General features: G+C 65.8%; 42 protein-coding genes (2 of these 42 cut by a window edge). 24 read left to right on the forward strand and 18 right to left on the reverse strand.

Annotated features, from left to right (window positions below; translation table 11 throughout):
- From JI664_RS13525 to JI664_RS13535, 3 genes are all read left to right on the forward strand, one after another.
- A protein-coding gene (locus tag JI664_RS13525) for a FliI/YscN family ATPase (protein ID WP_207014282.1) crosses the window boundary here: on the forward strand, positions 1 to 678 show its 3' portion. 633 nt of this gene lie to the left of the window's left edge; 678 of the gene's 1,311 nt are visible here — the last part of the coding sequence; the start codon falls outside the window, past its left edge; it ends in the stop codon at positions 676 to 678.
- Positions 679 to 862: 184 nt separating this feature from the next.
- Complete coding sequence (locus JI664_RS13530; RefSeq protein ID WP_207014336.1) at positions 863 to 1,957, forward strand: carboxynorspermidine decarboxylase; 1,095 nt, start codon at positions 863 to 865, stop codon at positions 1,955 to 1,957.
- A gap of 52 nt (positions 1,958 to 2,009) precedes the next feature.
- Complete coding sequence (locus JI664_RS13535; protein ID WP_207014283.1) at positions 2,010 to 3,248, forward strand: saccharopine dehydrogenase family protein; 1,239 nt, start codon at positions 2,010 to 2,012, stop codon at positions 3,246 to 3,248.
- Positions 3,249 to 3,395: 147 nt separating this feature from the next.
- Here JI664_RS13535 and JI664_RS13540 read toward each other — a convergent pair whose 3' ends face one another.
- From JI664_RS13540 to JI664_RS13550, 3 genes are all read right to left on the reverse strand, one after another.
- Positions 3,396 to 4,211: an NlpC/P60 family protein gene (locus tag JI664_RS13540; RefSeq protein ID WP_207014284.1), complete on the reverse strand. Its 816-nt coding sequence runs from the start codon at positions 4,209 to 4,211 to the stop codon at positions 3,396 to 3,398.
- Positions 4,208 to 5,647 carry a leucyl aminopeptidase family protein gene (locus tag JI664_RS13545; protein WP_207014285.1) on the reverse strand — a complete coding sequence of 480 codons (1,440 nt, stop codon included), beginning with the start codon at positions 5,645 to 5,647 and terminating at the stop codon, positions 4,208 to 4,210. The genes JI664_RS13540 and JI664_RS13545 overlap by 4 nt, the downstream gene beginning before the upstream one ends.
- 170 nt (positions 5,648 to 5,817) lie before the next feature.
- On the reverse strand, positions 5,818 to 6,198 hold the full coding sequence (locus JI664_RS13550; protein WP_207014286.1) for a hypothetical protein: 381 nt from the start codon (positions 6,196 to 6,198) through the stop codon (positions 5,818 to 5,820).
- A gap of 158 nt (positions 6,199 to 6,356) precedes the next feature.
- Here JI664_RS13550 and JI664_RS13555 point away from each other — a divergent pair, with 158 nt between their 5' ends.
- The 4 genes from JI664_RS13555 to JI664_RS13570 all read left to right on the forward strand — a co-directional run bounded on the left by JI664_RS13555 (position 6,357) and on the right by JI664_RS13570 (position 12,293).
- Complete coding sequence (locus JI664_RS13555) at positions 6,357 to 7,010, forward strand: carbonic anhydrase (protein ID WP_207014287.1); 654 nt, start codon at positions 6,357 to 6,359, stop codon at positions 7,008 to 7,010.
- Between the two features lie 111 nt (positions 7,011 to 7,121).
- A complete protein-coding gene (locus JI664_RS13560; RefSeq protein ID WP_207014288.1) occupies positions 7,122 to 8,813 on the forward strand; it encodes a SulP family inorganic anion transporter in 1,692 nt (563 codons plus the stop codon).
- A gap of 221 nt (positions 8,814 to 9,034) precedes the next feature.
- Complete coding sequence (gene glf, locus JI664_RS13565) at positions 9,035 to 10,186, forward strand: UDP-galactopyranose mutase (RefSeq protein WP_207014289.1); 1,152 nt, start codon at positions 9,035 to 9,037, stop codon at positions 10,184 to 10,186.
- A 220-nt stretch (positions 10,187 to 10,406) separates the two neighbouring features.
- Positions 10,407 to 12,293, forward strand: a complete 1,887-nt coding sequence (locus tag JI664_RS13570) for a polysaccharide biosynthesis protein (protein WP_207014290.1) — start codon at positions 10,407 to 10,409, stop codon at positions 12,291 to 12,293.
- Positions 12,294 to 12,323: 30 nt separating this feature from the next.
- Here the strand turns inward: JI664_RS13570 and JI664_RS13575 are convergent, their stop codons facing one another.
- The gene (locus JI664_RS13575; protein ID WP_207014291.1) at positions 12,324 to 14,954 is read right to left on the reverse strand and encodes a hypothetical protein; all 2,631 of its coding nucleotides are present in this window, start codon (positions 14,952 to 14,954) and stop codon (positions 12,324 to 12,326) included.
- A 213-nt stretch (positions 14,955 to 15,167) separates the two neighbouring features.
- On the opposite strand from JI664_RS13575, the gene JI664_RS13580 reads away from it, so the two are divergent.
- Positions 15,168 to 16,214 carry a glycosyltransferase gene (locus JI664_RS13580; protein ID WP_349768725.1) on the forward strand — a complete coding sequence of 349 codons (1,047 nt, stop codon included), beginning with the start codon at positions 15,168 to 15,170 and terminating at the stop codon, positions 16,212 to 16,214.
- A 26-nt stretch (positions 16,215 to 16,240) separates the two neighbouring features.
- On the opposite strand, the gene JI664_RS13585 is transcribed toward JI664_RS13580, so the two are convergent.
- The gene (locus JI664_RS13585) at positions 16,241 to 17,068 is read right to left on the reverse strand and encodes an ABC transporter permease (protein ID WP_207014293.1); all 828 of its coding nucleotides are present in this window, start codon (positions 17,066 to 17,068) and stop codon (positions 16,241 to 16,243) included.
- Between the two features lie 201 nt (positions 17,069 to 17,269).
- Between JI664_RS13585 and JI664_RS13590 the strand changes: the two genes are divergently transcribed.
- From JI664_RS13590 to JI664_RS13610, 5 genes are read left to right on the forward strand one after another with little or no spacing between them, the layout of a single operon-like run.
- The gene (locus JI664_RS13590; protein WP_207014294.1) at positions 17,270 to 18,403 is read left to right on the forward strand and encodes a sugar transporter; all 1,134 of its coding nucleotides are present in this window, start codon (positions 17,270 to 17,272) and stop codon (positions 18,401 to 18,403) included.
- Positions 18,404 to 18,416: 13 nt separating this feature from the next.
- Complete coding sequence (locus JI664_RS13595; protein WP_207014295.1) at positions 18,417 to 19,070, forward strand: ABC transporter ATP-binding protein; 654 nt, start codon at positions 18,417 to 18,419, stop codon at positions 19,068 to 19,070.
- A 16-nt stretch (positions 19,071 to 19,086) separates the two neighbouring features.
- Positions 19,087 to 20,211, forward strand: a complete 1,125-nt coding sequence (locus tag JI664_RS13600) for a hypothetical protein (RefSeq protein WP_207014296.1) — start codon at positions 19,087 to 19,089, stop codon at positions 20,209 to 20,211.
- Positions 20,208 to 21,782, forward strand: a complete 1,575-nt coding sequence (locus JI664_RS13605) for a glycosyltransferase (RefSeq protein ID WP_207014297.1) — start codon at positions 20,208 to 20,210, stop codon at positions 21,780 to 21,782. The genes JI664_RS13600 and JI664_RS13605 overlap by 4 nt, the downstream gene beginning before the upstream one ends.
- Positions 21,779 to 22,714 carry a hypothetical protein gene (locus JI664_RS13610; protein WP_207014298.1) on the forward strand — a complete coding sequence of 312 codons (936 nt, stop codon included), beginning with the start codon at positions 21,779 to 21,781 and terminating at the stop codon, positions 22,712 to 22,714. The genes JI664_RS13605 and JI664_RS13610 overlap by 4 nt, the downstream gene beginning before the upstream one ends.
- 37 nt (positions 22,715 to 22,751) lie before the next feature.
- Here the strand turns inward: JI664_RS13610 and JI664_RS13615 are convergent, their stop codons facing one another.
- Both JI664_RS13615 and JI664_RS13620 read right to left on the reverse strand, forming a co-directional pair.
- Positions 22,752 to 26,966, reverse strand: a complete 4,215-nt coding sequence (locus JI664_RS13615; protein ID WP_207014299.1) for a glycosyltransferase family 2 protein — start codon at positions 26,964 to 26,966, stop codon at positions 22,752 to 22,754.
- 84 nt (positions 26,967 to 27,050) lie between these two features.
- A complete protein-coding gene (locus tag JI664_RS13620; protein ID WP_207014300.1) occupies positions 27,051 to 28,844 on the reverse strand; it encodes a glycosyltransferase in 1,794 nt (597 codons plus the stop codon).
- Positions 28,845 to 28,982: 138 nt separating this feature from the next.
- Here JI664_RS13620 and JI664_RS13625 point away from each other — a divergent pair, with 138 nt between their 5' ends.
- Positions 28,983 to 29,693: a sulfotransferase gene (locus tag JI664_RS13625; protein WP_207014301.1), complete on the forward strand. Its 711-nt coding sequence runs from the start codon at positions 28,983 to 28,985 to the stop codon at positions 29,691 to 29,693.
- A gap of 185 nt (positions 29,694 to 29,878) precedes the next feature.
- Positions 29,879 to 30,766, forward strand: coding sequence for a sulfotransferase (locus tag JI664_RS13630; RefSeq protein ID WP_207014302.1), 888 nt, complete (start codon positions 29,879 to 29,881; stop codon positions 30,764 to 30,766).
- Positions 30,767 to 30,848: 82 nt separating this feature from the next.
- Here JI664_RS13630 and JI664_RS13635 read toward each other — a convergent pair whose 3' ends face one another.
- The 6 genes from JI664_RS13635 to gpmI form a co-directional block, all read right to left on the reverse strand.
- The gene (locus tag JI664_RS13635; RefSeq protein ID WP_207014303.1) at positions 30,849 to 31,871 is read right to left on the reverse strand and encodes an aspartate-semialdehyde dehydrogenase; all 1,023 of its coding nucleotides are present in this window, start codon (positions 31,869 to 31,871) and stop codon (positions 30,849 to 30,851) included.
- A gap of 154 nt (positions 31,872 to 32,025) precedes the next feature.
- Positions 32,026 to 33,204, reverse strand: coding sequence for an MFS transporter (locus JI664_RS13640; RefSeq protein ID WP_207014304.1), 1,179 nt, complete (start codon positions 33,202 to 33,204; stop codon positions 32,026 to 32,028).
- Between the two features lie 107 nt (positions 33,205 to 33,311).
- Positions 33,312 to 33,797 carry an RNA pyrophosphohydrolase gene (locus JI664_RS13645; RefSeq protein ID WP_207014305.1) on the reverse strand — a complete coding sequence of 162 codons (486 nt, stop codon included), beginning with the start codon at positions 33,795 to 33,797 and terminating at the stop codon, positions 33,312 to 33,314.
- Positions 33,797 to 35,137 carry a S41 family peptidase gene (locus JI664_RS13650; protein WP_207014306.1) on the reverse strand — a complete coding sequence of 447 codons (1,341 nt, stop codon included), beginning with the start codon at positions 35,135 to 35,137 and terminating at the stop codon, positions 33,797 to 33,799. Before JI664_RS13650 ends, JI664_RS13645 begins: the two co-directional genes overlap by 1 nt.
- A gap of 55 nt (positions 35,138 to 35,192) precedes the next feature.
- Positions 35,193 to 36,338: a murein hydrolase activator EnvC family protein gene (locus tag JI664_RS13655; protein WP_207014307.1), complete on the reverse strand. Its 1,146-nt coding sequence runs from the start codon at positions 36,336 to 36,338 to the stop codon at positions 35,193 to 35,195.
- Between the two features lie 3 nt (positions 36,339 to 36,341).
- A complete protein-coding gene (gpmI, locus tag JI664_RS13660) occupies positions 36,342 to 37,865 on the reverse strand; it encodes a 2,3-bisphosphoglycerate-independent phosphoglycerate mutase (protein WP_207014308.1) in 1,524 nt (507 codons plus the stop codon).
- Positions 37,866 to 38,218: 353 nt separating this feature from the next.
- On the opposite strand from gpmI, the gene JI664_RS13665 reads away from it, so the two are divergent.
- The 3 genes from JI664_RS13665 to JI664_RS13675 all read left to right on the forward strand — a co-directional run bounded on the left by JI664_RS13665 (position 38,219) and on the right by JI664_RS13675 (position 44,931).
- Complete coding sequence (locus JI664_RS13665) at positions 38,219 to 39,739, forward strand: Y-family DNA polymerase (protein WP_207014309.1); 1,521 nt, start codon at positions 38,219 to 38,221, stop codon at positions 39,737 to 39,739.
- 170 nt (positions 39,740 to 39,909) lie between these two features.
- Complete coding sequence (locus tag JI664_RS13670; RefSeq protein ID WP_286174096.1) at positions 39,910 to 43,257, forward strand: error-prone DNA polymerase; 3,348 nt, start codon at positions 39,910 to 39,912, stop codon at positions 43,255 to 43,257.
- Between the two features lie 105 nt (positions 43,258 to 43,362).
- Positions 43,363 to 44,931 carry a tetratricopeptide repeat-containing sulfotransferase family protein gene (locus JI664_RS13675; protein WP_207014311.1) on the forward strand — a complete coding sequence of 523 codons (1,569 nt, stop codon included), beginning with the start codon at positions 43,363 to 43,365 and terminating at the stop codon, positions 44,929 to 44,931.
- A gap of 51 nt (positions 44,932 to 44,982) precedes the next feature.
- Here JI664_RS13675 and JI664_RS13680 read toward each other — a convergent pair whose 3' ends face one another.
- The 4 genes from JI664_RS13680 to JI664_RS13695 form a co-directional block, all read right to left on the reverse strand.
- Entirely contained in the window at positions 44,983 to 46,152 is a 1,170-nt protein-coding gene (locus JI664_RS13680; RefSeq protein ID WP_207014312.1) for an LCCL domain-containing protein, read from the reverse strand.
- Positions 46,153 to 46,302: 150 nt separating this feature from the next.
- Positions 46,303 to 49,251 (reverse strand): LCCL domain-containing protein, encoded by a 2,949-nt coding sequence (locus JI664_RS13685; protein WP_207014313.1) that lies wholly within the window; start codon positions 49,249 to 49,251, stop codon positions 46,303 to 46,305.
- Between the two features lie 157 nt (positions 49,252 to 49,408).
- Positions 49,409 to 50,365 carry a DMT family transporter gene (locus JI664_RS13690; RefSeq protein WP_286174082.1) on the reverse strand — a complete coding sequence of 319 codons (957 nt, stop codon included), beginning with the start codon at positions 50,363 to 50,365 and terminating at the stop codon, positions 49,409 to 49,411.
- Positions 50,362 to 51,231, reverse strand: coding sequence for a LysR family transcriptional regulator (locus JI664_RS13695; protein ID WP_211201696.1), 870 nt, complete (start codon positions 51,229 to 51,231; stop codon positions 50,362 to 50,364). The genes JI664_RS13690 and JI664_RS13695 overlap by 4 nt, the downstream gene beginning before the upstream one ends.
- A 184-nt stretch (positions 51,232 to 51,415) precedes the next feature.
- On the opposite strand from JI664_RS13695, the gene pncA reads away from it, so the two are divergent.
- Positions 51,416 to 52,024 carry a bifunctional nicotinamidase/pyrazinamidase gene (gene pncA, locus JI664_RS13700; protein WP_207014314.1) on the forward strand — a complete coding sequence of 203 codons (609 nt, stop codon included), beginning with the start codon at positions 51,416 to 51,418 and terminating at the stop codon, positions 52,022 to 52,024.
- On the opposite strand, the gene JI664_RS13705 is transcribed toward pncA, so the two are convergent.
- Complete coding sequence (locus JI664_RS13705) at positions 52,025 to 52,762, reverse strand: SDR family oxidoreductase (RefSeq protein ID WP_207014315.1); 738 nt, start codon at positions 52,760 to 52,762, stop codon at positions 52,025 to 52,027. It abuts the gene before it with no gap.
- A gap of 87 nt (positions 52,763 to 52,849) precedes the next feature.
- Between JI664_RS13705 and JI664_RS13710 the strand changes: the two genes are divergently transcribed.
- The 5 genes from JI664_RS13710 to yidC form a co-directional block, all read left to right on the forward strand.
- Positions 52,850 to 53,332: a DUF523 domain-containing protein gene (locus JI664_RS13710; protein WP_207014316.1), complete on the forward strand. Its 483-nt coding sequence runs from the start codon at positions 52,850 to 52,852 to the stop codon at positions 53,330 to 53,332.
- Between the two features lie 116 nt (positions 53,333 to 53,448).
- A complete protein-coding gene (gene yidD / locus JI664_RS13715; protein ID WP_286174097.1) occupies positions 53,449 to 53,700 on the forward strand; it encodes a membrane protein insertion efficiency factor YidD in 252 nt (83 codons plus the stop codon).
- Between the two features lie 113 nt (positions 53,701 to 53,813).
- Entirely contained in the window at positions 53,814 to 54,737 is a 924-nt protein-coding gene (gene ttcA / locus JI664_RS13720; protein ID WP_207014339.1) for a tRNA 2-thiocytidine(32) synthetase TtcA, read from the forward strand.
- An 84-nt stretch (positions 54,738 to 54,821) separates the two neighbouring features.
- On the forward strand, positions 54,822 to 56,372 hold the full coding sequence (locus JI664_RS13725; protein WP_207014318.1) for a bifunctional diguanylate cyclase/phosphodiesterase: 1,551 nt from the start codon (positions 54,822 to 54,824) through the stop codon (positions 56,370 to 56,372).
- A gap of 479 nt (positions 56,373 to 56,851) precedes the next feature.
- Positions 56,852 to 57,671, forward strand: partial view of a membrane protein insertase YidC gene (gene yidC, locus JI664_RS13730; protein ID WP_207014319.1) — the start only. Its footprint extends 995 nt past the window's final position; only the first 820 of its 1,815 coding nucleotides appear in the window; it begins with the start codon at positions 56,852 to 56,854; its stop codon lies beyond the right edge, outside the window.

Below are 57,671 nucleotides of genomic sequence, written 5' to 3' on the forward strand. Positions count from 1 at the left end.
CTTGCGCGGTCGGTCGTGGTCAGCGCCACCTCGGACGAATCGCCGCTTGCCCGTCGCCGCGCCGCGCTGACCGCGATGAGCGTGGCCGAACATTTCCGCGATGCGGGCCAGCATGTGCTGTTGCTGTTCGATTCCGTCACCCGCTTTGCCGAGGCGCATCGCGAGATCGCCCTCGCCGCAGGCGAAAAGCCCTCGCTCAGGGGGTTTCCGCCCTCGACCGCGCATCAGATCATGGCACTGGCCGAACGCGCCGGACCGGGTGCGCCCGAAACGGGCGACATCACCGCGATCTTTACCGTGCTGGTCGCCGGATCGGACATGGACGAACCCGTCGCCGACATCCTGCGCGGGGTGCTCGACGGGCATGTGATCCTCGACCGCGCGATTGCCGAACGGGGCCGCTTTCCCGCCATTGACCTGATGCGCAGCGTCTCGCGCTCGCTGCCCGCCGCCGCCTCGCCCAGCGAAAATGCCCAGATCACCGAAGCCCGGCGCCTGATCGGCGCATGGGAAAGAGCCGAGATGATGGTGCAGGCGGGGCTTTATGCGCAGGGCTCGGACCCGTTGACCGACCGGGCGATCAAGCTGTGGCCCAAGCTCGACGCCTTCCTTGGCGGACAGGGCACGGCCTCGAATGCTGAAAGCTTCCGCAAGCTGAAAAAGGCGCTCGACGGCTGACCGGTCATGCAAGGGCGGTTACCCGAACCTTGTATTCCCGCCCATAAAAGCCATTTGTTTCTGCACGAGACTGGCGCTATCAGCAGCGTCGAACACGCGCGCCTGCGCCTCGACCTGTCGGGCCGAGCAAGGTAGCGTTGCGACTGACACGCCACACCCCGTGCCGACAGAAGGGCCCGAGATGCTGCAAACTCCCTATTACCTGATCGATAAATCGCGGCTCCTGCCGAACATGGAAAAGATCGCCTGGCTGCGCGAAGCGTCGGGCGCGAAATCGCTGCTGGCACTGAAATGCTTCGCGACATGGTCGGTTTTCGATTTCATGAGCGAGTACATGGACGGCACGACGTCGTCCTCGCTCTACGAGGTCCGGCTGGGACGCGAAAAATTCGGCAAGGAAACGCACGCCTATTCGGTGGCCTATGCCGACCATGAGATCGGCGAAGTGCTCGCGCATTCCGACAAGATCATCTTCAACACGATCGGTCAGCTCGAACGCTTCGAAACCCAGAGCGCGAACCATGTGCGCGGCCTGCGGGTCAATCCCGGCGTATCGACTTCGGGCTTCGACCTCGCCGATCCGGCACGCCCCTTCTCGCGGCTGGGCGAACATGACCCCGAAGAGATCGCCAAGGTGGCCGAAAAGATCTCGGGCTTCATGTTCCACAACAATTGCGAGAACGCGGATTTCGACCGCTTCGACAATATGCTCTCGCTGATCGAACAGCGCTTCGGACATCTGATCCGCGACATGGACTGGATCAGCCTCGGCGGCGGGATCCATTTCACCGGCGAGGGCTATCCGCTCGAACGTCTGGCCGACCGGCTCAAACGGTTCGCCGATACCAATGGCGTGCAGGTCTATCTGGAACCGGGCGAAGCCTCGATCACCAAGTCGACCACGCTTGAAGTGACGGTGCTCGACACGCTCTATAACGGCAAGAACCTCGCCATCGTCGACAGTTCGATCGAGGCGCATATGCTCGATCTGCTGATCTACCGCGAATCCGCCAAGATGGAGCCCAATGCGGGCGACCACGAATGGATGGTCTGCGGGAAATCCTGCCTCGCGGGCGACATTTTCGGCGAATTCCGCTTTCCGCAGCCACTGAAAGCGGGCGACCGGCTGTCGGTGCAGGACGCGGCCGGTTACACGATGGTCAAGAAAAACTGGTTCAACGGCGTGAAGATGCCCGCCATCGCCATCCGCGAGATGGACGGAACCATCCGCGAGGTGCGCGATTTCGGCTATGACGATTTCGCCGCCGCGCTGAGCTGAACGGGTCGAAACCCAAACAATGAAGCCAACCAACACGGAGGTGCAGGGGCGAATGAAACGCAATGTCCTGATCATCGGAGCCGGGGGCGTAGCCCAGGTCGTGGCGCATAAATGCGCACAGAACAACGACATTCTGGGCGACATCCATATCGCCAGCCGGACCCTTTCGAAATGCGAGGCCATCATCGCCTCGGTCCATGAGAAAGGCGCGATGAAGGTCGAGGGCGTTCTGAAAGCCCATGCCGTCAACGCCCGCAACTCGGACGAGGTCGCGGCGCTGATCCGCGAAACCGGCGTCGATATCGTCATCAACGTGGCGCAGGCCTTCGTGAACATGCCGGTGCTCGATGCCTGCCTCGAAACCGGCGTGGCCTATATGGACACCGCGATCCATGAAGAGCCGAACCTGATCTGCGAAACGCCGCCGTGGTACGGCAATTACGAATGGAAGCGGAAGGAAAAAGCCGCGCAGAAAGGCGTGACCGCGATCCTCGGCGTGGGCTTCGATCCGGGCGTGGTCAACGCCTATGCCCGCTACGGCATCGACACCTATCTCGACGAGGTCGCCTCGATCGACATCGTCGACATCAACGCGGGCTCGCACGGGCGCTGGTTCTCGACCAATTTCGACCCCGAGATCAATTTCCGCGAATTCACCGGCACCGTCTATAGCTGGCAGAACGGTGCGTGGCAGTCGAACACGATGTTCGAAGTGGGCAAGGAATGGGACCTGCCGGTCGTGGGCCTGCAGAAAGCCTACATGACCGGCCATGACGAGGTGCATTCGCTGGCCACCAATTACCCGCAGGCGGATGTGCGCTTCTGGATGGGCTTCGGCGACCATTACATCAACGTCTTCACGGTGCTGAAGAATCTGGGCCTCTTGTCGGAAAAACCCGTGACCACCGCCGAGGGGCTCGAAGTGATCCCGCTCAAAGTGGTGAAAGCCGTGCTGCCCGACCCCTCTTCACTGGCGCCCGATTACGTCGGCAAGACCTGCATCGGCACGGTGGTGAAGGGCACCAAGAACGGCAAGGAGACCGAGGTCTTCGTCTACAACGTGGCCGATCACAAGGATGCCTATAACGAAGTCGGCAGTCAGGGCATCAGCTACACCGCCGGCGTGCCGCCCGTGGCCGCGGCGATGCTGATCGCAGACGGCACATGGGACGTGGCGAAAATGGTGAACGTGGAAGAGCTGGACCCGAAGCCCTTCTTCGAGATCCTCGACCGGATCGGCCTGCCCACGCGGGTCAAGGACGCGTCGGGCGACCGGGCCTGGAACGCGTAACAGCCCGGGAAAAGGGGGGCATTGCCCCCCTCGCCTGCGGCTCACCCCCCAGGATATTTGAAGATCAAAGATGGGGCTTAAGACTTCGTTAAGCCCTTTCACTTTGCCTTAAATACTCACGGCGCGGCGCTCCCGCCCGCGACGCGCTCACCCAGCCGGGCGCAGGCAGCGCAGCACCGGCTCTTCGGCGCGGGCGATTACCGCGTCGAGGTCTTCCTCGGTCACCGCCATGTGGTGGGCATTGGCGTGGATGGTGCGGCCCGGGGCGCTGACAAGGGCCACATGGCCGGCCCAGAAGATCAGATCTCCCGCCTCCTCGGAGCCCGGGACGACATCAGCGCCCGCCATCTGGCTTTGAAGATCGCTGTCGCCCGCGCAATCGCGGCCAGCCGCGCGGAACGCGGCCTGCACGAGGCCCGAGCAATCGATGCCGCTGCGCGAATTGCCCCCCCAGAGATAGGGCGTGCCGAGAAAATCGCGCGCGACCGCCACAAGGTCGTCGCGCCAGTCGCCGATCGCGCGCAGGTGGCGCGCCGGGACGTAGCCATCGGGTGTCGACGCGAAGCGCCCGACATCGCCCGTCACGCGCAGCCGCGCGCCCATGCTCAGGCTCATGCGTTCGCCCCGCTTGATATCGGGGGCCGCGTAGAGATGCGTCGCGGGGGCTGCGACCCAATGGGTGACGGGCTGGTCTTCGCCCAGATCGCTTTCGAGCAGCCAGCCGCAATAGCCTTCGTCCTCATCGAAGCCGAAAGCGTGGCCGTCGCATTCGGTGATCGTGCAAAAGCGGGTCCCACGCAAAAGCTGACGGTCGCGCGCGCCGCCGGGCGTGTCGCGCAGATCCGAGAGCGGCGCGATCACGCGCTGCCAGCGGCCCGGGACGAACAGCACGCCGTCGAGCGCGCCGCGCAGGCTTTCATGCGCCACGCCGCCCGCGGCGCGCAGGTAGCGGCGGTCGGTCATGGCGCGTCCGCGTTGCGGGCGGTCGGGTCGATACCCGGGCCCAGCACCTCGGGCAAGGCACGCAGAAGCGCGCGCGCGCCCTGCCCCACACCGCCTTTCGGGCGCGCGGGTGCCGCGACGGGCTGCCAGCCATAGATGTCGAAATGCGCGAAGCGTTGCGCGCCTTCGGCAAAGCGGCGCAGGAACAGCGCGGCGGTGATCGACCCGGCCATGCCGCCGGACGGTGCGTTGTCGAGATCGGCAATGCCGGGCTCGATCAGGCTTTCATAGGGCGCGTGGAACGGCATGCGCCAGAGCGGATCGGCCTCACTCCGCGCGGCACGGGCAAGGGCATCGGCGAGCGGTTCGTCATCGGTATAGAAGGGCGGCAGGTCAGGCCCCAGCGCGACGCGCGCGGCGCCGGTCAGCGTTGCCATGCAGATCAGCGCGTCGGGCGCCTCTTCGCAGGCGAGCGCCAGAGCATCGGCAAGGACAAGACGGCCTTCGGCATCGGTATTGTTGACCTCGACCGTCCGGCCATTGCGCGCGGTCAGCACGTCGCCGGGCCGCATCGCGCTGCCCGAAATGGAATTCTCGACCGCCGGGATCAGCACGCGCAGCCGGACCTTCCAGCCCAGCGCCATGATCATCATCGCCAGCCCCAGAACCGTGGCGGCGCCGCCCATATCCTTTTTCATAAGCCCCATCGAGGCGCCCGGCTTGATGTTCAGCCCGCCGGTATCGAAACACACGCCCTTACCGACCAGCGTCAAGCTCGGCCCCTCATCGCCCCAGCGCAGATCGAGCAGCCGTGGCATCCGATCCGAGGCCCGGCCCACGGCGTGGATCAGCGGAAAATTCTCGACCAGCAGATCGTCGCCATAAGTGACCGAGACCTGCGCGTTGAAATCATCGGCAAGCGTGAGGACGGTGGTTTCCAGCTCTTCGGGGCCCAGCTGCGAGGCGGGGGTGTTGATCAGGTCGCGGGTCAGCCATTCGGCGGAAGCGAGCGTCTCAATCCGATGCGCGTCGATACCGGCCGGGGCCTTGAGCGCAGGCAGGGACAATTCCTCGGCCGGGCGGTGGCGGAAACGGTCGAAACTGTAGCCCGCGAGCAGCCATGCCAGCGCCTGCTCGGGCAGATCGGCATCGGGGATGCCCCCGGCAAGGTGATAGGTCCCGGCGGGCAGTTTCTGGCGCGCGGTGCCCAGCGCGAAGCGACCGCGCGCGCGTGCCGCGGCGCGGCCCATTCCGAACACCGCAAGATCCAGCCCGCCCGACGCGTCGGGCACGCAGATCGTTTCACCGGAATTGCCCTGAAAGCCCACCGAGGACAGCCAGGCGCGCACGCGTTCGGGCTGCCCGTCCAGCCAATCGGACAGGGTGTCTTTCGTCACGACATGCAGCGGAACGGATTGCTGGTCGTTCGACGCGAAGGCGGAGTGGTGTCTGCGCATGGATATTCCCGGTTTCGATACTCGCCACACCCTATGACGTAGGTCTCGGAAAGGGAAAGTCCGATTGACCGCGCGCGGCGGAAACAGGCCGCCCGGCGACAGGCCCCATGGACATGTCGCCTGTGACGTCGTTCTGAAGGCCGCTCACCCTGCCCGACGACAGAGATCGGTCACATCGACAGGCCGGGCACTTCCCAGACCATCGCCAGCGATCGATCACCGATGCGCACGAGCCGCTCCCAGATCGCGCGATACGCGACGAGGTCGCCATGGCGGGCCGAAATCCCCATATCGCGCGAAACCCGCGCGAGCGAGGTCAGCCCGATTTCCATGCTCAGCCGTGACACGCGCTGCGCCAGGTCGGGAATACCGGCAAGATTATCCGACCGGACCATCGTATCGACCTGGACCAGCAGGTCCGAGATCGCCTCGACGGTTTCCATGACACGGTTCTCGGCCCCACGGTGGCCCAGATTTTTAAAGACGGCATCCAAGGTGACCGTGTCGATGACGACACGCTCGCTTGGACGCAATTCGACAACTATAGTCACAATCGCACCCTTTCTGCCCCAGTCTATTTCCCTTGCACCCGCAGAAAGGATCTTTGATCCGAGCTAACAATTCGTTGCCCCGAGTGCGGGAAAGCTGCTCGATTTTCCTGCAAATTGAGCTTAGCACCGGATTGTGGTGGAATTAAGAGGAAACGCCGATGTCGAACGCCCGCAAATTGCCCGGATACCTGACCAACCGGTATCGTGGCTGGCGCGCTACGCATTTCGCCGAGAACAAGAGCTGGTTTCGCCATCTGGCTCAGGAAGGACAGCACCCGCGTTCCATGCTGATCGCCTGCTGCGACTCGCGCGTGCACGTGACCTCGATCTTCGGGGCCGATCCAGGCGAGTTCTTCATCCACCGAAACATCGCCAATCTGGTGCCGCCCTACACGCCCGACGGGCAGCAGCACGGCACCTCGGCGGCCGTGGAATATGCTGTAAGTGCACTGAAAGTTGCCCATCTGATCGTTGTCGGCCACTCGAATTGCGGCGGCGTGCGCGGGTGCCATGACATGTGCGCGGGCAACGCGCCCGAGCTGTCGGCAGAGTCGAGTTTCGTGGGCACATGGATGGAAATCCTGCGCCCGGGATACGAGGCCACCGACGGGATCAAGGACGAAGCCGAGCGCATCGCGGCGATGGAAAAAGAGGCCGTGAAGATCTCGCTGGCCAACCTGATGACCTTTCCCTTCGTACGCGAAGCGGTCGAGTCCGAGGCGCTGACCTTGCACGGATTGTGGCACAATATTGGCGAAGGCGGCCTCGACGCCTACGATCCGGAAACAGACGCCTTCGCACCGGTCGGCTGAGTCGCGCGACACAGGGCCGCGCCCTGTCTGCGCGGCCACGCGACCGCTGCCCTTGCAGTTTCCCGGAACGGCGCGCTAAATTCGCGCCGTTCCTTAATATTTGGCGGTCTCATGCCCTATTCAGACAGGCTCGTACCGGCCCTGTATCCCGTCCTTCGTGAGGGGTACTCGCTGACGCATCTCAAGCGCGACGCTCTGGCCGGGCTTACCGTGGCCATCGTCGCGCTGCCGCTGTCGATGGCGATCGCCATCGCCGCGGGCGGGACGCCGGCCATGGGGCTTTACACCGCGATCGTCGGCGGCTTCGTGATCTCGGCGCTTGGGGGGTCACGCTATCAGATCGGCGGACCGGCGGGCGCGTTCATCGTGCTGGTCGCGGCGACGGTGGCGCAGCACGGGATCGGCGGGATGTTTCTGGCAACGATTCTGGCCGGGATCATCATGGCGGCTCTGGGCCTGTTCCGGCTGGGCTCGTATATCCGTTTCATTCCCTATCCCGTCACCGTGGGCTTCACGACCGGCATCGGCACGATCATTTTCGCAAGCCAGCTCAAAGACTTGCTGGGGCTGACGCTGGACGGCCCGGAACCCGGCCCGATCCTTGAGAAACTGCCCGCCATCTGGCAGGCGCTGCCGACCGCCAATCCCGTCACCATCACGCTGGCCGCCGCGACCGTGGCGCTGATCCTCGGGCTCAAGCGGTTCGCGCCGCGCCTGCCAGAACTGCTGATCGCGGTGGCGGCGACGACCTTGGCGGCGGCTTTGCTCGATCTGGATACACCCACAATCGTGTCGACCTTCGGCGCGGTTCCGGCGATGCTGCCCGCGCCCTCTCTGCCGCCGATTTCGTGGGAACTGGTCGTTGCTGTCCTGCCCAATGCGGTGGGTTTCGCGCTGCTGGGCTCGATCGAGTCGCTGCTGTCGGCGGTGGTCGCGGACGGAATGAGCGGGCGCCGGCATTCCTCGAACATGGAGCTGATCGCGCAGGGCGCGGCGAATGTCGCCTCGGGGATGATGGGCGGCATGGTCGCCACCGGCACCATCGCCCGCACCGCCACCAATGTCCGCGCCAACGCGCATTCACCGGTCGCCGGGATGCTGCATGCAGTGTTCGTGCTGGCCTTCATGATGCTGGCGGCACCTTTGGTGGGGATGATCCCGCTGGCAGCGTTGGCGGGGGTGCTGGCGACGGTGGCGTGGAACATGATCGAACGCCATGCCATCGCCACGCTGATGCGCAGCTCGAAAGGCGATGCGGCGGTGCTGGCGGTGACGCTGTTGCTGACCGTGTTCCGCGACCTGACCGAAGCAATCGTCGTCGGCTTCGCGCTGGGATCGGTGCTGTTCATCCACCGCATGAGCAAAGCCGCCGACGTCGCCGCGCTGGAGGAAGACGAGGACGAAGCCGTCACCGCCGGACTGCGCCGCGACGACGAGATCCTCGTCTACCGGATCCGGGGGGCGTTTTTCTTCGGCGCGGCGGCCTCGGTCGGGGCGGTGCTGGAACGGATCGGCGACACCCATCGCGCGATGATCGTCGATTTCGCCGAAGCCGCGATGGTGGATTCCACCGCGATTCACACCATTGCCGGGCTTGTCACCATCGCCCGGAGGCGCGGCGTGCTGGTCGTGCTGACGGGCGGGGATGCCGAGTTGCAGGCCGGGCTTGAAGCGCACGCGCTCGACGCATCGACCGTCCCCCGCGCGCCCGATATCGAAGCAGGGATTGCGCTGGCCCGTGCGGAACTGGCGCGCGAGGACGGGAATGCGCCGATGCCCGCCACAGCACTGGGCGCGCATTGACGCTGGCGTTGACCTGCGCACGACCCCGCCCTATGCCTGCGCCCAACCGCGCCGGGCCGGTCTGACCGACCCGGCGCCCCTTTGGCTCAGGAGATGACATGCCCCGTTGCGCACCCCTCGGCGCCATCGTCCTTTGCGGACCGGCCCGGTAACAGGCGTTCTTCGTCCGGCCTGTCGGCCAAGTCACACCCAGTTTTTCAAACAAGGTAAGAGAGCACGGTTTGGGCAAGCAGATTCTGATCGTCGGCGCGGGATTGTCGGGCGCGGTGATCGGCCGCGAACTGGCCGAGGCGGGACATTCCGTGCGCATCGTCGAGGCGCGCGACCATATCGCCGGGAATTGCCATACCGAGCGCTGCGCCGAAACGGGCGTCATGGTGCATGTCTATGGCCCGCATATCTTCCATACCGACGATACCGAGGTCTGGGATTACGTGAACGCGCATATGCGCTTCCTGCCCTACAAGAACCGGGTCAAGGCGCAGAGCGGCGGGCGGGTCTTTTCGCTGCCAATCAACCTGTTGACGATCAACCAGTTTTTTGGCCAGACGCTGCGCCCGGCCGAAGCGCGCGCCTTTATCGAAGCGCAGGCCGATACCACGATCGAAGACCCGCAGACCTTCGAAGAGCAGGCGCTGCGCTTTGTCGGTCCCGCGCTTTATGAAGCGTTCTTCAAGGGCTACACGCAAAAGCAATGGGGCTGCCATCCGCGCGAATTGCCGGCGGCGATCCTCAAGCGCCTGCCCGTGCGCTTCAATTACGACGACGATTACTTCGCCCATCGCCATCAGGGCATGCCCGAGGGCGGCTATACCGAAATGGTGGCAAGCATACTCGACCATCCGGGCATCGAGGTCGCGTTGAACACGCCCTACAGCCCGTCGATGGCCGATGATGCCGAGCATGTCTTCTGGTCGGGGCCTCTGGACGCGTATTTCGGGCACGAGATGGGGCGGCTTGGCTATCGCACGCTGGATTTCGAGCGTTTCACCGAACAAGGCGATTATCAGGGCTGCGCGGTAATGAACTATTGCGACGCCGAAGTGCCCTTCACCCGGATCACCGAGCACAAGCATTTCGCACCTTGGGAAACGCATGACGGATCGGTCCTGTACCGCGAATTCTCGCGCGCCTGCGGGCCTGACGATATCCCCTATTACCCGATCCGGCAGGTCGAAGAGAAAACCCTGCTGCGCGACTACGTGGCGCGGGCCGAGGCGATGTTGGGCGTGACCTTCGTCGGGCGTCTGGGAACCTATCGCTATCTGGACATGGATGTCACGATCCGCGAGGCGCTCAACACCGCGCAGCGTTTCAAACAGGCTCGGGCCGAGGGCGCAGCCATGCCCGCCTTCGTCCAGGCCCCGCTGTAACGCAGCATCCCGACCGCACTCTTGCTGCACCGCAGCGACAAGAGATATGCGAAAATGCCACGGTATTGGGCAAAAGTCGGCTCAACCCTGACCATGTAGTCCAAAATATGATGCAATATCGGCCCTTTCATGCTCAAATAGGCGGGTTACGGCATCTGGCGCGCATCGGTTCGAGTCGCATGAGCAATCCCGTTTTGCCGCAGCTGCATTGAAGGTATTTATGCTGACCCGATTGACCACACTGTCCCGGCGGACCAAGCAATTGATCCTGCTCTGGCTGGACATCCTGTTGGTTCCCGCATCGCTTCTGGTGTCGATGGCGGTCTCGTCCAGCACGATCCCCTTCCTTCAGGAAATCCGCGCCGAGCTTCCGGCGATGATCCTGCTGTCGATCGCGGCGGGCTTCATCTCGGTCTCGCTGGGTCTGCCCCGTGTTCAGCTGAAATCCTACGAGCTTTCGGCGCTTGGCCGTTCGGCTGCGCTGGGGGGCATGCTGGCCGGGATGCTGGCGATGATGGTGCTGCTGGGTCAATCCAATGTCGAAGCCGGGACGCCCGTCATCCTTGCGCTGATCTATTCCGTCTTCTCGGCCACGTCGCGACTGGTGCTGCTGCAGATCCTGCTGGCCCTTTACCGCAAGAATGTCGATGAAACGCGCGTGCTGATCTACGGCGCGGGCAAGACCGGCATTCAGCTGGCCATGGCGCTGAAATCGACCGAAGATGTGCGGCTTCTGGGTTTTCTCGACGATAACAGCGTGCTGCATGGCATGACGGTGGCCGGTCAGACCGTCTACCCGGCCCAGCGGATCGAGGCGCTGATCCAGTCGCAGAATGTCGACAAGGTTCTTCTGGCCATGCCGTCGCTCAGCCAGCCCCGGCAGGCGCAGATCGCCCGGCGCGTCGCGAAGATGAAGGTCGAGGTTCAGACGCTTCCCTCTTTCGCGCAACTCATCGGACAGGAAGAGATCGTCGACAAGCTGGCGCCGGTGCTGCCCAATCAGGTTCTGGGCCGCAAGCATCTGAAGGATGCGCTGGATGGCGGCTGTACCGCCTATCGCGGACGCAGCGTGATGATTACCGGCGCGGGCGGCTCGATCGGCTCAGAGATTTGTCGTCAGATCCTCAGTTGCAAGCCCGAGCGGCTGGTGCTGCTGGAACTGACGGAATTCGCGCTGTTCTCGATTGACCGCGAATTGCGCGCGCTGGCCGAAGATACGGGCACCGAGATTGTGCCGATCCTGGGCTCGGTCACCGATGCCCGCCTTGTCGACGCGACGATCCGCGCGCAGGGCGTTCAGGTAATCCTGCATGCCGCCGCCTACAAGCATGTCCCGATGGTCGAAAAGAACCCGCTGGCCGGGATTTCGAACAACGTGTTCGGCACGCAGATCGTGGCGATGGCCGCGCTCGAAAACAAGATCGAGCGTTTCGTGCTGGTCTCGACCGACAAGGCGGTGCGCCCTCTGGGCGTAATGGGCGCAACCAAGCGGATGGCCGAGCTGATCGTCGGCGATTGCGCGCGGCGCTCGAAAGACACCGTGTTCGCGATGGTGCGCTTCGGCAATGTGCTGGGCTCTTCGGGCTCGGTCGTGCCGATCTTCTACGATCAGGTCAGCCGCGGCGGCCCCGTGACCGTCACTGATCCCGAGGTCACGCGCTATTTCATGACGATTCAGGAAGCCTGCCGTCTGGTCTTGTGGGCCGGCACGCTGTCCGAAGGCGGCGAGATTTTCGTTCTGGATATGGGCAAGCCCGTGAAGATCGTCGATCTGGCGCGGCAGGTCATCGAAGCGGCGGGTTACTCGGTTCAGGACAAGGACAATCCCGACGGCGATATCGAGGTCATCACCACCGGCCTGCGCGAAGGCGAGAAGCTGCATGAGGAACTGACCGTCAGCCCCCGCCTGTCGCAGACCGCGCATCCCAAGCTGAGCTGCGCGCGCGAGGAATTGCTGACCGAGTTCGAGATCATCCGCGCGCTGCAGGCCCTGCGCGGCGCGGTCGAAGTGGGCGAGGCCGATGCGGCAGTGGGCGAGATGATGCACTGGCTCAAGCGCGATCTCGACAACAATCTGCGGCTGGCCGAAAGCCTCGCCCAGCGCTGAACGGGCGCGAACAAGGGCTTTGCGGGCGGGTCAGAAGATCTCGATATGATCGGACAGGCCCGCCAGATCGTCATAGCCCGACAACACCACGACATTGCCGCCCACATCGGTGAAATCCAGCACCACGTTGCCGCTGTCATCGAGCGTCCCGAAACGCTCGACCACCTGCGCCGCGGTCAGGTCGCCAAGACTGAACCAGATCCAGTCATCCAGCCGGATGACATCGCCCTCGGTCGGATCGAAATCCATCACCCGGCCGGTATCGTGATCGCGGAAGAACTCGAACACATCGGCCCCCGCGCCGCCCCAATAGACATCGTATCCCGATCCGCCGCGCAGCGTGTCGTTGCCTGAACCGCCGTTCAGAATGTCGTTTCCGGCGCCGCCCGAGATCCAGTCATCGCCGCCTGCGCCCTCCATCGTGTCATTGCCATCGTGCCCCCAGACGACATCGTTGTCGCCGCCGGCATGCAGGCGGTCATGACCTTTCCCGCCGCGCAGCTGGTCGGCCCCGGCCCCGCCATCGGCGCGGTCATCGCCGTCGCCGAGCCACAGATTGTCATTCCCCGACCCGCCGAGCACCGTGTCGTTACCGACTGACGCAAAGATCAGGTCATTCCCGTCGCCCCCCACCAGCAGATCGTCGCCCGCCGCGCCATAGATCGTGTCGTTACCGGCATCGCCGTAGATCATGTCGTTGCCCAGACCGGCGCCGATCATGTCGTTGCCGTCACCGCCCCGTGCCACGTCATCGCCGGTGCCGCACCAGATCGTGTCATACCCAACCCCGCCCTGCGCGGTATCGTTGCCAGCAGAAAGGCCGATCATATTGCGCCCCGAGGTCACGTTGATGAAATCGTCCCCCGCCCCGCCAAAGAGCTGGTCATTCCCGGCCCCGCCATAGATCGTATCGTCGCCGTCATTGGCATAAACCTTGTCGCCGCCATCGCCCCCCGAGATCGAATCGTCGCCGGCGGCCCCGGCGATGACATCGTTGCCCGAACCGCCCAGCAGGGTGTTATTCCCCTCGATGCCACGCAGGGTGTCGTTGCCGGCCCCCCCGTCGATATAGTCGTGTCCGCTACCGCCGTTGATCTGGTCGTTTCCACCGCCGCCCAGAAGCGTGTCGTCACGCGCGCCGCCCCAGATCCGGTCGGCCCCGCCGCCGCCCTGCCGCCAGAATCCGGGATTCGAAGGCGTGTTGGTTTCCGGCGGCGTGAAGGGAAAATGGTCGCCCCATTCGAACCCCTCGGGAAAGATGTCTTCAAGACGCAGCGTCTGACCATCGGCGGAGTTGATGACGATCACCACGCCGCGATAGGAAATGATCGCACCCGTTGCGGTCGCGGTGAATTCAAGCTGCGACATGTCGCGCAGCATCGGCAGGTCCGACAGGTTCAGCCCGTCGCTTCCGGCCTGAAAATCTTCGATCGTGGTGGTTCCGCTGCCGTCACGGATCACGAAGACATCCGCCCCTGCCCCGCCACTCATCCGGGTGCCCGTCCCGCCGGAGACGAGGATATCGTCCCCGCCGCCGCCCAGCAGCGTATCGGTCTGGCCCATGGCCAGCAGGATGTCGTCGCGCTGCGTGCCGGTAAGGGTCTCGGCCGCCCATCCGCTTTCCAGCGTGCGTCCCAGACTGGCCAGATCCAGCGTGAATGTGGTGATCCCGGCTTCGTTCTGCGAGGCCACGAAGATGTAAAGCATGCCGCCATCGACCGTCATTTCAATCGAGGTGACATTGTGCATCGCGGTATCGGCATCGTCGCCCAGCGTCATCACCTCGACCAGTGAACCATCGGGCAGAAGGCTGAACACGGTGATTCCGTTATCGGCCCCGCCCGCGACGACGAATACCTGACCGCCGACCTCGATCACGTCCATCGCCTGCACGCCCTCGATCCGGAGCGCGCCGGTATCGACGACGTGATCGACGGGCTCAAGCTGCCCGGTTGCGGAAAGCTCCATCACCGAGATCGAGGACGTATTGGCCGAGGCCAGTACGACGAAGGTCCGCCCGCCCAAAGTGATCGTCTCCATCGCTGTCGGCGCGTCGATACCGAGCCCCAGCTCGGCGCCCATCGAGCCCACCTGCACCAGATCGCCGGTTGCCGGATCGACCTGATAGACCACGACATTGTTCGATTGCGCATTCGCCACGACGACGAAATCGCGCACACCGATGGTCACGCAATCCAGATCGACCACCTGATCGCCATCGAACCCGTTGGGGAAAATGCACCATGTACCGCCATCCATCATCACGATGGCTTGCAGAAATGCCTCGCTTCCCGCGTCGAAAGCCTCGCGCGCATCCGTCCAAGAGACGTTGTAGAGATAGCCAATATCGCCGTCGTTGCGCAGCCCATAGGCCATCAACCCGCTGCCACGTCCACCGATCAGCATTTCGGGACCGTCGGCGCCGTCATCGAGAAAGATCCGGTCCCCGACCACGCCGCGGATATTGGCGGGGTAGATGACCGTGGTGCTCAGCGAGAGATCGCCGTTGCCGCCGATCACGTAATCCGAAAGCCCGCCATTACGCCCGGTCGTGGCATAGAGATGCGTCACCCCGTCGATGACGGCGATCTCGAAATCCGTAATCCCCTGATCAAGCAGGGCGGTTCCCGTCTCGATGATGCCTTCCAAATGCAGCCGCATGGCCGAACCCTTTACAACGTCAGCGGGTAGCCTGAGCGAGTCGCATGGCGACGGCGGGCGCCCGAATGCGGCAAAAGAAGGGCAAACATGTTGGATTTTACGAGAAGAGCCGTCGTCGGCGTCTTCCCCTTGCCGTTTGACAATACCCCCCGCCTGCGCCTAGCTCTGCGCGGAGATCGGCGCCCGGGCGCCAGCATGGCGGGACAGCGACGCGTGACGATTTCAGACCCTGCGGGCTCGACCGCCCCCGACAGCCTTTCCGCGGAACAAGTCGCCGCCGGGCCGAATGGCCGGCTCGTCGCCGTGGTCGTGACCTTCCGGCGGCTCGATCAGCTCAAGATCACGCTGGGCGCGCTTCTCGCGCAGCCCGCGCGCGATCTCTCGGCCGTGCTGATCGTCGACAATGCCTCGAATGACGGAACAGCCGAGTGGCTTGCCGCGCAGGGCGATCCGCGTCTGGTCACGCTTGCCCTGCCCGAGAACCGGGGCGGCGCCGGCGGGTTCGAAGCCGGGATGCGCCACGCTGTCGAACATCTTGCGCCCGACTGGATCGTCGTGATGGACGACGACGCAAGGCCCGAGCCGGGTGCTTTCGCGGCGTTTCAGGCGCTCGATCTGGGCGGTTTCGACGGCTTCGCTGCCGCCGTGCGCCATCCCGATGGCACCCTGTGCGAAATGAACCGCCCGACCTTCAACCCGTTCTGGCACAAGAAAATCCTTGCCCGGACGCTCTTGGGCGGCGGGCGCGGCGCCTTCCATCTTGGCCCCGAGGATTTCGAAAGGCCGGGCCTGCGCCGGGTAGACGGCGCGTCCTTTGTCGGCTTCTTCGTGCGCGCCGGGACGGTTCGGTTGCGCGGCTATCCGGATCCGGCGCTGTTTCTTTACGGTGACGACGCGATCTACACGATGGAGCTGACCAAGGCCGGACACGCAATCGGCTTCGAACCCTCGGTCCGGTTCGAACATGACAGCAGCACCTATTCCAATGCCGACCCACGCATCCGGCCCTTGTGGAAGGTCTATTACTATCACCGCAACCTGCTGATCCTGTACCGGATCGCCACGGGCGTCTTCTTCGTGCCCGTGCTGATGCTCTACCTGCCGCGCTGGCTGCTCCGGCTGCGTCACCACAAGGGCGAGCGCGGCACGTTCTTGCGGCTGTTCGGCCTCGCGATCGCGGACGGGCTACGGCGCCGGACCGAGCGCTCGCATGCCGAGATCCTGCGCAGGGCTCAGGGGCGGGGCTCAGAGAAACGCTGAGGACCGGGCCGCTGACCGCTGACGGATCAGCGGTTCAGCAGATACAGGTAGTGCTTGCGCACCAGCATCAGCCCCAACACCATCGGGATCAGCGAGCAGGCCAGCACGAACGGGACCGAGATGTAACCGGGCGTATAGGTTGAATAGAACCCTTCGCGCATCAGGCCGGTAATGTGCAGAAGCGGATTGTACCACAGGATTTCTTGCGCGACCGACGGCAAGTCCTCGTACAGCAATATGACCCCGGATACGATCATCAGCGGCCCGGTCATGATGCCCCATATGTTCGACCAGATATCAACGCGCTCGAACAGGTAGCAATTCAGGGCGCCGATGCCGAAGGCCAGTGTCCAGGCCAGGATGTAGGCCAGGAAGATAGGCTTCCAATCCATGATCAGCGTCAGCCCCTCGGCCACAACGATTCCGCTCAGGATCAGGATGCTGACCACGGCATTCACGAAAATGTTCAGCAGGAACCGCGCCAGCAAAGCATGCGGCCACTCGACCCCCGGATAGCTGAGAAGTTTGTTGGAATAGCTCAGCGATTTGCCGACCATGTTCGAGGTACCCTTGAACGCCTGGAAGACCAGAATCCCGGTCCCTTTGAACAACAGAAAGCTGGTTCCCAGCGCGGGATTCCGCGCAAGCAGTGAAAACGCGAACCCAAGGACGATAATCTGCCCGAGCGGCTGCACGATGGCCCAGATGAAGCCACCCGGCGTCCGCCCGAAGCGAGTCGAGACCTCCCGCATGACCAAGGCAAGGATAACGCGCGAATCATGGTAGGATTGGCGGTGTTGCTTCAGCGGTGCCGGTGGTGCGGCGGGCAAATCCGGGTACGACCCAGCGCTCATCGAGCGGTCCTTTCACTGGTGTTTGCCCGCCGGACTATGTAGAAAACCGGCTGACAAGGCAAACAACACTTGGAGCGTTCCGTGGGCAGTAACAATCCCGGCCAGCAAGGGCCAAACGGGAGCTCTGACGCCGAACAGAGGGGCCGCAGGCGCGCCGCGCGCCGCGCTCAGCAAGGCGGCGGGGGCGCGGACGATACGTCGGTGCGGCCGGTTGTCGGTCGCGCCAAGATCCAGAGGCGCCACAGCGCCCTGTTCTTGTCATTGGTGCTGATCGTTTTCGCGCCGCTTCTGATCATCACCGTCTATCTGTATGTCTTCGCGCAGGACCAATACGCGTCGAATACCGGCTTCACCGTACGCAGCGACGAGACGAGCTCGGCTTCGGAACTGGTGGGCGGCCTCAGTTCGATGGTCGGCGGCAGCTCGTCATCCGACACCGATGTGCTCTATGCTTTCATCCACAGCCAGCAGATGGTCGAGCGCGCGCAGGAAGCGCTCGATATCCGCACGCATTATTCGCAGCACTGGAGCACCGATCCGGTCTACTCGATCTGGCCCGACGCCACGATCGAGGATCTGCTGTGGTTCTGGCAACGCGTTGTCATTGTGTCCTATGATCAAAGCTCGGGCCTGATGGACGTGCAGGTGCGCGCGCATACCGCCGAGTTCGCCCAGCAGGTGGCCGAGGAAATCGTCGCCGAGAGCGAGGCGATGATCAACGCGCTCAACGCCCAGTCGCGCCGCGACAGCATCGCCAACGCCCAGCAGGATCTCGAAGGGGCGCTTGAGCGGCTGCGCAGCGCGCGCGAAGAACTGGCGACCTTCCGGGCGCGCACGCAGATCGTCGATCCGCAGGCGGATATTGCCGGCAGAATGGGGGTAATCAACGGTCTGCAATCCACGCTGGCCGAGGCGCTGGTCGAATACGACCTGCTTTTGCAGACCACCGCCGAGAACGATCCCCGCGTCCGTCAGGCCGAGCGCCGGATCGAAGTGATACGCGAGCGGATATCGGAAGAGCGCCGCAACTTCGCCACGCAGGATGTAACGGTCTTCGATACCGATTATCCGCGCCTGATCGCGCAGTTCGAAGCGCTGATGGTCAATCAGGAATTCGCCGAGCGCACCTATACCGCCGCGCTGGAAGCGTTGGATGTCGCGCGCTCGAATGCCGATCGTCAGAGCTTGTATCTGGCCACCTATGTCCGCCCGACGCTGGCGCAGCGCGCGGAATACCCGCAGCGCCGCACCCTTATTCCGCTTTACGGGTTCTTCCTGCTGCTGGCCTGGGGGGCTTTTGCGCTGGTCTTCTACAGCCTTCGGGACCGCGGCTGACGCGAGACGCACGATGATCCAGTTCGAGAATCTGACCAAGGGTTTCTGGATTCGCCGGCAATATCACCCGGTGATCCGCAACCTGAACCTGACCCTGCCCAGCGGCAAGTCGCTGGCCCTGCTGGGCGGTAACGGTGCGGGAAAATCGACCCTGCTGGAGATGATCGCAGGAACCATGGCCCCGGATCGCGGACGCATCATCAGCGACGGCACGATCTCGTGGCCGGTCGGATTCGGCGGCAGCTTTCACCGCGATCTGACCGGCGCACAGAACACCCGGTTCCTGGCCCGTGTCTATGGCGTCGACACCGAGGAACTGGCTGATTTCGTTCAGGATTTCTCAGAGATCGGCAAACACTTCTACATGCCGGTCCGCACCTATTCCTCAGGCATGCGCTCGAGGCTGACATTCGGCATCTCAATGGGCATCCATTTCGACACCTATCTGGTGGATGAAGTGACCGCGGTCGGCGACCAGCGTTTCAAACGCAAGAGCCAGCGGCTGTTCCGGGACCGGATGCAGCGTTCCAGTGCGATCCTCGTCAATCACAACCTCAACGAACTTCGCGACTTTTGCGACGCCGCGCTGGTGTTGCACGAAGGCCGTTTGCGGTATTTCGAGGATCTCGCCGAAGCCGTCAAACACCACGAGCGTCTGCTCGCCTGAGTTTCTGGAGCCATTGTTGGTACGATTCTTCGATAAGAAGCCACCGGAAATCATTTTCCACATCGGTCACTTCAAGACCGGGACAACGGCGCTTCAAGTTTTTTTTCAGGCCAATCGCGACCGGCTGGCCCGGCAAGGGCTGGTCTATGCGCGAACGCATGAAAAGCTCGCCAAGCACTCGCCGCTGGCGCATGTCCTCTACCAAGAGGCTGGCGTGGAAACGCTGCTCTACAATTTCCGCGCCCCCGCCCCGGCGCGCGAGATGTGGCAAGCGCTGTTCGACGAGGCGCTGGCGCTCAAAGGCGGGCAGTCGCTTCTGGTCAGCAGCGAGGAATTCATGCGGCTGGGCGCGCATCCCGGCGCCGAAGCGGCGCTGCGCGCGCTGATCGACACGGTCCGCGACCGGCTGCGCTTTCGCGTCGTGTGTTATCTGCGCGCGCCTCAAAGCCATCTGGAAAGCTGGTACAATCAGCTCATCAAGATCGGCTTCGACGTGCCCGGCTTCGATGCCGCGGTCGAGCAGGTCATGGAGCCGATCCACTGGGATTACGCGCAGGCCCTGCGCCCGTGGATCGACCTGTTCGGCGCCGATGCGGTCATCGTGCGCGGTTTCACCTCGGCGCTGCGGCGCGACGATGCGATGTACCGCGATTTCCTTGGCGCGATCGGGCAGAGTTTTCCCGCCCGCGCCAAGACGCCGGATGCCGACCCGAACCCACGGCTTGCCGACAAGCTTCTGCCGATCAAGCGCGGCATGCAGCATGTCGCCGCGCGGCGCTGGGTCAAGACGACGATGATGCAAGAGGTGAACACCGCGCTCGACGCCGAAACGCAGGCGCCATCTTGGGCCGAACCGCGCGAGGCGCTGTCGTTCGACGACGTGCGGACGCGGGCGCTGAGCGGGCTCGACACGCTTGCAGCCCTGCCCGGCGCGGCGCTCGACCTTGACGCCATGCGCGCCGACCTGCCCCGCCCGCAGGACCCGGCGCGGCGCGAGACGGCCGAGATGTTCGCGGTCCTCTCTGCCGAAATCGCGCGCCTGCGCGAGCGGCTGGCGATGCAGGGGCAGCGCATCAAGACGCTGGAAGCGCAGCTGGGCGAGTCGCAGCCATCAGCCCCGCGCAAGGACAGGTCCCAATGAGAATCCTGTATTACAACTGGGCGGATTACATGGACCGCGAGCGGCGCGGCGGCGGCGTCAGCGTCTATCAGCGCAATGTCATCAACGGCATGGCGGCGCAGGACGATATTGAAACGGCGTTCCTGTCGTCGGGCCTGTCGCATGAATTCCTGCGCCGCAAGCCGCATGTGATCACCGAAGACGGCGGCGCAAGCCCGCGCTACACGCTGGTCAATTCGGGCCTGCTGGCGCCCTCGCATGCCGATTTCGGCGGCCATGCGCAGCTGGACGATCCCGCGACCGAGGCCGCTTTTGCCGACTTCGTCGAGCGGACCGGCCCGTGGGACGTCATCCATTTCAACAATCTCGAAGGCCTGCCCGCCAATGTGCTGAACCTCAAGCGGCGCTGGCCCGAGACGAAATTCGTGCTGTCGCTACACAATTACTACCCGTTCTGTCCGCAGGTGAACCTGTGGTACGCCGAGCGCGAGCATTGCGACGATTTCCATGGCGGAACGAGCTGCACGCGCTGTCTTGCCGCACAGCCCGAGCCGCGCTCGATCCGCACGGCCTATGCCATCGCCTGGACCTTCGCGCGCACCGGGCTTGGCCCCGGGACATGGTTCTACGACCGGGTGTTCCGCCCGTCGATGCGGATGGCGTGGCGCAGCCTGCGCAGCCTCATGAACGTCCGCCGGCGGCGGCGCATGGCCGAGCCCGTGCGTCTTGTCGCAGCCGGGGCCGGCGCGGGGGCCAGCGCCCAGCCCCTGCAGGGCGGCAACGTGCCCACCGTGATCCCCGCCGCGAGCGACGAGCAGGCCCGCATTCACCCCACCCCCAGCAGCGCGACCCCGGCCGAGGCCTTTGCCCGCCGCCGCGCGCGCTTCGTCAGCCTGATCAACGCGCATTGCGACAGCGTGCTGTGCGTATCGGACCGCGTGCGCCAGATCGCCCTGCATCACGGTATCCATGCCTCGAAGCTGCAGACCAGCTATATCGGCTCGGCCGAGGCGGGCGAATGGCACTATACCCGTCCGCGCACCACCTTCCTGCATGAAGACGGCACGCTGCGGATCGCCTATCTGGGCTATATGCGCCGCGACAAGGGCTATCACTTCCTGATGCGCGCGCTGGCCGCGCTGCCCGCCGAACAGGCCCGGCGCGTGCGGCTGAAGCTGGCCGCGCTGCCCGGCGACAGTGAGGCGATGAATCTTCTGTCCGGCGTGCGCGGGCATCTGGCCGAGGTCACGCATATCCCCGGCTATTCGCATGACGACCTGAAGACGATGCTGGCCGATGTCGATCTGGGCGTGGTACCGGTGGTGTGGGAGGACAACCTTCCGCAGGTCGCCATCGAGATGCATTCGCGGCACATTCCGCTCATCACCTCGGACCGGGGCGGCGCGCAGGAACTGGGGCGCTGCAACGATCTGGTGTTCCGCGCCGACAGTATCGATGCGTTCCATCGCGTCCTGTCGCGCCTTCTGGACGGCAGTGTGACGCCGGCCAATTACTGGGCGAATGCCATCGCCCCTGTCAGCGTCCAGAGCCATATCGAAGAGCTTCTGCAGATTTACCGGGAAACGCCATGAAAGCCGTCATTCACATCGGAACGCAGAAGACCGGCACGACGACGATCCAGTCGTTTCTGGCGCTGAACCGTCCGGCCCTGTCGTCTCAGGGTCTGCGCTTCGAGCCCTTCACGCCGCGCAACCCCGCCCAGATGGAGCTGGGCCTGACCGCCATCGTCCGCTCGGGCGGCGAGCTGGAAGCGGCAAACAAGCTCTACGCCATGGGCGTCAAGGGCCGCGCCAGTCAGGAGGCCTATGTCGACCGGTTCGAGGCGATGTTGCGCGAGGGCGTGAAAACGTGGCCCGAGCATACATATCTGGCCTCGAGCGAGCAGATCCATGCCTGGTGCCACACGCTCGACCGGATGCAGGCGCTGCACGACACGCTGAACCGCCATTTCGAAAGCGTACGCTACATCGTTTACTATCGCCCGCAGGACGAGTTCATGCTCTCGACCTATTCCGAAGCGATCAAGCGCGGCGAGTTCCAGACACTCGATCAGCATATCGACACGATGCTGCCGAAGATGAATTTCTTCCGCCGCGCCAAGATGTGGGCCTCGGTCGTGGGACAGGAAAACCTGACCGTCCGGCTGTTCGACCGGGGCGTGATGAAGAACGGCGATCTGCTGGACGATTTCTGCGCAGTGGCAGGGATCGACCGCGGCCCGCTGGAAGATCCGCCCTATCTGAACCAGTCGCTCAGCGCCGAAGAGGTCGATCTGGCGATGCAGATCGGGAAATGGACGCCCTCACGGCTGAAAAGCGGCGGGCCCAACCCGCTGTTTCACGCCGCGATGGTGCTGAAGCGGCGCGGGCTCAAGCAGCCGGGGTCGAAACTGGTTCTCAGCGACGAACAGCGCGACCGCATCCGAGCCGCCCACGCGGAAAGCAACGAACGCCTGCGCGCGCAGTTCTTCCCGGATAGCGAGCGGCTTTTCACCAAGTTCTGAGCCCCGGCGTTCTGCCCCGGCCCGGGCCCGGCGGCGATCAGCCGCCGCAGACCCGCCGCACGAAATCGGCCTGATCCCACGGCACCGAGATTTCCGGAGCGTGGATCACGTCGCGCCCCTCACCCACCAGAGCCAGATACTTGCGGTATTCCTCGGCATTGTTGAAATGCTGGCTCCGCGCGACCTCGGCCTGCGCCTTGGCGCGGAAATGCGCGTTGTACTTGAAATGCGCGAAGAACAGCTCGCGCTTGGCCAGCCGCGTATCCGAGACGTAATGCAGCCCCGCCGACAGCCGCATCCATGGCCGATAGCGCAACAGCGCGTATTTCTGCGCAACGAACAGATCGCTGCGCGATCCCGGAATAAGCCGGTGACGCAGCGCGCTGGTCCATGTCGGCGAGTTGGAATAAGGCCCCAGCGCCATCGACGCGGTGAGGAACGGCTCGCGCTCGACGAAGCCCGCCTGCGCGAAGGGATCGGCCCCCTTGAAATCGACCGTCGAAAGCGAGCCCTCGGGATACATGTCGAGCATGAAGATCCGCGCGGCATCGGCGCCGTCGAATTCGGGCGACCGCACCAGCGACAGCACATCCCCCGACCGGTCGAGATTCCAGAACAGGAACTCGTCGGCATCGACGGCCAGTGACCAGCGCCCGACGCGGAAATTCGACATCAGCGCCTGCTGCCAAGCGACACCGTAGCCCGACTTGCCGTATTCGGTATCGACCGAGAACAGCGCGACGTCAGGCTGCTCGGCGAGATATTCGAAACTGCCGTCATCCGAGCCGTTATCGGCGATCAGGAATCCCTTGACGCCCAGCTTCCGGTAATGATCGAGGAAGGCGGGCAGGATGAACATCTCGTTGCGCAGGCAGATCACCGCCGCGACCTCGGCCTCGTTGACCGCATCAAGCTTCGCCTGAGACGATACAAGGTCCAGCGCGTTCGAGTTGAACCCCAGCTTCACCCACTGGTAGCTCGGCCAGATCTTGCGATCCAGCGGGCGGGTTTGCTCAAGGCCATCGAGCACTTCCGCCATCCGGTCGACACCGTCGAGATGCGCCAGCTTCACCTGCGCGCCCTTGAACGGCAGAAAACCGTTCACCCATTGCGGCACGATCGGGCCGCCGGGTGCCGTGCGGCGCAGTACGCTGACATGGTAGCCGGTATTATCAAGCCAGATGTCGCGCATACTGAGCAGGTCGCCGACCAGCTTGTCTTCCATGAAGGACAACTGCTCAAGCTCGCGCCCCTCGGCTGTCTGCGCGGCCTCAACGAGCGCGGCCATCGCCACGCGCGACAGCGAATACCCCGTGCCGCCATCGGCATAGGTGGACGGCTCGGGCGACTTGTCCAGCTCGAACCTGCCGCGCTGCGAGCGGGACTTGCCCTGATGCCATGCCCGGTCGACCTGCCCGCGCGAGCGATGCAGCCGCCGTCCGTGGTAATCGGCGGGCCGATGCGCGAGATCCCCGAACCAGGCTTCGGGGTCGATGAAGCAATCGTCGTCCACCTTCACCAGATGCGCGAAATTGGTGTGTTCGAGCACCCATTTCGTCAGCGCGATGCTCTTTTGCGGCAGACCTTCGTAATCGTCGGGCGCATCCAGATAGACCACATCCCCGTCGCGCCGCCCGTCCCCGTTGCCTGCGAAGACAAGGAACGGCACGCCCATCGCCTTGAGCCGGGCCAGCCATGTCTCGCGCATCACCTTGACGCGCGTGTCGAGATTGGGCTGGCAGGTATAGACGCATAGCAGCGTATCCTGCAGCGGGCTGGCGGCGGCGATCAGATCGGCGGCACGGTCGTCGGTCGCGGCGGGCGGCGGCGCGGGCAGGGGCCGGTCGAACAGCGTGGCAAGCTTGCGGACATCGGCATTGTCGCCATGCGCCCTGCGCAGCGCCTCGAAAGACATCAGCACCACCGAGGACCGCATCAGCAATCCGGCTGCGACCTCGTCGGCGAATTGCGTCACCACAAGGCGCTGCGCCTGCGCCAGAACCTGTTCGGCCTCGTCTGCGCGGCCCTGATCCAGCAGACCACGCGCGGTACCCAGCGCCAGCATGATGCCGACGAACTGGCCCTGCGTCCCGGAAACGACCGGCAGCGCTTCAAGCCATTCCGGCAGGGCCTGCGCCCCGGCGGTGCCGGCAAGAAGCGCCTCAGCCCGAGCGCGCAGGTTTCGGTTCAGATCCGCGAAGGGCAGGGCCACGAGCTGTTCGTTGTAGCGCTCGAGCCCGCGACAGGCCCCTTTGCGCTGTTCCTCGGACAGGGCGATCTCGGCGCGCGGGAAGGCCAGAAGCCGCAACGCGCCCTCTGCCGGGTCCATCCCCGCGATCAGGGGCGCCAGCGCACCACCCAGCGCGGTCTCGGCCACGCCCAGCGGCCCGAACAGCTCGCGCCGGAAGCGGATCATGTCGACCGTGCCGATCTGCCGGTGAAGGTTGAGCGCATCATCAACCCGCTCGGTATCGGCGTCGGAAAGAACCGGTCCGTTCAGGATCGCCCCCTCGATCTGCTCGAACGCGTCGCGCATCGCCCGCAGGCTCTCGGGCAACACCCAGCCGGTCTGCGCCTGTGCCTCGCGCACCATGGCCCAGAAGCTTGGGTTCAGGGCATAGACCTTGCCCACCACCCAGACCGCGCGTTCGCGCACTTCGGGCGCCAGCGCCGTGTCGCGCGACAGGATCGTCACCGTCGCGCGCATCAGGCGCAGGCAGTTCATCGGCCCCCAGTAATCGTCCGCATGCCATTCGATCAGGTTCAGCGCGCCGCCAAGGATCTCGCGCGCCACCCAGTCGAGCGGCAGCGTGCCGTCCAGCGCCGGGGCCGTGTGCGCCGCCTGCTCCATCACCCAGGCGATCACCGGCGTGTTCAGCCAGTCGCCGCCGGGCGCGGCGATCTGGTGCATGGCCTCCATCGCGGCCTGAAACCGGCCCTCGCCATAGTAGAGCCCGATCATCAGCGAGCGGGCCGAGCTGATCTTCCAGTCGAGCGGCTTGTAGGGCAGCCCGGTATCGCGCCGGTAGCGCAGCAGTTCTTCCATCCGGTCGTTCTGCGCGAACCAGATCATCAGCCGGTAGAGGAACATCAGCTTGAGCATGTCCACCGGATCGACGCGCACGTCATCACCGTCGGCGCCCCGTTCGACAACCGGCAGGCTGGACTTCGGCAGCGTTGCCGCCTGCGCGCTCAACGCCTTCATCTCGGCATCGAGAACGGCAATCGGGTCGCGCGACGGATCGGCGCGCATGGCAAGGGTGAAACGCTCGGCCGCCTCGATCGCCGGTTGCTCGGGGTCGGCTCGGACGACAGCGCTGTCCGCAGCGTCGATCGAGGGCGCCAGAAGCGCCCGCTGGGGCAGATAGGCAGACAGCTTGAAACGCTCGGCCGCCTTGGACAGAACGGACCAGACCTCGGGCGTCAGCTCATCGGCGATGCCTGCGAATTTCACATGCTCCAGCGCCTGCAGCGCCGCGCGGTCGTTCTGAGCAAGTGCGCGCGACTTGGCCAGCTCGGACACCCGAGCGGCCAGCGCGGCGCGCGTCAACGTCATCCGGCCCAGCACCGCACCGTCCCGCGTCGTCAGCGTCAGGTCGAGTGCATCGCCCGCGTCGGTCCAGATCCGACCCGGCGGCACCGCGACCAGACCGTATTCCGTGCTCTCGGCCTTACCCGGGGCCGGTATCTTGCGCAGCGAGGCACGGAAGGTCTCTTCCATCCCGGCCACATGCAGCACGCCGTCGCGCTCATGATCCGAACGCAGCTGCCGCAAGACCACCTCTAACGTGTCGTTCAGATGCAGCCCGGTCTCGTTCTGCCAGCGATCTTTCGACATATCGAGGACCATGCGGTCATAGACCGACCACCCCCTGACATCGACGCTGGCGATTTCATCCAGCCGGGGAAAGCCCCGCCGCATGAACATCCGGCCCGACAGATCCAGCCGGGGCATCGCGTCAAACGTGCCGATATGGCGTTCGTCTACATGCACGTCGGCGGTGCCATTGCGGAAGACGATCTGCACCGGCGTCGGGCGGTTCTCGAACGCCATCGGATAGCGGATCTCTCGCCGCCAGCCTTCGGGCGCCTTGCGGTTCACGACGACCAATTTTTCGTCGCGCCGGACCGACAGGTGAAAAGGAATTTCGGTTTCGGCTTCGTTATAAAAATCAAGGTTCAGGACATAGCCGGCGGAAAAGTCGGCCAGGGTCCAGAAACGTGCCCCTTGGGCGGTACGAAAGGACTCCATGTAACCTCTGTGCTTCAATCGACACTGCAGCGCAGCATAAATCCGGACCTTATGACAAGTGTCTCTGCGCGATGCAACTCTGCCTCAGCGGCGTCCCCGAGTCAGCATCCGGCGTGCCAGACGGGGTGTTTCCGGGTCCGGCTGACTATGCGGATGCACCCGAGGATGCCCCGGCGCCCAGCCCGAGAGCAGAACCAGCACCGCCGCCAGAGCCCAGCGCAGGGTCCCGCGCAGCCCGGTCAGGCGCAGCAGCCGCAGAAAGACCTGCCCGCGCCGTCGCGGCCCCAGCCCCGGCGATGTTGCCCGGGCCACCGCGCGCCGCAGCCGAAGCAGCCCACCACCCCCCGCCATGACATCGGGAATGCGCGCCACTGAATAGCGGGTATAGGCCACGCTCCGTGCCGCTTGCGCCAGTTCGAAGACCAGCATCTGAACCGACAACGGATCGCCCCGAAGCACGTCACGCTCGGGCATCCCGGCCAGCAGGTCGCGCCGCAGGATCCGGTTGCCCAGCGCGGGATATTGCCGGGTAAGAGCCCCCTCGCCCATACCGATTGCGCCACCGCGCGCGGGCAGCGCCGCAAGATCGAACCCCAGCGCCTCGTTATTGGTCCAGCCGTCGTGATAGCCCAGCCCGTCGCGGGTCAGGGCGCCGATCCCAAGATCGCAGCCGGTTTCCACCGCCAGATTGAACAACCATTTCAGCCCGTCGGCTTCGGGCGCCTCGCCCGGGGCCAGAACGATCACCCATTCCCCTTGCACCAGTTCCGCCAGCCGCCGGGGCGTTAGCCCCTCGGCTTCGATCCGTGTCACCTTTTGCCCCGAGGGCAGCGTTGCGGGCGCGTCGGGGGCAGCGACCAGAAGCTCGAAACTGTCCTGCACCCCCCGGTCGAGCCTCGCCAGCACGGCGGCAGGGTGGGGATCCAGCACCACGACTGTCAGCGGCGTCTTGCCGGCCAGCACCATGCCCAGATGGCGGCTGATTTCGGGGTCCCAGTCGGGCGACCAATGCGTGCCCAGCCGGTCAAACAGCGCAAAGGTCGCGGTCAGAAACCGGGCGCGACGGTCACGGTCGGCCAGAACGCTGGCCCGCTCATAGACAAGCCGCGTTGCCAGACGGTCGTACCCTTCCTTGCCATGCGCCATCGTCATGAGCCGGGGATACAGCCGATCGAGCACGCGTAGCTGATCAAAGACCCGGTCGTCGTCGCTGCCGGTGATCTGGCCCGCGCGTTCGCGGCGATGCAGGTAAAGCGGCACGGGGGTATAGGCGAGCGCGGGCGCGCGGGCGGCGATGGCCCAGAACACCTCGTGATCTTCGAACCAGCTTCCCTCGGGATAGCGCAGATTGTCGAACAAGGCCCGCCGGTAGAGCTTGTTCCATGCCGACGGAAAGACCCGCACCGCCTCGCGCGCATCCGCCAGTGCCAGGATTTGCGGCGCGTCGAGCGGTTCCGAAGCATGCAGCGCAGGATGGCTGATCCGCGTGCCATCGGGATAGGCAAGCTCGATCGCACAGGCCGCCCAGTCGGTGTTCTGCCGTGTCAGCGTGTCGTGCAAGGTGGACAGGAAGTCGGGTGCAAAGGCATCGTCGCCGTCGAGAAAGGCGATGAATCGTCCCCGCGCCTGATCGAGCCCGGCATTGCGCGCGCCCGACAGACCGCGATTGGCCTGACGGATCACCCGGAACCGCGGATCGCCCGCGCAAATTTCGGACGCCAGCGCGCCCGACCCGTCGGTCGAGCCGTCATCGACGATTAGCGCCTCGAAATCGGTGAGAGTCTGGGCCTTGATACTGGCCACGGCGTCGCGGACGTGATCGACCACGTTATACACCGCGACGATGACAGAGATCAGCGGGGCCTCGGTCTGTGACATGCCGTTTTTCCCGCTCCGTCGCGTCTGGATCGCCCCGTTTCCGGCCGCGCCGGCAGCCGGATCGCGCGTCTGGTTTCCGCTTGTTCTCCACAATTCGCAACGATATTCAAGGCACGGAGACGGTTAGAGGACCTGCGGATGCCGCAAAACGCTGCCAAAAGCACCGATATCAAAGGCTTCGTGTTCGTGGTGACCTATGGGCGCTCCGGCTCGACGCTGGTGCAAAATCTCCTCAACGCGATCGACGGGTATTGCATCCGGGGTGAGAACGCGAACGCGGTGGGACCGCTGGCACAGGCTTGGGTCAATGTCCGGGACAATGACGTCATCCGCAGCCACGCCCGCACTGGCGAGACGACACAGCCCAACAACCCTTGGTACGGGGCCGAGAACTGCAATCACCGTCGATACGGAAAGGCGCTGGCTCACGCTTTCCGTAGTCAGATCCTTATGCCGCCCGCCGGCACCCGTGTCACGGGGTTCAAGGAAATCCGCTGGGGCAACAGCTTCGTGGATCTCAGCAATACGCTGAATTTCCTGCATCGTTTCATGAGCCCGGCGAAGTTTATTTTCAACACCCGGGATCTGGATGAGGTCGTGCGTTCCGGCTGGTGGGCGCAGCAAGACGCCAACGAGGTCAAGAGGCGGCTGTCTGCGACCGAAGCGCTGTTTCACCGCTACATGCGCAACAATCCAGACCGCTGCCATCACATCCACTACAACGACTATACGAGCGACCACAGCAAGCTGGAGCCGCTGTTTGACTTTCTGGGCGAGGAATACGACCCCGACCTTGTGTCGAACGTCATGTCGCGAAAGCTGATGCACCTGAAGAAGACTGCGGAATAGGGGCGGCGCGGGTGCATCGATTGTGCTTTCGATACCCGCTTGGAAATCAGCGTGCTCATGGCAACGGAAACAGGCGTATGCTGGACGGCTAGCGGTGCCATTGCATCGCAAACGCGAACGCGTCATTAGGGTCTTGCCAGATTTCAGGCCCGCCTTTTCCAGCCCACTGATACGAGATCGTCATAATGGAACAATCTATTCGGAAACCCGTCTTCCTGCTCGGCGTCGGCGCTCAGAAATCCGGAACGACCTGGATGTGGTCCTATCTCAAGCGGCATCCCCAGTGCGCCATGGGCACCATCAAGGAATACGCCGTGTTTCAAGCGGCGTTTCTGGGGGACGCCTTCCCGGTTCGCCGCCGGGCCCGCCTTGAACAACTCGCCAAACTGCTGACTGGCCGCCGGAATCAATTGGTCGATGGCAAAGAACCCACCCAGACCGACGCGATCCTCAGCCTAATGGACAATATCGCGCTCGAGCTGGATCTGGACCGCTACGTCCCGCATTTCCGCTCCCTTATGGACAAGAACCCGGGTACGCATCTGGTTGCGGATATCACACCCGAATATTGCGCGCTTACGCCCGAACACCTGACGACAATCCGTACGATGCTGATCGAGGGCGGTTTCGACGTGCGCGTTGTCTACCTGATGCGCGATCCGGTCGAACGGTGTTTTTCGATGCTGCGCATGGGCGACCGGAATGCAGGCAAGGGCGCCAATACGACAGCGCACAAACGGTTCGCCAAAGACGCCAAGCAGCCGTGGTGCGAACGGCACACTCGCTACGACCGGACGATCTCGAATCTCGAACAGGTTTTCCGTTCTGAAGAGCTGCATTTCGATCTGTACGAAGATTTCATCAGCAAGGAAGGCGTTCAGGCGCTGACGGAGTTCCTCGGCATCAGTTACACCGCTCCGAATCTCGACCATCGCGCCAATGCGTCGCCGCGTGACGCCGAGCCCGACGCCGAGGCCATTGCGGACGTCCGGGCCTTTTACGAGCCGGTCTATGCCTATTGCCGCGAGCGCTTCGGCGAAGAGCGTATCGCAAAGCTGTGGAAAAATGCCTGAGATCAGCAGGATGGTCATGAAAAAAGGCGCGCCCCCCGGGCGCGCCTTTTGCATTGAGTGAAAGGCCAGCAGCCGGGGCGGCTCAGCCCTTCTTCAGGCAGCGCTGACCCAGAACCTCGGCGATCTGCACCGCGTTCAGCGCGGCGCCCTTGCGCAGGTTGTCGGACACGCACCAGAAGTTGATGCCGTTGTCGATCGTCGCGTCCTGACGGATGCGGCTGATATAGGTGGCGTATTCGCCCACGCAATCGACGGGCGTGATGTAGCCACCGGCCTCGCGCTTGTCGACGACCAGAATGCCGGGCGCCTCGCGCAGGATCTCGGTCGCTTCTTCCCAGTCGAGGAAATCTTCGAATTCCACGTTGATCGATTCCGCATGGCCGACGAAGACCGGCACCCGGACGCAGGTCGCGGTGACCTTGATTTTGGGATCGACGATTTTCTTGGTCTCGGTGACCATCTTCCATTCTTCTTTCGTGTCGCCGCTATCGAGGAAGACATCGATATGCGGGATCACGTTGAAGGCGATCTGCTTGGGATAGACCGACGGCGCGACTTCCTGACCGGGGACGAAGACGCCCTTGGTCTGGTTCCACAGCTCGTCCATCGCCTCTTTGCCGGTGCCCGACACGGATTGATAGGTCGAGACCACGACGCGCTTGATCTTCGCGCGGTCATGCAGCGGCTTCAGCGCGACAACCATCTGCGCGGTCGAGCAGTTGGGATTCGCGATGATGTTCTTCTTGGTATAGCCGTCGACAGCGGCGGCGTTCACTTCCGGTACCACCAGCGGCACATCGGGGTCGTAGCGGTAGAGCGACGAATTGTCGATCACCACGCAGCCGGCGGCGGCGGCCTTGGGCGCGTAGACCTTGGTCGCGTCCGAGCCGATGGCGAACAGCGCGATATCCCAGCCGGTGAAATCGAAATGCTCGAGATCCTGGCATTTCAGCGTTTTGTCGCCAAAGCTGCATTCGGTCCCCAGCGAGCGGCGCGAAGCCAGCACGGCGATTTCATCGACCGGGAACTCGCGCTCGGCGAGGATGTTCAGCATTTCGCGGCCCACGTTCCCCGTGGCACCGACAACAACAACCTTGTAACCCATCAGATCCTCCTTGGACGTACGGACAGGCATGACCGCCCCCGCCCGGCAGGACGGCAGCGTCATGGACAGCAGCGCGAATACGCGGTTTCGGTCCGGGATTAAAGCCCAATGGGGGGCACGCCCCGGTATAACTGCCGTTTCTGCCGCGAAATTCTCAGTCCGTGCGGTCTTGCGAGAACAGGTAGACCGCGCAGCCCGCCAGCAGCAGCAGACCGAACAGCAGGAAGATCGCCTGATAAGGCGCCTCGGGCGCGACCGGCTCGGTCGCGCGGTACAGGCGGCCCGACAGCGTCTGCAGCACCCCCACCCCGCCGATGCCGAACAGGTTCATCAGCGTGACACCCCGGCCCAGCAGATGCGGCGGGAAAAAGCTGCGGCCATGCGCAACCATCAGCGGGAAGGACGAGCCGAACAGCCCCACCCCCGCCACCAGCGCCGTGGCCGGCAGCAAGCCGATGGCCGGCACCGCCCAGAGCGTCAGGATACAGGCCGCGGCCATCAGGTTGCCCACCAGCACCACCCATTTGCGCGTGCCGAACACACGGTCCAGCGGGCCATAGGCGAAAGAGCCTGCCACCATCGCCAACGCCATGGCCAGCGTGATCCAGCCGATATCGATCGCACTGGCGCCATAGACATCGGCAAAGAACGGCCCCGCCCAGAGCCCGCGAATGGCGGCGGCGGGCAGGTAGTTCACCGCCATCAGCGGCAGGATCAGCCAAAGCGCGCGGATCTTGAGAAGATCGAAGACCGAGCCGCGCCCGGCGGCGCCCTGTTCAAGCGGCGGCGGATCCTGCACCAGCCGCCCCACGGCCAGCGCCACGATCAGCGTCGCGGCGGCGAGCGTCAGCACGGCGGCCCGCCAGCCGAAGGTCTCGGCCGCCCAGGCCAGCGGCCAGGCCCCGGCCAGATTGCCCAGCGTGCCGAAACCGATGATCGCCCCGGCAAGGGTGGCGAAGACGCGGGCGGGATAGATGCGGCCGAAGATGTAATAGCTGGCCATCAGCACGGGCGAACAGCCGATGCCGATCAGGATCATCGCCACATGGATATGCCACGGCGCCTGCGCCAGCCCGAAGACCAGCGCGCCACCGGCGCCCGCGACGCCCAGCAGCCACGCCGCGACGCGGCGCGGGCCGATCCCGTCGAGGGCGGCGCCTACCGGGATCTGCATCAGCGCGAAGGTCAGGAACCAAAGGCCCGAGGACAGCGCCAGATCCTCGGGCAGCGCGCCGAGATCGCGCTCCAGAAGCGGCGAGAGAACGGCCAGAAAGGCGCGGTAGAACTGGCTCAGCACATAGGCGATGACCAGAAAAGAAATGCCGATTTTCACGCCGCTTTTCCCGAATTGGTTAAACAACGTGCAGTTATGCGGATTGAACAGGCAAGGTCCAGAGGGGCGGCGGCGGAATTACGCCCCTCCCTGCCGCGCCGCGCGCGTCAGGCCAGATGCGAGCGGAAGGCCGCGACCACCTGCCGGTAGATCTCGCGCTTGAAGGGGACGATCGCTTCGATCATCTCATCCGCCGTCACCCAGCGCCATTCGCTGAATTCGGGATGCTCCTGCTCAAGGTCGATCTGCTCGTCACGACCGAGATAGCGCAGCAGGTACCATTTCTGCGTCTGGCCGCGATAGCGCCCCTTCCACATCTTGCCCAGAAGCTCGGGCGGAAGGTCGTAGGACAGCCAGTCGGGCGTTTCATCCAGAACCTGAACCAGCGCGGGGGCCACGCCGGTCTCTTCTTCAAGCTCGCGCAGGGCGGCGGCGCGGGGGTCTTCGCCCGCGTCGATCCCGCCCTGCGGCATTTGCCAAGCCGGAACAGGGCTGTCGAGCCGACGGGCGGCAAAGATCATGCCGCGCCCGTCGATCATCATCACGCCGACATTGGGCCGGTAGGGCAGCGCCTGAAGCTCGTCGGGCGTCATCAGTTGCCGTTCATCGCCGAGAGACCGCGCAGGATGTCCAGCGCATAGGCCAGCTGGTAATCCTCGTCGCGCAGCTGAGCGACCTCTTCGGCGGCGCGCTCTTCCTCTTCCATCTGCCGACGTTCGTCATCGGTGATGTTGGTGTTGGACAGCGCGCCCCGCAGCGTGGATTCCGAGCGAAGCGGACGCGGCGTGACGCCGTCTTCCTCGGGCGCGATGGCGGCATCGTGGCGCGGCGGCTGATGCACAACGATGTCGGGCGCCACGCCCAGAGCCTGAATCGACCGGCCCGAGGGGGTGTAATACAGCGCCGTCGTCAGGCGCATGGCCCCGTCGCCGCGCAGCGGGATCAGCGACTGGACCGAGCCCTTGCCGAAGCTGCGCTCGCCCACCACGACCGCGCGGCGGTGATCTTGCAGCGCACCCGCGACGATCTCGCTGGCCGAGGCCGAGCCGCCATTGATCAGCACCACCATCGGCCGCCCGTCGATCAGATCGCCGGTCGTGGCGTTGTAGCGCTCGCCTTCGGCTTCGTCGCGGCCGCGGGTCGAGACGATCTCGCCCTGCTCAAGGAAGGCATCCGACACGCGGATCGCCTGCATCAGCAGACCGCCGGGATTGTTGCGCAGATCCAGAACGATGCCCTGAAGCTGGTCGATGCCGCCCAGTTCCTCGATGCCCTGCTCAAGCTCGGTTTCGAGATTGTCATAGGTCTGTTCGTTGAAAGTCGTCACGCGCAGCACGACGATATCTCCCTCGACGCGCGAACGGACGGCCTGAATGCGGATCGTGTCGCGGATGATCGACAGATCGAACGGCTCGCTGGCGCCCTCGCGCATGATCGTCACGACGATCTCGCTGCCGACCGGGCCGCGCATCAGATCCACCGCCTCGGGCAGCGTCAGGCCCAGAAGCGAGACGCCGTCGACATGGGTCAGCACATCGCCGGGCTGCACGCCGGCATCGGCGGCGGGCGTGTCGTCGATCGGGGTGATGACGCGGACATAGCCGTCCTGCTGGGTGATCTCGATCCCCAGCCCGCCAAAGGCGCCGCGCGTCTGCACGCGCATGTCTTCGTAATCGTCGGGCGGCAGGTAGCTCGAATGCGGGTCGAGCGAATTCAGCATGCCGTTGATCGCCGCTTCGATCAGCTGGCCGGTATCGGCCTCGTTGACATATTGCGCGCGGATCCTCTCGAACACGTCGCCGAACAGGTCGAGCTGTTCATAGACCGACTGGTTGGCGTCCTGTTCCTGCGCCAGAAGCGGCGCGGCGACCTGTGTCGACAACACGGCTCCGCCGAGAATGCCCGCCGCCGCTGCCACCAGATACTTGTTCATGCTTCCATCCCGTCTGTCGGTCCTGCGCGCCCTGCCGCGCGCGTGTCCAGCCGTGTCACGGCTGCTGTCCACTCAAATCGAACCAGTCGGCAGGGTCAATGGCCTGCCCGTTCCGCCGCAATTCCAGATACAGCGTTTCGCCCCGGCTCGCCACCTCGTCAACGCGCACGAATTCGTCAGCCGCCGGATCGCCCCCGGGCATCAGGCCCAGCGCGTCGCCCTGAGCCACGACCTCGCCCACCCGCGGATAGACCACGTCGAGCCCGGCGATCACGATCAGCCAGCCCTCGCCCGGTTCCAGCAACACGACGTTGCCGTAATCCAGAAGCGGCCCGCGATAGCGTACCGTGCCGTACCACGGCGCCACGACCAGCGCGCCCGGCTCGGTCGCCAGAACCAGCCCCGGCCGCTCGATCCCGGCGGCGTCGGCCTCGCCCGCGCCACGCAGGACCGTGGCGATGGCGGGCAGTTCCAGCCGCCCGCGCGCGGTTTCGAAAAGCGGCAGCTCGGACGACGCGCCCGAGGGGCGCTCGGCCAGACCGCTCGCCAATCCCTGCAGCGTACGCACCGATTCCAGCAGCGCCAGCATCCGCGTCTCGTCATCGCCCACCCGGGGCGGCAATTCGCGCCGGTCGGCCATCGCCTGACTCAGTTCCGCCCGCGCGTCCTGCAGGCTGGCCAGCCCTGAGGCCAGCGTGTCGACCGCGCTCTCACGCACCGCACGCAGGTCGCGCAGCTCGCGCGCCAGCGCGCCGATGCGGTCGGCCTCGGCCTGCATGCCCGCCGCGACATCGGCGATCATCATCCCCGCCCGCGCGGTCGCCAGCGGGCCCTGCGGATGGACCATCATCACCGGTCCCTCGACCCGCTCGACCGCCATCATCGCGCCCAGAACGCGGCTGACCTGCGCCTGTTGCTGTTCGAGCACCCGCTCGACCGCCGCCTCGCGCAGGGATGCCTCGCGCATCCCTTCGCGCAAGGCCGACAACCCCGCCTCATGCGCCCGGATCGCCCGCGTCAGCGCGTCGATCTGGTCCGGCGCCTGACGCGCCTCGCCCAGACTGTCGATCGCCGTCAGCAGATCGATCGCGGCGGCCTGCGCGTTCTCGGCGGTATTGGCGGCAACCGGCGCGGCGCTCAGGGCGCATCCGAGCCCCAGCACAACCCCGAGCACCCGAGCCAGAGACCCCGCGCGCGCCATCGCTCAGGCCTTCCGGATCAGGCTTTTGCCGGTCATCTCGTCGGGCTGCGGCACGCCCATGAGTTCCAGAAGCGTAGGCGCCACATCGGCCAGCCGGCCATCGGCCAGCGTCGCCCCTTCGGGCCCGCCGATCAATGCAACCGGAACGAGATTCGTCGTATGCGCGGTATGCGGCCCGCCGGTGGCATAATCGATCATCTGCTCGCAATTGCCGTGATCGGCGGTCAGCACCATGGCGCCGCCCGCAGCCTCGAGCGCGGCCAGAACCTTACCAAGCCCCTGATCCACGGCTTCGACCGCCTTGATCCCGGCCTCGACCACGCCGGTATGGCCGACCATGTCAGGATTGGCGAAATTGGTGACGATCAGATCGTAGCCGGCCTCGATCACCTCGACGAATTTCTCCGTGACCTGCGCGGCCGACATTTCGGGCTGCAGATCATAGGTCGCGACCTTGGGGCTTTGCGGCATGAAGCGGTCCTCGCCCTCTTCGGGCACTTCCTTGCCACCGTTGAGGAAGAAGGTCACATGCGGATATTTCTCGGTCTCGGCCAGCCGGAACTGGCGCAAACCCTGCTTGGCCACCCATTCGCCCAAGGTGTTGCGGATCACCCGCTTGGGAAAGGCGGTCTTCATGAAGGCGTTATGGGCGTCGGAATATTCGACCATGCCCAGCATCATCGCCCAATCGGGCCGCTGACGCGCCTCGAACCCGTTGAAGGCGGGCGCGCCCACGGCGGCCAGGATCTCGCGCGCCCGGTCAGCGCGGAAATTCAGACAGAACAAACCGTCGCCGCCCCGCGCGCCCTTGTAGCGGCCGATCACGGTGGGGGTGATGAATTCGTCCGTCTCGCCCGCCGCGTAGGCCTGCGCGACGGCGGCCTGCGCAACGGGGGCCTCGCGACCCGTCGCACGGATCATCGCGTCATAGGCCTTCTCGACCCGCTCCCAACGCGAATCGCGGTCCATCGCGTAGTAACGCCCGATCACAGTGCCGATCGTCGCGCCGTCGGGCAGGCTGGCAGCCAGATCGGCAATGAACCCGTCGGCCGATTTCGGCGCCACGTCGCGCCCGTCGGTGATCGCATGGATCACCACCGGCACGCCGGCCCCGGCGATTGCCGCCACGGCGGCCTTGAGATGGGTGATATGCCCATGCACACCGCCATCCGAGACCAAAGCCATCAGATGCGCGGTCCCGCCCGTGCCCTGCAGCCGCCGGATGAAATCCTGAAGCGCCCGGTTCTGCGCGAAAGAGCCATCCTCGACCGCCAGATCGATCTGCCCCAGATCCATCGCCACGACCCGGCCCGCGCCGATATTGGTGTGGCCGACCTCGGAATTGCCCATCTGCCCCTCGGGCAGACCCACATCGTTGCCGAAAGTCACCAGCGTCGCATGGGGACAGGTCGCCATCACGCGGTCGAAATTCGGCGTATTGCCAAGGGCTACGGCATTGCCTTCGGATTTCGGATTGATGCCCCATCCATCGAGAATGCACAGAACGACGGGTTTCTTGCCGGTCATGCCGGGCCTCCGGTCTTTTTGTGGCCTGTTGTCAGGCACTGTCTATGCCCGGGACCCGCCGGGAGCAATGCCGAAGGCCCGCGCTGCGCATCATGTCGCGCGTGGCGGCCCTGGACGCGGCGCGCCCGAAGCAAGGGGGGCTGTCTGCCCCCCTCGGCCTGCGGCCTCACCCCCCGAGGATATTTGTGGATCAAAGATGCCGGTTAGCGAAACGTTAACGCCCATCTTTGATCTCTAAATATCCCGGGGGTCCGGGGGCTGGCCCCCGGGGCTGTCGGCCTGCCCGGCGCCGGATCGACTCGACTCGTTCTCCCGCCCGCGCTAAATGAGAACATATCAAGAACAAGCGATCCATGTCTGCGCGTATCCTGTCCCTTTTCCTCCCCCGCCTCGCCAGCGATCTCGTGCGGCGGCGGGCGCGCGAGGTTGGCGAGCTTCTGGTGCTGGTGGCGCGCCAGGGGCGGGGAGAGGTCTTGGCCTGTCTCACCCCCGAGGCCTCGGCGCAGGGGTTGCGCAAGGGGCAGTCGCTGTCGGAAGCGCGCACGTTGCTGCCCGGCCTGACCACCCGTCCGCACGATCCCGCCCTGCCCCGCCGCGCGCTGCAGGCGTTGCGCCGCTGGGCGCTGCGCTATGCCCCCTGGGTGGCGGTCGATGGCGAGGACGGGCTGGTTCTGGACCTGACGGGATCGGCGCATCTGATGGGGGGCGAGGCGGCGTTGTGCGCCGATATGGCGCAGCGGCTGGCGGCAATGGGGATCGAGGCGCGACTCGCGGTGGCGCCGACGCGCGGCGCGGCCTGGGCGCTGGCGCGGTTCGCGCCCGGCCCTGTCACGCTGGCCGACGAGGCGCGCGCGGCGATTGCCCCGCTGCCGATGGCCGCCCTGCGGCTCGATGCCGACACCGTGGCCGGGCTGGCGCGGCTGGGGCTGGCGCGAATCGGCGATCTCAGCCGCACGCCACGCGCGCCGCTGACCCGTCGCTTCGGCCCCGACGTGATGCTGCGGCTCGATCAGGCGCAGGGCGCGCTGCGCGAGCCGGTTGCCGCGCCCCCCGATACCGCCCCCCATGCCGTGCGCCTGTCGCTGCCCGAGCCGATCGGCACGACTGCGGACGTGATGGCGGGGCTTACGCGGCTGCTGGAGCGGTTGTGCCGCAGGCTGGCGCGCGAAGAGGCCGGGGCGCGACGGCTCAGGCTGGAACTGGCGCGGGCCGATGGTGGCCGAGCCGAGGCCGAGATCGCGCTCGCCCGGCCGATGCGTGACCCGGCGGCGATGGCCGCGCTGTTCGAGCGCGCGATCGAGGCGCTGGAGGCGGGCTTCGGCTTCGACGCGCTGCGGCTCTCGGCGCCGGGGGTCGAGGCGTTGCCGCCCGCGCAGCTCGGTGGTGACGGGTATCGCGGCGGAAAGCCTGACGGGGCGATACAAGTGGGCGGTAGCAGCGGCCGTTCGGAAGAACTGGCCGATCTGATGACGCGGCTGGGCAACCGGGTGGGGCTGGAATCGCTGATCCGCCCGCTGCCCGCCGACAGCCATATTCCTGAGCGCGCCTTTCTCAGGGCCTCGGCCGTGTTCACCGAAGCGCCCGGCGCCTGGCCGTACAATGCCGAGCGGCCGCTGGTTCTGTTCCCGCCCGAGCCGCTCGAGGCCCCGGCCTTGCCCGACCCGCCCCGGCACCTGCGCTGGCGACGGCAGGCGCTGACGCGGCTGCGGGCTTTCGGGCCCGAACGGCTGACGCCGGAATGGTGGCTGGACGATCCGCTCTGGCGCAGTGGCGTGCGGGATTACTGGCGGCTGGAGACGGTCGAGGGCCCGCGGCTGTGGATCTTCTTCACACCGCAGGAACCGGGCTGGGCGGTACAGGGGGAATTCGAATGAGCCCCGAGGGCAGGACGGAAGAAAGGGCAGAAGAGACCGCGGCCCCGTCCGGTGGCGCTGCCGGTGGCGGGTCTCCGGAGTATTTGGAACGAGGGGAAAGGCCAGACGGCAGGCACGAAGACAGGCACGAAGACAGGCACGAAGACAGACAGGGCGAAAGGCGGGGCGATCTGACGCCCGGCACGCGCTATGCCGAGCTTTGCGTGACGACGAATTTCACCTTCCTGACCGGCGCCTCGCATCCCGAGGAAATGGTCGCGCGCGCGGCCGAACTGGGGCTCGAGGCGGTGGCGATCACCGACCGCAACAGCCTTGCGGGCGTGGTCCGCGCTCATTCCGCGCTGCGCGAGATCCGGCGCGGAATGGCCGAGGGCGGCACGGTGACGATTCGCGGGCAGGTCGTACACGACCCGTCCAGCCGGCAGGACGACCGGGGCGCGGGCATCCCCGCCCCGCCGCGCCTGCCGCAGCTGATCATCGGCGCGCGGCTCGTCTTCAGCGATACCCCGGTCGAGTGGCTGGCCCTGCCGACCGACCGCGCGGCTTATGCGCGGCTGTCGCGGATGCTGTCCACGGGCAAGCGGCGGGCCGAGAAGGGGCGCTGCGATCTGCATCTGGCCGACCTGCAGGCCGAGGGCGAGGGGCTGATCCTGATCGGGCTGCCCCCCGAGGACGGCGCGCCCGAGGCCCAGCTGCGCGACATGATGCGGCGCTTTCCCGGCCATGTCTTTCTGGGCGCCGCGCCGCGCTATGACGGGCGCGATCAGGCGCGGCTGGCCGAGCGCGCGCGGCTGGCACAGCGGACGGGGGTGCCGATGGTGGCCGTGGGCGACGTGCTGATGCATCACGCGCGGCGGCGGCGGCTGGCCGATGTGCTGACCTGTCTGCGCGAGGGCTGCACGATCGACCGGATCGGACGGCGCGCTTTGCCCAATGCCGAACGGCGGCTCAAGCCCGCCGCCGACATGGCGCGGATGTTCCGCGCGCATCCGGCGGCGATCCGGCGCACGCTGGACATCGCCCGGCGCTGTGCCTTCTCGCTCGATGAGCTGAGCTACGAATATCCCGACGAGATCAGCAATGGCGAACCGCCGCAGAAACGGCTGGAGCGGCTGACCACCGAAGGGCTCCGGCGCCGCTTCCCGCGCGGGGTGCCGCAGGACACGCTGCAGAAGATCGAGAAAGAGCTGAGGATCATCGGCAAGCTGGGCTTTGCCGCCTATTTCCTGACGGTCAACGACATCGTCTCTTTCGCGCGCTCGAAGGGCATCCTGTGTCAGGGGCGCGGCTCGGCTGCCAATTCGGTGATCTGCTACGCGCTGGGGATCACCGAGGTGGCGCCCGACACGATCAGCATGGTCTTCGAGCGTTTCATGTCCGAAGCGCGCGGCGAGCCGCCCGATATCGACGTGGATTTCGAGCATGAGCGCCGCGAAGAAGTGATCCAGCATATCTACGAAACCTATGGCCGCCACCGCGCCGGGCTGACCGCGACAGTGATCCATTTCCGCTCGCGCGCGGCGATCCGCGAGGTAGGCAAGGTCATGGGCCTGTCCGAAGATCTGCTGGCCGCCATCGCCTCAGGGTCGTGGGGCTGGTCGTCGCACGCCCCCTCGCGCGAGGCTGTGCAGGAGCTGGGCCTCAACCCCGACGATCGCAGGCTGGCGCAGACGCTGGATCTGATCGCCGAGATCATCGGCTTTCCGCGCCACCTGTCGCAGCATGTCGGCGGTTTCGTCATCACCAAGGGACGGCTGGATGAGCTCTGCCCGATCGAGAACGCGGCGATGGACGGGCGCACCGTCATCGAATGGGACAAGGACGATATCGACGCGCTGGGGATCTTGAAGGTCGATGTGCTCAGCCTCGGGATGCTGACCTGCATCCGCAAGGCCTTCGACCTGATCGCGCAGCACCGGGGCCAGCACTGGGGTCTGGAGAACCTGCCGCGCGAGGATCCCGACACCTATGACATGCTGTGCAAGGCCGATGCGATCGGCGTGTTTCAGGTCGAAAGCCGCGCACAGATGGCCTTTCTGCCGCGCATGAAGCCGCGCGAATTCTACGATCTGGTGATCGAGGTGGCGATCATCCGCCCCGGCCCCATTCAGGGCGGGATGGTGCATCCCTATATCAACCGCCGTCAGGGCAAGGAGGATGTCGTCCTGCCCTCGACCGAATTGCGCGCGGTGCTGGAGCGCACGATGGGCGTGCCGTTGTTTCAGGAACAGGCGATGCAGATCGCCGTGGTCGCGGCCGGTTTTACCCCCGAAGAAGCCGACCGCCTGCGCCGCTCGCTGGCGACCTTCAAGCGGATGGGCACGATCGGCGCCTTCAAGGACCGGTTCATCGGCGGAATGCTGGAGCGCGGCTATGACCTGCCCTTCGCCGAGCAATGCTTCGCGCAGATCGAGGGCTTCGGCGAATACGGGTTCCCCGAAAGCCACGCCGCCAGCTTCGCGCTTCTGGTCTATGCCTCGGCCTGGCTGAAGCGGCACCATCCGGCGGCCTTTACCTGCGCGCTGCTGAATTCGCAGCCGATGGGCTTCTACGCCCCCGCCCAGCTGGTGCGCGATCTGCAGGAACACGGCCACGAGGTCCGGCCGATCAGCGTCAACCATTCGGACTGGGACAACACGCTGGAAAAGCGGCCCGACGGCAAGCTGGCGCTCAGGCTGGGCTTCCGGCAGATCAAGGGCCTGCGCGAAGAGGATGCGCAATGGATCGTCGCCTGCCGGGGCAACGGTTATCCGGATGTGGAAAGCCTGTGGCGGCGCGCGGGCGTGGCGCCGCCCGCGCTGGAAAAGCTGGCCGTGGCCGATGCTTTCGCGCCGATGCGACTGAACCGCCGCGACGCGCTCTGGGCGGTCAAGGCGATCCGCGCGCCCAAGCCCCTGCCGCTGTTCGGCAATACCGGCGAAGGCGTCACCGAACCCGAGGCCGACCTGCCGCAGATGACGCTGGGCGAGCAGGTGATCGACGATTACCTGTCGCTGCGCCTGAGCCTGCGCGCGCATCCGATGGAGATCGTGCGCCCCAATCTGCCCGGCCTCACCGCCGCCGCCGATCTGGGGCAATCTCCGCCCAAGGTCAGCGTCTGCGGGCTGGTGATAACCCGGCAGCGACCCGGCACGGCCTCGGGGGTGATCTTCATCACGCTCGAGGACGAGACCGGCGTGTGCAACGTCGTCGTCTGGCCCAAGGTCTATGAGCGCTTCCGCCGCATCGTCATCGGCGGGCGGCTGTTGAAGATCACCGGGCGACTGCAGCGGCAGGAAGGCATCATCCACCTGATCGCCGAGACGGTCGAGGATTACTCGATGGCGCTGAATTATCTGGGCGAGCTGGGCACCGAGGCGATCGACCCGACCGAGGGGCGCGGCGACGAAACCCGCCGCCCGGTGCCCTTGCGCGAATTGCCGGGCAAGCATCCGCTGCGCTCGAAGACGGGCGGCGGCGGGCGGGTGCATCCGCGCGATCAGGCGCGGCTGCTGTTTCCCAGCCGGGACTTCCATTGAGCCAGCCTCCGCCCGAACGTGCACCCGCCCGAACCTGCCCCCGCTTGACCCCGCGCCCCGCAGCGGGCACCTGTGAGGCAACCCGATCCCCGAGACGAGAGCGTCATGGCCCTGACCGAGAGCGAACTGAACGAACTTCAAAGCCTGATGCAGGACGAGCGTTTCGACGATGCGATCGTCGCCGCGCGCGGGATGTTGCGGCGCAATGCCGATGTGCCGCTGCTCTATAACGTGATGGGCGTGGCGATGATGCAGACCGGGCGGCCCGACGACGCCACCCGCGCCTTCCAGCGCGCGCACGCCATGGCGCCCGATTACACCGAGGTGACGCATAACCTTGTCGCGGCTCTGATCGGAACCGGTCGCGTGGCCGAGGCCGAAGAGCCGATCCGCGCCGCGCTCAGGGACAGGCCCGGCGACCCTTCGCTGCTGCGCAACCTCGCCAGCGCGCTGGTGCTCAAGGCCGACTGGCCCGCTGCGCAGGAGATCGCGCGGCATGCGATGACCGCCGAACCCGCCCATCCCGGCGCGCGCGTCATGCTGGCGTCGATCCAGCGCGAGCTGGGGCAGATGAACGAGGCGCTCGAAACCCTCGCCCCGCTCGCGGATGTGGCCGAGGCACAGCTTGTCCGGGGCGAGATCCTTGCGGCACAGGGCCAGCCCGACGCCGCGCGCGCCGCGTTCGAAGCCGCGCTGGCGCTCGACGAAGCCGAGGTCGCCGCGTGGGAGGGCATCGCCGCCGTCACCACCTTCACCCCGGACGATCCCCAACTAGACCGGCTGCGCGCGGCGCTCGACGAGGCAACCGACGACGCCCGCACGCGGCTGCATTTCGTCCTGGCCAAGGCGCTGGCCGATAGCGGTGCCGATACGCAGGTCTTCCCGCTGCTCGACGCCGCGAATGCCGCGCGCCGTCAGCAGGTCCCGGCCTATTCCCACGCCCAGCGCCGCAAGGAGATCGGCCGCATCCGGTCGCTCTTTGCCCCGGCGCAGGTCGCGGCGCTGGCCGTGCAGGGCGACGACAGCGCCCAGCCTCTGTTCCTGATCGGCATGCCCGGCACCGCCGCCGAGACCGTGGCGCGCCTGATCGCCGCTCATCCGCAGATCCACGCCACCGACACGCCCGCGACGATCCCCGCGCTTGGCCGCGCCGTGCTGGCCGCGCCGCGGTTGATGGAGCCGGGCTGGATCCGCGCGCAGGCCGGGGCGGTTCTGTCAGGGGCTGACGCGTCCCGGCGCCTGTTCGACGCTACGCCCGCCAATGCCGATTGGGTCGGGCTGATCCTGACGCTGTTTCCCAAGGCGCGCATCGTGCATGTCATGCGCGACCCCCGCGCCACCGCGCTCGATCTCTACGCGCAGGATCTGTCCACGGCGCCCTATCCCTGGGCGCAGGATCTGGAAGATCTCGCCAGCTATCACGCCCAGCTCGACGCGCTGATCGAGCATTGGCAGGCGCAATTCCCCGACGCTTTCGTCACCTGTCGCTACGAGGATCTCTGCGCCGACCCCGAACCGCAGGCCCGCGCGCTGGCCGAGGCGCTGGGACTGACCTTCGACCCGGCGATGCTTGACGCGCTGGGACCGCTTGGCGCCAGCGACGACTGGACCCGCTACGCCGACGGGCTTGCGCCCTTCGCACAGGCGATGGCCCGGCAGGACCGCCCGCTCTGACGCGAAAGGCCCGGCACATGCCGGGCCTTTCCCTGTCGTTTTCGTGCGCTTTTACTTGCCCGCTGAGGGCGCAGCCGGAGCCTGCGCGGCGGGTGCGGCCTCGTGACCCACGAATTCGTAGCTGCCCTGCCACGAGCCGTAATTCGACGAGGTCACGCCATGTGCGGTCGATCCCTGATAGCTCTGCTGTCCGGGCACGATACGCACCTCGACCACACCGGTCTCGCCCACGGCCACGGCGCCCGCATGGACCGCCGCCACGGCAACCGCGGAATCGTCGGTATAGAGCCCCGATCCCCAGACCGAGCCGCGATCCGACCCCGTCACGCTGAAGCGGAAGGTCTGACCCACGCGGTCGCGATATCCGGTCAGGTTGCCCGGCGCCGGTTCGACGGCGGCTTCGGGCATGACGAACTGGTAGCTGCCGCTCCACGAGCCGTAATTCGACGAGCTGATGCCATTCGCGGGCGTGCCCTGATAGCTCTGCTGGCCCGGCAAAATCGTCACCGTCACCGGCCCGGTCTCGCCCATGCCGATGGCCCCGGCGTGAACCGCCGCCGCCGCCAGCGAGGAATCGTCGGTATAGATATCCGAGCCCCAGACCGAACCCCGGTTCGAGCCGGTCACGGTGAAGGTAAAGCTCTGGCCCACGCGGTCGCGGTAGCTGGTCAGGTTGCCGGGATCGGCCATCGCCTGCATGTCGCCGCCCGCGCTGCCTCCTTGCGACGCGCCCCCCGGCGGCGTGCCGAAGGTCTCAAGGATCAGCCGCGCCTGACAGGTCTGCTGGTCATAGGTGCCGACCCAGATGTCATAGGCCCCGGCGGGTGCGTTGGGGATACGGATGCCGGGATTGAGCTCGCGGTCGTCATCGTTGAAATGCCACGTCCCCGAGGCGTCGTTGACCAGAAGCACGGTATCGCAGCTTCCCTCGACCCGAAGCTCCAGCTCGCGCCCGGCATCGTTTTCGGAGAAGTTGAAGTCGAAATCGGGCTGCGTGATCACCCAGCCATAGCCCTCCATGGAGCAATTCGCGAGATTGACGTTCCCGCCGGCCACGACATCGACCGCTTGCGGCGCCCATAATTGTTCGGACCCGTAAGAGATGGGCGTGCCCTGCAGGCTCCAGTCCGGGCAGGCAAAGGCGCTGGTGGCGGCCATGCTGCCGAGGAAGGCCAGCGCGGCCACGGCATGGGGTCGGGTCGGTGCAGAAACTCGGATCATCGTGTCCTCCTGATGAATCGCGGCCAGCCGGGGAACCGGCCGCCGGGGTAGATGGCGAGACCGGACTCGGTGCGTCGCCGGGCAGACCGACGAAGGTCCGGCCCCGCGACCACAGCACGGAACACCCGGACCCCCGTCAATTCGACGGGGTCATTTCCCTCCCTGACCCGGTGCCGAAGGCGGGGTGATCGGTTCGAAACGATAGCTGCCGCTCCAGCGCCCGTAGGACGAGCTCTGGACGCCATTGCGCGCGCTGGCGGGATAGGATTGCTGACCCTCGACAATGGTCACCGCGACCACCCGCGTCTCGCCTTCCTCGACCAGACCGGCATGAACCGCTGCCCGCGCCACGCGCGAATCGTCGGTATAGATATCCGTGCCCCAGACCGAGCCCGAACCGGCACCCGTCACCTCGACATAGAAGGTGGTGCCGTTCTGCCCCCGGTAAGCGGTCATGTTGCCGGGATCGGCGATGATCTCGGCCCCGTCGGGAATGCCCGTCACGCCCGTGCAGACCACGTCGCGCAGGGCCCCGCAACCGCCCGGAGCGGTACAGCTGCGCTGATCGCCCAGAACGAAGGTCCGGTCGGTCAGCTCGTAGCCCCAGACCGAGGCCGTGGCATAGCCCTGCGCCTGACAGAACTGATCGGCACCCGGCTGGCCGCAATCGGCGCCGAAGGTCGCGCACCAGTCGATCCGCTGACCATTGATCATCGGCGCGGCAAAGCGCGTGCCCTGCGGCTGTGGCCGGGGATTGACGGACTGGAAGGTCTCGAAGCGCAGCGTCGCGTCGCAGGTCTCGGTCCCATAGGTCCCGGCCCAGACCGAATAGGCGCCGACAGCCGCGTTCTCGATACGAATGCGCGAATTCAGACCGGCATCGTCATCGTTGAAGACCCAGTGGCCATCCGGCCCCTGCACCAGAAGCACCGGGTCGCAAGTCCCATCAAGCCGGATTTCCAGCGCGTAATCCTCGGGATTGGCGGTCAGCGACAAGGCGTAATCGGGCGCCTGCACCAGATACCCGTAGCCCGAAACCTCGGTGCAGGCCTCAAGCCCGAGATTTCCGCCCGCCACGACCGCATGGCTCTGCGCAGCCCAGAGCGCCTGACCGTCATAGGACAGCGTAGCCGCCGGTTGCCCCGGCGCGGGACAGGTGCCCGCTTTGAACGGGGCGGGCGGCGGCGGCGGTGTCGGTTGCGGCGGAACCGGCGCCGAGCCGCCCTGCGCGAAGGTCTGAACCTGCAACGTCGCCGGACAGGTGCCGCTGCTATAGGTGCCCACCCAGATGTCATAAAGCCCCGGCGCGGCGCCCGCGAAAGTCAGGACCGAGTTCAGCCCGTCGCCGTCGTCGTTATAGGACCAGCGCCCATCCGGCCCGCTGACGAGCAGCACCGGGTCGCAGGTGCCGTCGACGCTGATCTCCAGCTCGTCGCCCGGCGCGTTGCCGGTCAGGTTCAGCGTGAAATCGGGCCGCTGCACGACATAGCCATGCCCCGGGACGCGGGTACAGGCGCCCAGATCGATGCCGCCGCCCGCCGTTACTCCGGCAGTCTGCCCGGCGCGCAACTGGGTTGCCGCGAAAATCAGCGGCTGGCCGTTCTGCGCCGGATCCGGACACAGCGCGGGTTGCGGCGGTTGCGGGGGCTGGGGCGGTTGCGGAGGCTGCGGCGACGGGGGGGACGCGGGCAACAGGGTCTGCGTCACCAACTGCGCCGCGCAGGTATTGCTGCCGAAGGTCCCGACCCAGATGTCATACTCGCCGGTCGGCGCCCCGGCGATCGTCACCTCGGGGTCCAGCCCGTTGGTATCGTCGTTGAACCGCCACTGCCCGTCCGGGCCGCGCACCAGAAGCACGGTGTCGCATTGCCCGTCCGCCTGCAGCCGCAAAGCGGCGCCCGGGGCGTTGAATGTCAGGTTCAGCGTGTAATCGGGATCACGCGACACCCGTCCATGCCCCGGAACCGCCGCGCAATTGGTCAGCTGCACGCCTCCGCCTGCGGTGGTGGGGTGGCTGCGCCCCTGCAAAAGCTGCGCGGTCGCATAGGTCAGCATCACGCCGTTGGCATTGGGGTTGGGGCAGACCGCGACCTGAGGCGGCTGCGGGGGTTGCGGCTGCGGGGGTTGCGGCTGCGGCGGCGAGACCTGCCCGCCGAAGGTTTCGGCAATCAGCGTGGCCTGACAGCTGCTACTGCCATAGGTGCCGATCCAGACATCGTATTCGCCCACTGCGGCGCCGCTCAGCCGCAGACGCGGGTCGGTGCCGTTGGAATCATCGTTGAAATGCCAGCGCCCGTCGGGACCGCGCAGCAGCAGCACGGTATCGCATTGCCCGTCGACGCGGAATTCAAGGTCGTAGCCCGGCAGGTTGCGGGTGAAATCCAGCGTAAAATTGGGTTGCTGGCGCACATGCCCCACCCCCGGAACGCCCGGGCAATCCGACAGGCTGGCATTGCCGCCCGCGCTGACCGGATGGCTGCGCGGGGTCCACAATTGCTGCCCGTTATAGCGGATCACCTGTCCGTTCGCGTTGGGATTGGGGCAGGAAGCGATCTGCGGAGGCTGGGGCGGTTGCGGAGGCTGGGGCGCGACCTGACCGCCGAAGGTCTCGAAGATCATCGTGCCCTGACAATTGGAATTGCCGAAGGTGCCGACCCAGACATTGTAATTCCCGGTCGCCGCGCCGCTCAGACGCAGGCGCGGATCGGTGCCGTTGGAATCGTCGTTGAAATACCATTGCCCGTTGGGCCCGCGCACCAGGAGCACGGTGTCGCATTGCGCCTCGACCCGGAATTCCAGATCGTAATTCGGCACGTTATGCGTGAATTCCAGCGTGAAATGCGGCCGGCGGCGGATGCTGCCATGGCCGGGGATACCCGAACAAGCCGACAGGTTCCCCTGCCCTCCGGCGATGATGTTGAACCGCTGGGGCGTCCACAATTGCTGGCCTGAAAAAGACACCTCGCGCGTGCCGGTGCCGCCGGGATCAGGGCAAAGCTGTGCAGAGGCAGGCAGAACCATCGCCACAAGCGGCAAGAGCGCCAGCAAAACGACGCGCAGAATACGGCGACAAGGCCGGGTTACGGGACGCAGAAACATGCGATCCTCCCTCTGTGACTTGCCCGCACCCGAAGCCGGAAACGCCCGGGGCGCGGAAAATATTCTTTATCAAACGCAGGGATGCTGCGCCGGACGGGGATCAAAAGCAAGAAATAAAGCCGTGAAGACAGTCACGGGCGGCGACGCTGTGCGCGTCTCAATCCGCGCGCAGCAGAACCAGAAGTGCCACCGCGATCAGCCCGATCCCCGGCAGCACGATCGCGCCGGGAATGCGGTGGCCCAGCCCCAGCTCCCACAGGATCACCCAGACGGGCGTGCCATAGGTATAGGCCATCACCCGCGACGCGGGCAGGCGCTGCGCGGCGAACTGCATCGCCGAGCCCGCCAGCGCGGTCGCGAAAACAACCAGATAGGCCAGCACCAGCCAGACCCGCCCGGGCAGCGCCAGCCAGTCGGTCGCGGCGATCTCGCGCCAGCCATAGGCCGCGAACAGGATGAACCCGGCCAGCGTCATCAGCGAGGCGGTGACGAAGGCGCTTTCCCCGCGATTCAGCCGTTTCAGCGCCGGCGCATAAAAGGCGTGCAGCACGCAGCCCAGGAAATAAAGCTGCTCACCCGGTCCGACCTCGAACCGGGCCATCGCCGTCCAGTCGCCGCGAAAGATCACCCAGGCTGCGCCCGCCGCTCCGATGGCCAGCGCGCCTGCCACGCGCGGCAACAGCCTCTGGCCCAGAAGCGGCACGGCGATCAGCGCGGTCATCAGTGGCGTCAGGGTAAAGATCGCCCCCGCCTGTACCGGATCGGCAGTCTTCAGCGCCTCGAACATCAGGACGAAATAGCCGCCATAGAACATCGCCAGAACCGCGTAGCGCCAAGGTGCGCGCAGGTCCTCGCGGGTGAAGCCGCGCGCGCCATTGCGCCCGGCGGCGGGCAAAAGCACCACCATCACCGCCAGCACCATCGAGGCCAGCAGAAACCGCACCGAGGTCAGCGCAACCGGGGCAATGTCATTGGCCACCAGCGCACCCAGACTGAACGACCCCGAGACGGCAGCGGAAAAGCCCAGCATGGCGGCATGTCCGCGCAGCGCCTGCTGGCGGCCGCGCATCGCGGCATAGCCGGGCTTGGGATCGGCTTCGGTGGTCGCGGTCATTCCTTGAACGCCTGCTTGATGACCGAAACCGCAGCCTGCACCTTGGACGTGCGGTGCAGATCGACATGCGTGACCAGCCAGAGGGTGAATTCCCATTCCGGGCGCGTCGGCATGACCTGCACAAGGTCATCGGCGCCGTCCTCGCCATAGAGAAAACCCATGCCCAGCCCGTCGACAATCGCCGCGCGGCGGGCCTCGGCCTCGTTCGAGCGAAACACGACATGCGGCGCGGGGTCGAGATGCGAGAACCATTGCGCGAAAGGCGCGCGGCTGTCGTCGAGCTCTTCGGCCACGAAGCGGTGATCTTTCAGATCCGAGATATCGCCGGGCCGCCCGTAGCGTTCCAGATAGTCGGGGCTGGCAAACAGCGAGACCGGGCAGTGCATCAACGGCTGCACAACATTGTCGGGCTCGGTCGGACGGTTGCCCGCGCGCAACGCCACATGGGCTTCGCCGTATTCCAGCCGCAGCACGCGCCGCTCGGTCTTCACCCGCAGCACCAGATCCGGATAGGTCCGGTTGAGCGTGGTCAGCGCCGGGCGCAGCAGCGGCACAAGGCCCGGCAGCGTGGTGATGACCAGATCCCCCTCGATCCCCGAGCCGACGCCCGTCAGCCGCGTGCCAAGCTGGGCGAATTGCTCGTCGGTGACGCGCCCGACCTGAGCCAGCGCGTTCCCCGCTTCGGTCGGCGTGTAACCCCGCGCGTGACGCTGGAACAGTTTGACGCCCAGCCGCGCCTCAAGCGCGTCGATATGGCGGATGACGGTCGCATGGTGAACGCCCAGAACCTCCGCCGCGCCGCTGACGGTGCCCGCGCGGGCAACCTGCCACGCGGTACGGATTTCATCCCAGGATTCGATGCTCATCGGGCCAGTCTCTTGCGAAGTCGCGGGCATCTTGGGCGCGGATGACAGGGGGTGCAACCGGATTTACCGAAGACCGGCGCCGCGCGCGCCGCGCTAGGATCCTCATGGCGCCATCGCCTTGACGCCGCAGCGCAGAGCGCCTCTTATCGCAGCCATTCGACCGGCATGAACCGACGGAGGCCCCATGCATAACGACACGCACGCCCTGATCGTCATCGACGTCCAGAACGATTTCTGCCCCGATGGCGCGCTTGCTGTCAGCGACGGTGACGCGGTCATCGCACCGATCAACGCAATGATGGACGATTTCGCCGTGACCGTGCTGACGCAGGACTGGCACCCCGCCGATCACGCGTCTTTCGCCGCCAATCATCCGGGCGCCGAGCCCTTTTCGCTGACCGAGATGCCCTATGGCCCGCAAGTGCTGTGGCCCACCCATTGCGTCCAGGGCAGCGCTGGCGCGGCTTTCCACGCAGCACTGCGCACCGATCCCGCCGACCTGATCATCCGCAAGGGGTTTCGACCGGCGATCGACAGCTATTCGGCCTTTTTCGAGAACGACAAGACCACGCCGACCGGGCTGGACGGCTACCTGCGCACGCGCGGGATCGAGGCGCTGACGCTCGCGGGCCTCGCCACCGATTATTGCGTTGCCTTCTCGGCGCTCGACGCGGCGAAGCTGGGCTATGACGTCAGCGTGCGGCTCGATGCCTGCCGCGCCATCGACCTCGACGGCTCGCTGGCCTCGGCGCTTGAGCAGATGCGCGCGGCGGGCGTGGCGCTCATCGAGTGATTACCGCCCACCGCTCACTTCCATCACCGCGCCGGTGACATAAGACGCAGCCGAGCTGCACAGCCACAGGATCATCTCGGCTACCTCGTCGGGACGCCCGGGACGCCCCAACGCGGCCAGATGCCCCAGCGCCTGCGCGCGGTCGGGGCGCCCGCCGCTGGCATGGATATCGGTGTCGATCAGGCCGGGACGCACCGCGTTCACACGCACCCCCTGCCCCGCCAGTTCCTTGGCCAGCCCCAGCGCGAGCGTCTCGACCCCGGCCTTCGCCGCGGCGTAATCCACGTATTCCCCGCCCGCGCCCAGCCGCGCCGCGGTCGACGAGACCAGCACCATCGCTGCCCCCTCACGCCCGGCAAGCCGCCGCGCCGCCTCGCGTGCCGTGAACAGCGCGCCAAGCAGGTTCACCTCGATCACCCGCTTCAACCGGCCGGTATCGGCCCCGGCCAGCGGCGACGCGGGCGCGACGATTCCCGCATTGACCACCACCGCCTCAAGACCGCCCAGCGCCTGTTCGGCCCGCTCGAACAGGGCCGCGACCGCGTCCGGATCGCTCACATCGCCCGGCTGCGCCACGGCGCGGGCGCCGGTAGATCTGATTTCGGCCAGCAGCGCTTCTGCCGCCGCGTCATCCCCGCGATAGCCCAGCGCAAGATCCCAGCCGCGCGCCGCCGCCATCAGCGCCGTTGCCCGGCCGATCCCGCGCGTGCCGCCGGTAATCAGCATCCGTTTGCGCATCGCTCCCTCCGCTTTTGCGAAGGCTATCGCCGCGCCGATGCAGGGTCCATCTTTACCAACCGCGTGGCGGGGCTTACCCTGTTGCGCATGTCTCGCATCCTTGTCAGCGCCTGTCTGCTGGGCGCGCCGGTCCGCTATGACGGACGCGCCAAAACCCTGAGCGGATCGCTCATCGAAAACTGGCGCGCCACGGATCGCCTCGTGTCGCTCTGCCCCGAGGTTTCCGCCGGGCTTGCCACGCCGCGCCGCCCCGCCGAGATCGAGCCGGGCGCCTCCGCCGCCGAGGTTCTCGACGGCACCGCCCGCGTGCTGACCGATACCGGCGAGGACGTCACGGCCTATTTCGTGCGCGGCGCTCAGATCGCGCTCGACACCGCGAAGGCGCGCGATTGCCATGTCGCGCTGCTGACCGATGCCAGCCCGTCCTGCGGCAGCCGCTGGGTCTATTCGGGCCATCATGACGGCAGCCGGCAGACCGGGCGCGGCGTGGTCAGCGAATTGCTCGAACGCAACGGCATCCGCGTCTTCAGCCCGCGCGATATCGCCGCATTGGCCAGCGCGCTGGCCTGACCGATCTTGCGCATCGCGCCCGCTGCGCCCATCTGTGCCGGGTATCGAAAGGCTCCGCCGTGTCATCGCCCAACCAGCCCCCCCGCCCCGATCCGCGCCACGCACCCGCCGCGTGGCTGGTCTCGCTGCCGGTGCGCGCCTACCGGCTGCTGCTCAGCCCGTGGGTGGGGCATGGCTGCCGCTTTCAGCCGACCTGCTCGGCCTATGCGATGGAGGCGCTGTCGATGCATGGCGCCGTCAAGGGCGGGTGGCTGACGCTGAGGCGCCTCGCCGCGTGCCATCCATGGGGCCGTCAGGGCTATGACCCGGTGCCGGGGGCCGATCCCGACTGGGACGCCCGGCATCGCTGCGGCCACGATCACCACTGAGCCCCCCGCCAGACTCGCGCCAGACCCGCACCAGACCCGCGCTTCTTGACCTGTCGGGGCCAAAGCCACTATGGCACGCGGTCAGGAGGGCCCAGCCCATGCGCGACGATCCCATGCTCGACCAAGACCGACCCGAACCCGGTGACGATATCCACGCGCTGTTTCACGGCGCGCCGAAATCGACCGAGTTCCGCAAACTGCGCAAACGGCTGGTCCAGCAGGTGCGCGAGGCGACCGAAACCTTTGGCATGATCCGCCCCGGCGACAAGTGGCTTGTCTGCCTGTCGGGCGGCAAGGACAGCTACACGCTGCTCGCCATCCTGCACGAATTGCAATGGCGCGGCCTGCTGCCGGTCGAATTGCTGGCCTGCAATCTCGATCAGGGGCAGCCCGGCTTTCCCGCGACCGTTCTGCCCGAGTTCCTGACGAAAATGGGCGTGCCGCACCGGATCGAGTATCAGGACACCTATTCCATCGTCGTCGACAAGGTCCCCAAGGGGCGCACCTATTGCGCGCTCTGCTCGCGGCTGCGGCGCGGCAATCTTTACCGGATCGCGCGCGAGGAAGGCTGCACCTCGGTCGTGCTGGGCCATCACCGCGACGACATGCTGGAAACCTTCTTCATGAACCTGTTCCACGGCGGGCGGCTGGCGACGATGCCCCCCAAGCTGCTGAACGAGGACGGCGATCTGACGGTGCTGCGGCCGCTGGCCTTCGTCGCCGAGGCCGATTGCGAGAAATTCGCCCGTGACATGAACTACCCGGTGATTCCCTGCGATCTGTGCGGCTCGCAGGACGGGCTGCAACGCCAGCAGGTCAAAGGCATCCTGGATGAATGGGAGCGCCGTACGCCGGGCCGTCGCAACGTGATGTTCAAGGCGCTGATGAACGCACGGCCCTCGCATCTGGTCGACCCGAAACTATTTGATTTCGCAGGGCTTTGGCCGAGTGACGACGCACAGACGCCTTCGGCCGATACGGCAGCCCCGAGCCTGGAAAATAGCGCGAATTCGGGCGAAATTCCCCGTCTGCGTTAAACTTTCCGTTACCTCGCGCAACCAGTTTGTGAGCGCCGACATCGGATCGGCACGGACAAGCGGATCGACGCGCGGATGAAGACGATGGAACATCGCTGGCTCTATCGACACGCAAGCCTTCCGGGCCTGTGGATGTTGGTGCTGGTTCCTGTGCTGACGCTCACCACCGTGCTGGGCGGGATGCCGGGCTGGGCCTGGTGGGTGATCCTGGGCTTGCAGGCCGCGCTGCTCTGGGCGGCGTTCCGCCTGTTGCAGCGGCCTGACGTGACGGACACGGCAAGCGGCGGCGCCCACATCAATCTGCGTGACCGCGCGACTGTGGTCGCGACCCTGCAAAACCAGCAGACCGGCCCCACCTGCGCGGCCGCGCTGGCGGTCCGGCTCGACGAAGCCGAACGCCTCAGCCGCCAGCTGGGGCAGACCCGCTATGCCGCGCTGCTCGACATGCTCACCGTCCGTCTCGGCGCGGTCCTGCGCGCGCAGGATCAGTTCTGCCCGCTGGTCGATGACGGGTTCGGGATCGCCTTGGGTGATGTGACGCGCGGGCTCGATACCGGCAACGTGCTGTCGGTCTGCCAGCGGATCCGCACGCAGCTGGGCGAACCGCTGACAATCGGCGGGGTCGCGCTCTGGCCCAGCGTGTCGATCGGCTACTGCGTTTCCCCCCGCGCGGCGATGCTCAACGGTCTCGATATGCTGCAGGCCTCCGAAACCGCCGCACGCAAGGCCCTGAATGCCGGCCCCGGCGCCGTTGTCAGCTACTCGGTCGTGGACTTTCCCGCATCGCTCAACGGCAAACGCGTTGACGAATTGCGCCGCGCGATGGAGACGGGCGAGATCCGCGCGCATTTCCAGCCTCAGATCCGCACCGACACCGGGGCGGTCAGCGGGCTTGAGGCGCTTGCGCGCTGGCATCACCCCACCTCCGGGGTGCTGCCCCCGGGGGAATTCCTGCCACAGATCGAAGCCGCCGGCCTGTCGGGCAAACTGGCCGAGCTGATGCTGCGCGAGGCCCTCGTCACCCTGACAAGTTTGCAGGCCGCGGGTCATGACGTGCCACAGGTGTCGATCAATTACTCGGCCGAGGATCTGCGCAATCCCCGGCTGGCGGATGAAATCGCGTGGGAACTCGACCGCTTCGACCTGTCCCCCGAACGCCTGAGCATCGAGATTCTGGAAAACGTCGTGACGAATGGCGATGACGACGCTGCCGTGCACACGATTGCCCGGCTGGCGACGATGGGATGCGGCATCGATCTGGACGATTTCGGCACCGGCCACGCGTCGATCGCCAATATCCGCCGCTTCGCCGTGAGCCGCATCAAGATCGATCGCAGTTTCGTCACCAACCTTCATGTGGACGAAGATCAGTGCCGCATGGTCGCAGCGATCCTGTCGATGGCCCGGCAGCTCGGGCATGGGACGCTTGCCGAAGGGGTCGAGCATCCGGGTGAACAGGTGAAGCTGGCGCAGATGGGCTGCGAGTACCTGCAAGGCTTCGCCATCGCCCGCCCGATGCCCGCCTCGGACCTGCCCTCGTGGCTGAAAGCCCACCACACAGCGCTGGAACGGGGCGAACCCTGGGTCGAAGACGCCCCGCACACCGCCGCCCCGCCGGGCCACGCTGCGCAGTAAGGCCAGAAAACGCGGCTCGCGCGGCGCCCGATGCGACCATCCGTCGCGAAGGCGATCGTCCGTCGGACAGGAAACCCGGTCTTCTACTCTACCAAAAGACCCGATGACCCAGGCCATCGCCTCGCAGCCCCAAATGTGGCCGTCCCACGCCTGCGAACGGCAAGACGCACCCGTCCATCATCGCCCGATTTCGTCCCTCGGTGGCGCCCCACCGCGTGATGTTACGCGAAACACCAGCCCAGCGACCCCACATCGCGCGGCCTTTCGCCAAGGCATCCCGGGGCCGGAAACGCCCCCGCCCGCGACAGCCAAATGCCTGACACAGCGCCGCAAAGACCCCGTGCGCGGCCCTGAATCCCCCTGCAAATCCCGGTGTGCGACGGGCGCGGACAGGGGAATCCGCTTGACCTTTGGGAGCAAGGTCTGTTGAACCGGCGCTGCACAAACACGCGTCCCGAAAGGTCTAGCGGAATCCCCTGATGGAAGATCAAACCAAGAACCTGATCCTCGCCTTCGCCCTGAGCCTCGCGGTCATCATGGGATGGTTCGCCCTTTTCCCGCCGCCCGAGCCACAGCCCGGTGAAACCGTTGCCGAAAGCGAACTGGTCCCCCCACCCGCGCAGAACGTGCCCGCCGACAGCGACGCGACACTGGCCGAACCGCTGGAGCAGACGCCGCGCATCGTCATCGACACGCCGCATCTGACCGGCTCGATCGCGCTGATCGGCGGCCGTTTCGACGACATGCAGCTGCGCGACTATACCGAAACGCTGGATCCCAACAGCGAGCCGGTGCACCTGCTCAATCCCAATGGCGGCACGCGCCACCCGTTCTACGCGCTTTATGGCTGGACGCCGCGCGGCGGCCTGTCCTACGAACAGGTACCCGGCCCCGCGACTGAATGGCGTCAGATCGGCGACAACGCGCTGACCGAGGAAAACCCGATCACGCTGGAATGGGACAATGGCGAAGGCCTGATTTTCACCCGCACGATCAGCGTCGATAACCAATTCATGTTCACCGTCGAGCAATCGGTTGAGAACACCACCGACACGGCGATCTCGCTGGACCCGTATTCGATACTCGCCCAGCACGGCGTCCCCGAGGATATGCAGCGCTTCTTCATCTCGCATGAGGGCCTTGTGCAGATGACCGATGGCGCTCTGCTCGAAGCCGATTACAGCGATATGGAGGATTACCAGGTCAGCGACCGCGAGCGGATCCCCACGCTGAGCACGAGCGCCGAGAACAACGCCTGGATCGGGTTTACCTCGAAATACTTCATGGCCACGCTGGTCG

The sequence above is a fragment of the Rhodobacter sp. NTK016B genome (genome assembly GCF_017303295.1).
Lineage (GTDB): Bacteria > Pseudomonadota > Alphaproteobacteria > Rhodobacterales > Rhodobacteraceae > Pararhodobacter.

Excerpts from the sequence above, each read along its gene's own strand:
- JI664_RS13535 (WP_207014283.1), top strand. The coding sequence starts at position 2,010 with ATGAAACGCAATGTCCTGATCATCGGAGCCGGGGGCGTAGCCCAGGTC.
- JI664_RS13540 (WP_207014284.1), bottom strand. The coding sequence starts at position 4,211 with ATGACCGACCGCCGCTACCTGCGCGCCGCGGGCGGCGTGGCGCATGAA.
- JI664_RS13545 (WP_207014285.1), bottom strand. The coding sequence starts at position 5,647 with ATGCGCAGACACCACTCCGCCTTCGCGTCGAACGACCAGCAATCCGTT.
- JI664_RS13555 (WP_207014287.1), top strand. The coding sequence starts at position 6,357 with ATGTCGAACGCCCGCAAATTGCCCGGATACCTGACCAACCGGTATCGT.
- JI664_RS13560 (WP_207014288.1), top strand. The coding sequence starts at position 7,122 with ATGCCCTATTCAGACAGGCTCGTACCGGCCCTGTATCCCGTCCTTCGT.
- JI664_RS13570 (WP_207014290.1), top strand. The coding sequence starts at position 10,407 with ATGCTGACCCGATTGACCACACTGTCCCGGCGGACCAAGCAATTGATC.
- JI664_RS13575 (WP_207014291.1), bottom strand. The coding sequence starts at position 14,954 with ATGCGGCTGCATTTGGAAGGCATCATCGAGACGGGAACCGCCCTGCTT.
- JI664_RS13585 (WP_207014293.1), bottom strand. The coding sequence starts at position 17,068 with ATGAGCGCTGGGTCGTACCCGGATTTGCCCGCCGCACCACCGGCACCG.
- JI664_RS13595 (WP_207014295.1), top strand. The coding sequence starts at position 18,417 with ATGATCCAGTTCGAGAATCTGACCAAGGGTTTCTGGATTCGCCGGCAA.
- JI664_RS13605 (WP_207014297.1), top strand. The coding sequence starts at position 20,208 with ATGAGAATCCTGTATTACAACTGGGCGGATTACATGGACCGCGAGCGG.
- JI664_RS13610 (WP_207014298.1), top strand. The coding sequence starts at position 21,779 with ATGAAAGCCGTCATTCACATCGGAACGCAGAAGACCGGCACGACGACG.
- JI664_RS13615 (WP_207014299.1), bottom strand. The coding sequence starts at position 26,966 with ATGGAGTCCTTTCGTACCGCCCAAGGGGCACGTTTCTGGACCCTGGCC.
- JI664_RS13620 (WP_207014300.1), bottom strand. The coding sequence starts at position 28,844 with ATGTCACAGACCGAGGCCCCGCTGATCTCTGTCATCGTCGCGGTGTAT.
- JI664_RS13625 (WP_207014301.1), top strand. The coding sequence starts at position 28,983 with ATGCCGCAAAACGCTGCCAAAAGCACCGATATCAAAGGCTTCGTGTTC.
- JI664_RS13630 (WP_207014302.1), top strand. The coding sequence starts at position 29,879 with ATGGAACAATCTATTCGGAAACCCGTCTTCCTGCTCGGCGTCGGCGCT.
- JI664_RS13635 (WP_207014303.1), bottom strand. The coding sequence starts at position 31,871 with ATGGGTTACAAGGTTGTTGTTGTCGGTGCCACGGGGAACGTGGGCCGC.
- JI664_RS13645 (WP_207014305.1), bottom strand. The coding sequence starts at position 33,797 with ATGACGCCCGACGAGCTTCAGGCGCTGCCCTACCGGCCCAATGTCGGC.
- JI664_RS13650 (WP_207014306.1), bottom strand. The coding sequence starts at position 35,137 with ATGAACAAGTATCTGGTGGCAGCGGCGGCGGGCATTCTCGGCGGAGCC.
- JI664_RS13655 (WP_207014307.1), bottom strand. The coding sequence starts at position 36,338 with ATGGCGCGCGCGGGGTCTCTGGCTCGGGTGCTCGGGGTTGTGCTGGGG.
- gpmI (WP_207014308.1), bottom strand. The coding sequence starts at position 37,865 with ATGACCGGCAAGAAACCCGTCGTTCTGTGCATTCTCGATGGATGGGGC.
- JI664_RS13665 (WP_207014309.1), top strand. The coding sequence starts at position 38,219 with ATGTCTGCGCGTATCCTGTCCCTTTTCCTCCCCCGCCTCGCCAGCGAT.
- JI664_RS13675 (WP_207014311.1), top strand. The coding sequence starts at position 43,363 with ATGGCCCTGACCGAGAGCGAACTGAACGAACTTCAAAGCCTGATGCAG.
- JI664_RS13680 (WP_207014312.1), bottom strand. The coding sequence starts at position 46,152 with ATGATCCGAGTTTCTGCACCGACCCGACCCCATGCCGTGGCCGCGCTG.
- JI664_RS13685 (WP_207014313.1), bottom strand. The coding sequence starts at position 49,251 with ATGTTTCTGCGTCCCGTAACCCGGCCTTGTCGCCGTATTCTGCGCGTC.
- JI664_RS13690 (WP_286174082.1), bottom strand. The coding sequence starts at position 50,365 with ATGACCGCGACCACCGAAGCCGATCCCAAGCCCGGCTATGCCGCGATG.
- JI664_RS13695 (WP_211201696.1), bottom strand. The coding sequence starts at position 51,231 with ATGAGCATCGAATCCTGGGATGAAATCCGTACCGCGTGGCAGGTTGCC.
- pncA (WP_207014314.1), top strand. The coding sequence starts at position 51,416 with ATGCATAACGACACGCACGCCCTGATCGTCATCGACGTCCAGAACGAT.
- JI664_RS13705 (WP_207014315.1), bottom strand. The coding sequence starts at position 52,762 with ATGCGCAAACGGATGCTGATTACCGGCGGCACGCGCGGGATCGGCCGG.
- JI664_RS13710 (WP_207014316.1), top strand. The coding sequence starts at position 52,850 with ATGTCTCGCATCCTTGTCAGCGCCTGTCTGCTGGGCGCGCCGGTCCGC.
- ttcA (WP_207014339.1), top strand. The coding sequence starts at position 53,814 with ATGCTCGACCAAGACCGACCCGAACCCGGTGACGATATCCACGCGCTG.
- JI664_RS13725 (WP_207014318.1), top strand. The coding sequence starts at position 54,822 with ATGGAACATCGCTGGCTCTATCGACACGCAAGCCTTCCGGGCCTGTGG.